Raw genomic sequence first — 55,945 nt, 5'->3', positions numbered from 1 at the left:
AGTAAAAACCCTGGACCGTGTGGAGATCTTACGTGAGTTGCGCTTAGGAATAATTGATGTACTGATCGGGGTAAACCTGCTGCGTGAAGGACTTGATCTACCGGAAGTAAGTTTGGTAGCTATTCTGGATGCCGATAAAGAAGGCTTCCTGCGTGACCAGCGCTCGTTGATTCAGACGATGGGACGTGCTGCCCGTAACGAAAAAGGTAAGGTTATTATGTACGCCGACCGTATGACGGGCTCTATGCAGCGCGCTATAGATGAAACCAACCGCCGTCGTGCCACGCAGATGGCCTATAACGAAGAGCATGGAATTACCCCACGAACTATACTTAAGACCAGTGACGAAATTCGTGAGCAAACTTCGGTTGCTGATAATATTAAGCGCGAAGTAAAAATGTATGCCGGTCCGGAGGAAGTGTCTATTGCTGCTGAGCCTGTGATACAGATGATGAACAAGGAGCAGCTTGAAAAGCTTATCAAGAAAACAGAGAAGCAGATGGAAGGTGCAGCCAAAGACCTCGACTTTTTACAAGCGGCCAAATACAGAGATGAACTTTCTGAACTTAGGAATCTGCTCAAAACAAAACGAGACTGAGCTAAGTTAGAAAGTTTGTAAGTTAGAAGGTTAGAAAGTTAAAAAGCACCTGTAGTTTAAGCTATAGGTGCTTTTTTGTTTTGCCTTAGGCTAGTCATCCCCCTACCCCCTTCAAAGGGGGACACCCAGCAATGCGTAATTCAAAAGTATAGTTTTACGTTAGCAGATAAAGTCCCCTTTTGAAGGGGGTAGGGGGATGATTTACGATTGTAGATATTCTTACTGTGGTAAAAGTACCTGGTCGATCACGTGGATAACGCCGTTTGATGTTGGAATAGAGGCTACAATGTTGGCACCGTTTACGGTTACTTTACCATCTTTTACGCCCATGGTTACACGACCGCCATTTACCTGGCCAAGGCTCTGGCCATCTTCAAAGCTTTCGGCTTGCAGTACGCCTACATACACGTGGTATTGCAGGATATTGCGCAGATCGCTGCGTTTTTCTTCAGTTAACAAGCCTTCTACGGTACCGTCAGGCAATTTTTCGAAAGCCGCATTGGTAGGCGCAAATACGGTAAATGGACCCGCATTGGTAAGCACGTCAACAAGACCAGCTGTTTTAACGGCTGTTACCAGGGTGGTATGGTCCGGGGAAGAAGCAGCTACCTGTACTACGTTTTTCTGAGATTCATCGTCCTGCACTGCTGATTGTCCTGCCAGTGCTTCTGTTTCTGTTTCTGTTACTTCGGTCTGTGCCTCAGTTGTTGGTTGTTCTGATGAATTGCAAGATGCCAGCATAGCACCCATTGCTATTACCATGGCGAGTGTTACCTTTTTCATACTATAAATTTTACGTGTTAAAGACGATACAATATTAAGAGAGTAAAACCTCTTTTAATATGACAGAAATTAACAATAAAAGTGACTTTTATTACATTTTTAGTGATTAAGCTGGTAGGGCCACTTTAGAATAAGTATATTTAACAAATACCAAAACCTAAAAGGCCTTATAACTACTGAAAGTAATGACTAAGAACTTACTAACAGCAATTTGCAGTGCATTAATGATACTGATAAGCGGGCAAGTTTTTGCACAAACCAGTGCTAAGGCCGGAGAAATAGCACCAGAGATTCACATAACTGACTGGATCGAAAATGTTCCGGATGACAAAGACCTGCGTGGGAAATATATTGTGCTGGAGTTTTGGGCAACGTGGTGTGGTCCATGCATTGCAGCTGTACCGCATATGAATGAATTGCAGAAAGAATTCAATTCATCAGACCTATACTATCTTTCTATATCGGACGAGCCGGTTGAGAAGATAAAGAGAACCTTGAAACGCGTTGATTTTAAATCTATAGTTGTAACAGACCAAACCGGACAAACTCATAAAAACTATGGCGATAAGGTAGAAGGCCTGCAGGCAATACCGTTAACCGTGCTGATAGACAATAAAGGCTTCGTAAAATGGGTGGGCCTGCCTACGCAGCTTACACGAAAGGTAATGGCTGACTTTTTAGAAGATAAGAACGATGCCACGCGTACATCAACAGTTGAAAGGAAAAAGCTTAATAGCACTGAAAGCCCGAAAAAGGAGTTCTCTGATATTATGACGCTTTTACAAGACAAGAACACGCCATATTATTTTAATCTGCAGGAAAGTGAAGTAGCGAAAAAGTCTAAAATGGCTGTAGGAATGAAAGCTATAGATATGAAGGGCTATACACTGGAGGAAATATTCGAGCAGGTGCTAAGTATAAACAAACAAAACCTGAAAGTGCCTGATGCTTTAAAAGACAAGCGCTTTAACCTGATGTATAAAAACAGTAATGACGATGCCTTAAATAAGATTGAGTTGGAACAAAAGTTATTAATAGAATTGGGCCTGACGAAGAAAATTGAGGTTATACAAGTAAAAGGCTATGAGGTTTCGGTTAAAGACAGTTCCTTATTAGAGAAAACGATGGCTGAAAAAGGATTTACAGCTAAATCAGATGCAGATAATAAAACGCTTTTTACATCATACACTATTAAAAACACGCTGGACGAAATCTCAAAAGATATTGCAGTGCCCTTCCGGTTTTCAGGTGATGATAAAACGCAGTACGATTTCATTATCAACAATACTTCCGCAGCAGAAATCGTCTCAAGCCTGAAATCTTATGGGCTGGAGGCAACTGCCAAGAGCTTTAGGACAGAGCAAGTTGAGCTGAAAAGTGCAAAGTAAATGCGGATTAATAACTTCATAGTATAACTACAGAGGGCTACAGCAACAGTAGCCCTTTTTCGCGGAGTTCAAACCAGGTTGGCGAGGCCAGGAATTCATCAAATGTAAGGTGTGCGTCGGCGGGGAAACTTTCCTCCAGCTGTTTTAAACTGTATTCTTCGTTACTTTCCAGCGATACCTTTTGTATAGAATCAAAAAGCCATTGGCCTATAGTTGCGGTAGTCTTTACCTGGAAGTCTTCGCCTTTTTCGTAAAAGGTGAGTTCGCAGCGCTCTATTGTTTGCCCTTTTTTGGCAACCATAGTAAAGTCTATTTCGGGTATATTTCCTAACCATAGCACGCGGGCATTCATGCGGGTGCTGTCCGGGCGGTGTGGCTGCTCTATAGCGCTGCTGATGAGGCCCGGATTTATAGTGGTACGCGGAGTTTTAAAATCAAACCAGAACGATAAGGGCTCTTCTAAGGCAACACCATGCATATAGTTGTAAAGCGCTTTGGCTAAACCGGCGCTGAACAAACTATGGTCAGTACCTTTCGGGTCGTTGTGCCACAGGTCGTTGTTTGCAAAATCTCCTTCCGGCGGGCCAACTTTTACTACGCCATACTTTTCAGGGTTCTTACCGATCGGGCTGTGCGCCGTCATGCTGAAGCGGTGCCAGTAACCAGACTGAATCACATTGTTTATGAACAGTTGGCGCACTACTTCAAGCGAGTCTATCGTTTCCTGGGTAGTTTCGGTCGGGAAGCCATACATCAGGTAAGCGTGAACCATAATGCCGGCCTGCGTGAAGCTGTCGGTTACACGGGCAACTTGTGCAATCGTTACGCCTTTCTCCATAAGGGCCAGCAATCTATCCGAAGCAACTTCCAAGCCACCTGAAACGGCAATACAACCCGAAGCAGCCAGTAAACGGCACAGATCAGGCGTAAAGGTCTTCTCAAAACGGATATTTCCCCACCAGCTTATCTTCACCCCACGGCGCAGCAGTTCTATGGCCATATCGCGGAGTGGGGCAGGAGGCGCAGCTTCGTCTACAAAATGGAAACCGGTCTGTCCGGTCTGGGCAATTATCTGTTCAATTCTGTCCACTAATAAAGCAGCCGGAGCCACATCGTAACGGCGGATATAGTCTAAGGTAATGTCGCAGAAGGAGCAGCGTTTCCAGTAGCAGCCGTGCGCCACGGTAAGTTTGTTCCAGCGGCCATCGCTCCAGAGGCGGTGCATCGGGTTCACCACATCTATCACCGACAAATAATCTTTTATCGGCAGGCCGCTATAGTCTGGCGTACCTACTTCGGTGTGGGGTACGTCGGGGTCGGTGCAGTTATTAATGTAAGTTACCTTGCCATCCTGAAGCATAAAGGTGCGTTGCAGGTTGGCTGCTTCGCGTTTGCCCTGCAGGTACTCTATCAGCTTCAGCCACGGGCCTTCACCATCATCTAAGGTTACAAAATCTATGTATTTAAACAGGCGCGGCTCGCGCAGGCTTCGGAGCTCAGTATTCGGGTAGCCGCCGCCCATAGCCGTTTTTATAGTTAGGTAGTGCTTTTTGATATATTGCGCTAACCTAAGACCACCATACAAATTACCCGGAAACGGAATAGATAAACCAACTATAGTTGGCTGCACTTTCTGTAAATGCTCGTCCAGTATCTCCAGTAAAAACTGGTCTACCAGGTTCGGCTCCTGTTGCAGCTCTTCTTCCAGTGGATCAAACGAGGTAGCAGACATGGCCAGTTTTTCGGCGTAGCGGCTGAAAGCAAAGTAAGGGCAAACGGTTTCCTTTATCAGGTCGCCAAGATCTTCTAAGTATAGTGTGGCCAGGTAACGCGCGCGGTCGGTAATGCCCATGCTTCCGAAAGCCCACTCCAGGTCCTCTACCTGATCGAAACGTGAGGCTTCGGGTAAGTAACGGCTGAAACTGATCTGCTGGGCTATAGTCAGGTCTTTGTTCTGCAGAAAACGGATAACCGGCTCAATGGTGTTCAGGTACTCGCGCTTCAGCTTCAGAATCCTAAAACTGTTATCCGACAACTCATAATCGCCCACTTCAATAGCGGCAAATATCTTCTTCAGGCCATCTTTGGAAAACATGCGCAACACCAACTCAATGCCCAGGTCAGCCTGCGCTACGTTGTAGCCTTGCCCACGCAAAAAGCCCGTAATGTAAGCCGTAGCCGGGTAAGGCGTGTTAAGCTGGGTAAGCGGAGGGGTAATAAGCAGTATGGTTGGCGAAGTTTCCAAAGTGTAAATGTTAAAGTATAAGTCTGCACCGCAAAAGTACAGATTTTATGGCACAGTGCTTCTGCAACAGCTACAGGTTGCGGCAGGTTCAGTAGAGAGTAAGTAGTAAGTCTAAAGTTATTTGCCGGCAGCTTTGTTTACCGTGTAGTTAATGGCAGGCACAATGGCCAGCACCGTCACCGTGGTCAGGAAAAAGATAACGAAGAAGGAATTAAGCCAGCGACCAAAGAAATCGGAAGGAATGCCAAAGGTATACAGTTCCAGGGCAGACGCAAGCAATATACTGATGATCAGGATCACCAGGAGTTTGGTTTTAAGTTGAGTGGAAATGAGCGCCTTCTTCATGTGGTAGTAAAACTATAGCTGCAAAGGTACAACCGGCAACTATAGTTCGGCAACTTATGAGTGGCCTTTTTGTGCTTCTTCGTCTTCGCGCTGCTGGCTGCCGGTGTTTTTGTTATTGGTTTTGGCCTGTGGCGGGGCAGTTTGCTTTTTTACTTTCTGGATATCCGAAGAGTCGTCTTTGCTGGTTTCTTTGGTCGGGTCAGCTGGTTTGTTCGTTTTCATAGCTATAGTTTGTTTTATGTATAGGTAATACGGTTTTAAGATACTAATGGTGCCGTTTTAACTATAAACGGGCTGTGGTCGTAGAAAAGGTATGTTGAACTGAACTCAGAAACTATGAATAACAATCCATTTAAAGCAATAGCGTTGGCTGTCCTGTTTGGCGGAGGCGTGTTTTTAACCTCCTGCGACACCGGCCAGGAACCCGGTGAAGTGAATACCGAAGACAGCGACCATGTAGATGAAGGCTCTTTGAACGAAGGGTATACCTCCGATGAATATCCGGCTGACCAGGATACTGCCAACCTGGAAGAAAAATACTACGATGATGCCGAAGGTGCTGTACATGCCGGTGATGGCAAACGGGATGGCGCTGACCGTGAAGATGTGGATCAGGAAGAGTAATTTTCGGGTTAAGATATTTTTAAGGGAAGTGTAGGATTGTCCTGTACTTCCCTTTTTTTTGATGACCATAAATGGGAGTATGAAACGACCCTGCTCTCGGGAGAGCCAGAGTTGGGTCTTCAATACTGTTTATAACGATTCATATAAAAAACAAAAAGGCTGCTCCCATTACAGAAGCAGCCTCTTGCCAACCAACTTTCACTTAATTAAAGACAAAGCCATTCGGAGCGATGCCGGCTCTAAACTCTTTCAATTTCTGGCCATCGGCATTATAAATAAACACCGTCCCGTCTCCTGAGAAACCATTTTCATCAGAGCCATAAATATTGCCGGTTTCCGGGTCTACTTCCATGCCATAAAAGCTGCGGTCTATTACGACAGTTGGCGAACCGACAGTACCGGAAACAGGATAAGCCATAGTTTTGCCCTGGTAGTTGTAGTATAGTTTATCGCCGGTACCGTTTATGGCCAGGTTTTTCGGGACGCTCTGGTTACTGGGGAAAGTGATGGTTTGCACACCTTTTAGCGGATCTGTGAAACTGGACAGGGAACCGGCAGTGGTTTTCTCATAATCTATCGCCGACCAGTCAGCAGTATACACCACTTTGCCCGCGCCCAGCACCCAGATGGTACCGTTTTTATCCTGAACAAACTCAGATGGCCCATCTGGTACCTGCATTGTATTAACAACCACATCGGTAGTGGTGTTTATGACCGAAATGGTATTACCGCCGCTATTGGCAACGTATAGTTTGCCATCAGAAATAAGCAATTGCTCGGGCATAGCACCCACCGGAATAGACTTTATAATCTCGTTGGTTTTAAGGTTGATGACAGACACACGACCGTTTGAACCATAGTTTACCCATTCTGTAACATACCCTTTATCGCCGTTTAAGGCTGCAAAGTAGCGCGGTTGTTGCAGGTTTTCTACTACGGCTACGGTTTTAAACGTGAAGGCATTTACTACTTCAATTTTGTTGCTGTTATTGGCTACAATGTAAGCCAGGGTATCGTGCAGCACCATATCCTGCACCACATCGCCTAAGGCACGACCGGCATTGGCAGCACTGAAAATATTGTTCTGTACCTGGTAGCCTGCACTGTCGCTGAGGAAAGAGATAGAACCGTTAGGTGTCCCGAAGTTTCCTTCATTCAGAATAAAAACGCCTTTCTGGTCGTATGGACCTCTTACTTTGTCGTTTTCTATAATTGGAGCAACTTCTGTGTCTTTTTCGCAGCTACTAAACCCGAAAGCAGATGTAAATAATAGGGCAGCCATTGCAAAGCTGCGAAGCTTCATGAACTTTTTCATTTTATAGTTTTAAACACGTATAGTTAAGGAATGAGAAATCGTAAGCTGAAGGTGTAGCCCCGCAATGGCATTGCGTGGTAGGCCATGGTCTGGTACACTTCGTTGGTAATATTATCGGACCGCACAACAACTATAAGCCTACCTTGCCCTAATTGCATTTGTTTGCTGAGCGCGACATTTACCAGCATAAAGCTGTCTAAATGGCTGGTTTCGGAGTTGGTGGTGTAGCGCAGGCCGGTAAAGTTCAGGTCGGTGTGCAGTTGCCAGTTTTTATAGTTGATACCGGTGGCCAGCACGCCTTTGTGCCTTGGTACATACATCAGTTGCTTTCCTTTGTCGCCTTGCCCTTCGTACACGGCTACCTGCTCCGACGTGGTATAAGTATAGCCCGCCGAGCCTGTCAGTTTTATAGTTCCTATAGTTGCGTTCAGTCCCTGACTTAGCTCCAGACCCATGGCTCTAACTTTATGCAGGTTTACAGGCCGCCACAGGCCGGTAGCATTTGGAGTCCATTGTATCCAGTTATCTACCAGCATGTGGTAGGCGGTGGCTTCGGTTTCCAGTAACAGCGTATTGCCAACTATAAACAGGTGGCGCAGGCCGGCTTCTTCGCTCCAGCCTTGTTCGGGTTTAAGGTCGGGGTTGCCTGCGCCGGCCCAGAAACGGTCGTTAAGCGTTGGTACCCGGTAGCTGCCCGACACATTTCCTTTTAAAAATAGCTGGTGTTGTTCGTGCTGGTAGAATTTCCAGTTTAAGCCGAAAGATGGCGTAGGAGCGGGGTTATAGTCTTCTACAATAGCCTGGCGCAGGTTTAGACTCAGGTCTATGGTTTCGGTAGGGTCATAGCGGAAAAGAGCGAATACAGCTGCCCTGTTCTCTTGTTTGGTGCCGGCATAGCCATCATTTTCGGCTACAAAGTGTTGCAGATTTACACCGCCGCGTAAGCTCCAGTCAGCGCCTTTAGTATAGGTTTGCTCGGCCTGTAGCTGGTAGGTTTCCACATTGGCAACAGAGTTGAGGGAGTTATTGGTATAGTTCAGGTAATCTCTAAAGTAGGCCAGCTTTACATCGGTTTTGCCCCAGTTGCTTTCGTGCTCCAGTTTTGTCATCAGGCGCAGGTTTTGGTCGCGTTGCTCCGCGCCTCTTGCCGAGCCCATGGCCGGCTGCAGTTCCCGATCAGCGAAGGTATACCAACTATGCAGGCCTATTTTAGTGTTCTCAGCCAGTTGGTAAGTCAGGTCCTGGATAAAGCCATATTGCTCTTGGGCAGCGTGCTCTTCGGTTCGCTCCGGTTTACCAAACCGCGATAAATCCTTGTAAGTAAAATTGTTTTCTGCGTTGCGCAGGTAAGCCCCAAGACCCAGCTGTAGTTTGCCTGAACTATAGTTGATGTTGCCATTACTGAAATAGCGGCCAAAACTACTTGCTTCCTGTTTCACATCAAGCCCGAAACCTTTTCCTGTATAGTTGGGGGAACTCAAAAGAACAGCCCCACCAATTGCCCCGCTGCCATAGGTTGCCGCTGCAGAGCCGCTTTGCACCGAAATGTCACCAAACCCGCTGAGCGGCAACGTAGAGAAATCAGACAGCCCCAGGGTAGGTAAGCCAATATTCAGCCCGTTCCAGAGCACTGCCGTTTGAGATGCATTAGTGCCTCTGAACGAAACGCTGGAAAGCCCGCTTACGCCATAGCTTTTAAAATAAACCGGGGTGCGGGCCTGTAGGGCATCGGCTAAAGAACTGCTGTTATAGGTTTGCCTGTAGGCGCTGTCTATTGTTGTAACGCGGCTACCTGCTGCATATACTTCGGCGGGTTTGCCAAATACTTCTACGCTGCGCAACTGGTAGGCTGCGGTGTCTTGCTGCGCCGAAGCGGGCAGGACAACTATAGCCAATGCTATAAATACAAAGATACGGTTTGCCACCTTAAAATGCTTTTATCCCGAAGCATGCATGTGGGTAGAAAGTGGCAGTAGGAGCCCGGAAAGGCAGAAACTGTGTAGCTTTTTACCCGAAAGCATACGACAAATATTGTCCGGACTGGCAGGTCTCCTGGCTCTCTTCAGATCAGCCTGCCTTCCCATACGGTTTGTGTACAGTGGCTTTGGTGTTAGGCTAACCCCTTTAATGAAGAATACAGTTGCGGGAACAGCACAGGTATTGCACCTGTTTCCCTTTTAAGGCCGAAACTACAGATTATAGTTACAGCCACCAATCGGGTGTAAAAGTAATGAATAATTTATAATGATGAATGAATAATGAGTGATAATGAAAAATCATGAATGATTAATAAAGCTCTGCTAAGGATAGGTGTTTACTTCAATTGAATTCGCTCGTACCATTAGTCATTATTCATTAAATCATAAATCATTAAAAAGTGAAGCTCCCGAAAGAATTTTATACCCGGCCCAATGTAGTGCAGATAGCGCAGGAGTTGCTGGGCAAGCATATTTACACTTCTGTAGATGGCATGCTGACGGGCGGGATGATTGTAGAAACGGAAGCCTACTCGGGAGAGAATGACCGCGCCTGCCATGCCCACCTGAACCGCCGCACTGCCCGTACCGAAATTATGTACCACGAAGGTGGCGTGGCTTATGTATACCTGGTGTACGGCATCTATAACCTGTTCAATATTATCACAAATGTAGAAGGCAAAGCAGATGCAGTTTTAGTAAGAGCTATACAACCTGAGATCGGAACGGAAGAAATGCTGCTGCGCCGGAACATGCCAACTATAAAACCCAACCTTACTGCCGGGCCAGGTGTTATGAGCATCGCCCTTGGCATAAACCGCAAACACTACGGCGAAGACCTTACCGGCAACACCATCTGGCTGGAAGACAAAGGCATCACGATTCTTGATGAGAATATCATGACTGTTCCACGTGTGGGGATTGACTATGCCGGCGATGATGCCCTGCTACCCTGGCGTTTTTACATTAAAGGCAGTAAGTGGGTAAGTAAAAAATAACCTAATCTGAAACCGGAAAAGGTTTACGTTGCATAACGGCAAGCCTGTGGTAAAGCGCCTCTTTTAAAGTAGGGTGTATACCAGACAGCAGGTATACAGTAGTACCCACCTCTCGTGCATAAGGGTTATCAATACTGCCTATCTTTTTTACCTGCTGTACATACTGCTTTTCTGATTCCTGTAAGGGGGCTTCTCCATTCCCTTTTACAAGTATAATGTGCTGGAGTCTGTTCAGGTCCGGGAACCAGTAGATATAATCTGCATTAAAAGACACAGCTGATGGCAGGGCTTTTCGGCTATAGTAGTTAATTGCTCCGGCCTGGCCATAGTTATCGCAAAGTATAAGTGTCTGGTCTTTCTCGGAGTCAGGTATAAGTTGGTAAGCTGCTTTTGTGATGCCGGTCAATTCTTTCCAGCCCTGCATGTCGGCAAAATCCTGTGGCAAGAGGTGATCTTTGCCGTCTTCCCACTTCAGCAGGTTCAGGTCTTTAAACTTTTCGGCTTTTGCCTGTATCTGGTCGGGGCTTAGCACCGGGAACGCCACCGACATGATCGGGAAGAAGATAGCTATACTTGCTAACACCCACAACGGCATGGTGTAGAGCCGCCAGCCTCTGTTAAAAAGCTGCTCCCAATATACGCTGCCGAAAGCCAACAAAACCGGGTACAAGCCAATGGCGTAGTAGCTTTTTGCTTTAAGCACCAGAAATAAAAGCAATACCACCACATAACAAATACCAACAAACCGGTAAGCCCGGAAAGGTTTATACACTACAAAAGCCACTAGTGCCGCAATAAGCAGGAACACAGACCCTATAAAAAAAATGAACTGATCTTTCAGAAAATCAGAAGGCTTTACATTGTTCAGTTGCGTGGACTTTAACTCCTGCATGTGCGCTACTACCGGAAAGTTATGCTGCACCTGCCAGATAATGTTAGGAGAGGCAATGAGTAAGGTAATGAGTACTGCCTTGTACAAGGCAGGTTGTGCAAAAACTTTGCGGTACGGCGAAACCAATAGAGCTATTGCCAGCCCTGCTACCAAAAACAGGATAGTATATTTGTTCAGAAAGCCAAAGCCGATAACCACGCCTAGCCAGTAAAGCCACTTGTTTTGTTGTGTATGTATAAACCGGATAAAAAGGTAAAAGGCCAGTGTCCAGCAAAGTACATCGAAGGAGTTAGGCTGAAACAGCATATTGATCCGCAACATGGCCGAAAGCAGTATAGCCGTTGCCACCAGAATTTTCGCATAAAGCCCACCTTTCAGTTCATCAACTGTAAACCAGGCTACAACTATAGTTAAAGCCCCGAACAGTGCCGGGAAAACCCGCACCCAGAAATAACTATTACCCAACAGTTGTATGCCCCACGCCACACCAGCCGTAAATGGCGGCACCGACACATACCCTGCCGCTAAGTGGTTAGCCTGGTCAAGGTGCAGGAATTCGTCGCGGTGCAGGTCGTAACTGCCATCAACCAACGCATATTGCAATACAAACTTTAACAGCACAAAGCCGGCTAATAGCGCGGCATTGGTTATAGTTTGCGATCTGTGCTTTTGCATGGCTATAGTTTGTGGTTTATAGTCAAAAGTAAATATAAACTATAAATCAAAACTATAGGCACAAAAAAAGCAGCCAATACTATAGCTGCCCTTCTTATTCAACTTATACTTACTTATTGGTTGCTTTCACGTTTTTCTGAATCCTGCTCGTTATCGGTGCGGGCCTGCGGTGTCGGGTTATTTGAGCCAAACTTTCCAACAGCATCATTTTCTAAACTGTTAGAGATATCTTTTCGGCCGCTTCGATCTGTCTCTGTTCTACTACCTTGCCCGGCATCCTGCACTGGATTATTCTGGTTACCTGTTCTGGAGGCAGACTCACCGAAAGCGTTCGGGTTGTGAGTGCCCTGGTTAGTTATCTGCTGCGATTTCTGTCCACCTTGTTTTCCTGCTTTAAAAGAGTTTTCAGGGTTACTGGACGAACGGTTTTGCTGATTCTGATCTTTATTATTATTCTGGTTGTTTTTCATAGCTTTAAATAGGGTTAGTGATGTAAAATTGCGCGTCATTAAACTACAAGTGGCTTCAGGAAGACCCGAAGCCACTTAAAAGTTTGTTATCTATAGTTTGTTACTTATTGCCTGATTTGTTAGTGCTCGAAGTTGATGAGCTACTACTGTTTTTGTGGCTCTGGCTACCTGCTTTCGCATGGCCCTGTGGGTCGCCGTGCCAGCCGCGTCCTTGTCCGGAGGTGCTTGTTTTTGAGCTGTTGCCACTGTTTAGGTTAGATGTTCTGCCTGATGAAGTTGAGCTTCCAGAATTTGAAGTACCACCTTGCGAAGAAATAGAACCACGCATAGAGGTTGAATTCTGTGAAGATGAATTCATGTTGCGCGAATTAGCATTCGAACCTGAGTTGTTTTGAGCCTTATTGCTCGGGTTATTGCGTTTCATAGCTTTCATAGTTTAAGTAAAACATAGGCACCATTTCGATGCGCATGTTCTGTTTTACGATGTAAAAGCCAGTCAGTTAATGTTTTACTACTATATAGCAGAAGCGTGAAGTAGTAAATAAACTGTATTTCTTGCGCAATTGGTATATAGCGCTATACACGTATAACAAAAGGTGTATGTAGCTGATATGTAAGCAATTCAGCAGCTGAAAGCTATAGTTAACCGGCAAATATCAACTGTATAAATCAAGGATAAGCAGAAATTATTCGGCCATTATTTAAAGCAAAATTATTTTCCAGGCAGCAACTATATTTTCTCGCAGTAGAGCACGATTGGCTTTTGGTGCATGTCTGTAGTAAAGAACAAATACATGCTGCCGCCCTCTTTTATTCCTGTCTTTTTGCGAATGCTTGCCACCGTATCAGGGAAGTTCCTGATAGTAATGTTAGCCTGTTTGTTTGGTAAGCGGGCAAGCAGTTCTTTTTTGTTATAGCGGCTCGTATCCAGGCAACGGAAAGTACGCCCGGGGAAATCAGGAATTAATGTAGCAGAGGTGTAGAGGTGGCTGTTAGGGTGCAGTTTGTTCACAGAATACTGTTGTGTTATAGTTTTATAAGCGCCGGCTTTCAGAATAGCTGCATTCGGCTCATACACATAAACCAGCGGGTCGGAGTAAGGCGGAACTATAGTTTGCTCCTGCTCCATAGTAAAACTAAAGTTGCTGAGGCTGCCGTCCGCTTTAATGTTTATAGCCTCTCGTTCTATAGTTGCCGGTGGGTTTTGCTGCAGCATGTATAGAACTTCCTTACATTCATTTTGCACCGCTACCACCCAAATCTTAGCTATTTTCCCTAACTGCGACACGGCCAGCTCTATATCCAGCATCGGCGAAGCTTTCAGCAACACGTTGTCAGCTTTTTGCAGCAGTACAGGTAATAACCCTAATACATCCGGTTCGCAATCCTGCAGCAAATGTAGTTTCTCTGATCGGTCACCGCGGCGGGCAGGATCCAGGTAAATCACATCGGCGTGCCCGGTAAATCCTTCCAGAAACTCGGCAGCCGTGGTAGCTATAGTTTGTATGTTATCTGCACCAAGCAAATTAAAGTTATAGTTGGCTATCTCCGATAGTTCCTGGTTTTGTTCCACGTGTACCACCTGCTCAAAACTTCTGGCAAAAAAGTAGCTGTCGGCACCAAAGCCACCGGTAAGGTCTATCAGCAGTTTGCCCGATACCAGAGCTGCCTTAAAGGCAGCCGTAGCTTCCGACGAGCTCTGCTCTACAGATATATTTGCCGGAAAAAGAAGATCGGTGTTTTTAGCCCAGCCTGGTAATTTTGACATCGCTTTCTGGCGTGCCTTTATCTGCTGCACAAGCTCAGAAACAGCCAGATCAGGATAGCGTTTTGCCTGAAGCATCAGTAATGATGTGTCTTGCTGCAGGTGCTCCTTAATAAACACTTTCTCGTCTTCCTTATAAATGCGCATACTGTACCAGGCTATTGGGGCGTTATAATCAGGCTACGTAACAAAAGTAATGCATTATTTAGTATGCTATTGAGTGCTGAAACAGATGGCTAAAAATTTAGCAGCGGTATAAACAATTGAAATGCAGCGATGTTATATAGCCATTAACAGTAAAATTAATTATAAACTTAAACTATAATGCTATGAAAAAATGGATGCGCTTTATGGTGCTGGCAGTAATGCCAGCCGCAATGTTGGTTAGCTGCGACGAAGATGGCGATGACGTTATCCCGCCAGTACAGGAAGATGAAGCAAGGGTAATGGTTGTGCATGCCTCACCTGATGCCCCGGGTGTAGATTTATTAGTAGATGGTGAAAAAGTGAATACCGACGCGCTTAACTACCCTAATAATACAGGTTACCTGACTATACCAGCCGGAACGAGAGGCATAACTGTAAATGCTGCCGGTACATCTGATGCCGTAATTGACCGTGATATTGATTTCGACAAAGACAAGAGTTATACAATTTTTGCAACTGGTTCGCTTGGCAGCAACGATATCCAGCCACTTGTGCTCACCGATGATCTGACAGCGCCTACAACTGGAAACGCTAAAGTTCGGTTTGTACACCTTTCACCGGATGCCCCTGCCGTTGATGTAGCTGTAGCCGGCGACGGCGGAGCAGTATTGTTCGACGGACAGGAGTTCAGAGAAGCTTCTGCTTTTATAAGTGTGCCAGCCGGTACTTATGATCTAGAAGTTCGCCTGGATGCAGATAACTCAGTTGTACTGCCGTTAGATGGTATTGAGCTGCAGAGTGGTATGATCTATACTGTATTTGCGAGAGGTTTTGTAACGCTGCCGGAAGGCAATACAAATGCTTTAGGTGCACAGATAATTATGCATGACATGGAATAAGGTTTGAAAAAGTAATAAGTAAAAAAAGCAGCGTTTGCCCTTTGGCAGGCGCTGCTTTTTTTCTGTTATCAGCTGTTGCATAACTATTTGTTGAAGTTGCGTAACAAAATCCGTAAATTTGTGTTTTCTAATGAAAAACATATAAGATGGTTGATACATTCCTGAAGTACAAAGTAAAAGATATTTCGCTGGCTGCCTGGGGCCGCAAAGAAATTAAACTGGCTGAAGCTGAGATGCCTGGCCTGATGGCTATCCGTGAGGAGTATGGCCCAAGCAAGCCGCTTGCCGGAGCCCGCATTGCCGGTTGCCTTCACATGACGATCCAGACAGCCGTTCTGATCGAAACACTTGTAGAACTGGGTGCTGAAGTTACCTGGTCATCTTGTAACATTTTCTCTACACAGGACCACGCTGCTGCTGCTATTGCTGCTGCCGGTATCTCGGTTTATGCCTGGAAAGGGATGACTGCTGAAGAATTTGACTGGTGCATTGAGCAGACTTTATTCTTCGGTGAAGACCGCAAGCCATTGAACATGATCCTGGATGATGGTGGTGACTTAACTAACATGGTACTGGATGTATATCCGCAGCTGGCACCGGGTATTAAAGGCCTTTCTGAAGAAACAACTACCGGTGTTCACCGCCTGTACGAGCGCATGAAGAACGGTACACTGACCATGCCTGCCATTAACGTGAACGACTCAGTTACAAAATCTAAGTTCGATAACAAGTATGGCTGTAAAGAGTCTCTGGTAGATGCGATTCGTCGTGCTACTGACGTGATGATGGCTGGTAAAGTGGCTGTTGTTGCTGGTTACGGAGATGTAGGTAAAGGTTCTGCTGCTTCGCTGAGAGGTGCAGGTGCCCGTGTTATAGTTACCGAGATCGACCCGATCTGTGCGCTTCAGGCTGCTATGGATGGCTTCGCTGTTAAAAAGATGGTGGATGCTATTAAAGAAGCTGATATTGTAGTTACTGCTACGGGTAACAAAGACATTATTACAGAAGAGCATTTCCGTTCACTGAAAGATAAAGCTATCGTTTGTAACATCGGTCACTTCGACAACGAGATCGATATGGCATGGTTAAACGGTGCTTACGGTCATACAAAAGATGAGATAAAGCCGCAGGTTGACCTTTACAACATCGAAGGCAAAGACGTTATCGTACTGGCTGAAGGCCGCCTTGTAAACCTTGGTTGCGCTACTGGTCACCCATCGTTTGTAATGTCTAATTCATTCTCTAACCAGACACTGGCACAACTGGAGCTTTGGACAAATGCTGATGCGTATGAGAACAAAGTTTATACTTTGCCAAAGCAGCTGGATGAGAAAGTTGCCCGCCTGCACTTGAGCAAGATTGGTGTAGAGTTGGATGAACTTCGTCCGGATCAGGCTTCTTATATTGGCGTGGAAGTAGAAGGCCCATACAAGCCGGAATACTACAGATACTAAGTAAAGGCTTGTTCTTTAAACTATAAAAGGCCGGTGCAGCAATGCACCGGCCTTTGTTTTTGTAGGTAACTATAGTTAGTAGGTGTGTATCATAAAATATTAAACCTCGACATAAGCGTTTTTTTATAGGATTTGCCAATTGGTATTTCTCCCTTGCTGAACACAACAGCATTTTCTTCCAGGGCATCTACTTTATCCAGGTTGGCAATATAGGAACGGTGCACGCGTACAAAATTATGCGCAGGCAGCTTGCTCTCCATATCCTTCAGCGTCGAGCTGACCAGGTACTTCTGATCGGTAGTAACTATAAACGAGTAATTGTCATAGGCTTCTACCCAAAGAATGTCGCTGTACATTACCTTAATAATGCGGTGCTTTACCTTTACAAAAATGTAGTCCTGCGATGCCTCCTGCTCTTTTACTACCGGTGGCTCTGCATAGTCGTGCTTGCCGTGTCCGTTGCCATTGGGTTTATGGCCATGTTTGTACAACGCAATCTCTATAGTTGAGCGCAGGCTTTTTTCGTCGAAAGGTTTCACAAGGAACCCGTCCGGCTCCGTTTTTTTTGCCCTGTCTATAGTTGACTTGTCGGCGTAAGCGGTCAGGTAAATAAAGGGAATATTAAACTCCTCTCTAATACGCGAGCCAATGTCCACACCGTCAGCGTTTCCTTTCAGGTTAATATCCAGCAGTACAAGGTCAGGGTGGGTTTCCCGGATCATATCAATCGTATCTTCACCAGTATCTATGGCACACGTTTCGTACCCCAGATCTTTCAGGCATGCAGCAATATCTTCTGCAATAATGACCTCGTCTTCTGATATGAGAATTTTAGGTTTTGTCATAGCATTAGGTACTTACGTGAATTTTTAAATTATGATGGCAAAACAAAAAACAATATTGTTTTTGTGCCATTATTATGTTCAGATATAATTTTACCATCAAGCTTTTTGCTTAACGAGGATACCAGCTGCAAACCAAAGGATTGTTGTTGATCAGGTTCTTTAGACGAGCCAATGCCATTATCCCAAACAGTAAGCTGATAACGGTTGCTTTCCGGGTGCTGAAGTTCGATGCCGAGCTTGCCAGAGCCGGAACCAGGGAATGCATATTTTAACGAGTTCGATACAAGTTCGTTTACAATAAGCCCAAGTGTTATGGCCGAATCCAGGTCAACGTTGGTAGGAGGGATGTCCAGAGTCAGGGCCACTTTGTCTTCTGAAACGCCATAGGCAGCATAAAGGCTTTCACAGATCTCCCTGAAATAATTTTCCAGGTCAATGTGTTCCAGGTTATCGTGGCGGTAAAGGCGCTCGTGCAGCAATGCCATAGACCGTACCCGGCTTCGGATAGCCTGCATCACATCCAAAGCTTCGGGGTCCTTTACATGACGTGCCTGCAGGTTCAGTAAACTGATAACGATCTGTAGGTTATTCTTTACGCGGTGGTGCACTTCCTGTAACAGTAGCTCTTTTTCGCGGTGCTTTCGTTCCAGCATACGGGTTCGGTGCTTCACACGCATATCCAGAAGGGTATTCATCTTTAGCAGGCTTTGCTCGCGCAACCTGATCACGCTGATAATAGCACCGGTAACTACAAGCAGGAGCACACCTATAAACCACTCACGACGCCACACAGGGGGCACTACCGAAAATGTATAGATCAGCGGCTTCGCTGTCCAGTAGCCATCGTTGTTCTGTGCTTTTAGCTTAAAGGTATAAGTACCCGGTTTCAGGTTGGCATACGTGGCATAAGACTGGTCTGAGGTTTCGGACCATTGCTGGTCGTGGCCGGTAAGCATGTATTTATATTTGACCTCTGTTGGAGCCGAAAGGCAAATGCCATGATAATCGAAAGTAATATGGTTTTTACTATAAGGTAACCGAAGATTGACCGGCAGACCTGATGCATCTGTTTTAAAGCCCTGTTTCTCCCAATCCGTTTGGCGCATAAAAAGCTTAATGTCGGTTAGCATCAGCTCAGGACTGGCTTTGTTTATTCTGTCGAGTTCCGGTATGTACTGCGTTAAACCTCTGGCAGTGCCAAACCATATTTTGCCGTCAGGGGTCTGTGTAATTCCGTTATTTGAGACTTCAAATCCTCTGAAACCATTGTGTCCGCTATAGGTTCGGTACCGGAGTTTCTGTGTCTGATTGAAGTAAGCGAGATCGACCTTGAGTACATTGCTGTTGGTGCCGACCCAAAGGTTATTATCCCGGTCAGTATATATGGTTTTAATGCCCTCGTTTGGTAACCCGTTAACAGAAGTAAACAGTTTGGCTTTACCAGTTTTAGCATGGTAAGCCAGCAAGCCATAGTTGTAGCCGCCAAAATACAGCCATCCGTTCCTGTCTTCGGCTATAGATACAACCTCGCCAAATGCTTTGTTTTTTAGTGGATGGACCGGTTGCAACTGGTTATTCTTTATCAGGTAAATGCCATCTTTTGTGCCTGCCCATAAATTGTTCTGTTTGTCGCGGTAAAGATGATGCGTTTCACCTGCCTGTTTTCCGTTGGCCGTGGTTATAGTTGCAAAAATGCCGTTCTGCAGGTAAGCGATTCCGTTGGCCGTTGCAAACCATAATTTGTTATCCTTATCAGCAACTATAAAATAGACCACATCAGATGGCAAGCCTTGTGCCGTGGTAAAATGCTTCGCTTTATCAGGAGTAAGGTTCCAGACTCCCCGGCTGGTACTCACCCATACATCTTCCGCTGATCTTACCCACATGCTATAAAGTGCAGTTCCGGGAGGCCATACTTTTGCCTCCAACATGTTAAGCTTTCCATTCTGCATGTAAGCGGCATCACCGTTATCGGTTCCAAACCATATACGGCCTTTTGTGTCCTGGGCCAAGGCCGTAACATGCGGGTCTTTTATAGTTCCGAGCTCAAAAAAGTGCAGAAACCATTGCGAACGCGACTGTTGTAATCCAAAGCCGTCGGTCCCGATCCAGATATTATTTTCTTTATCAGCTAAAAGGGAGGTGATGTGGAGCGTGCTCAGCCCGTTTGCTTTGGTCAAATGTTTTGTTTCCGCGTCAGCTATAGTTACCAGGCCGTCGTGCTGCAATCCGATCAGCATAGTACCGTTGGCATTCTTCACGAAATCAGATACGGCGGGGTTTCTGACGGTGGCCGGAAGGGGAGGTATGGTGATCGTATTATTGTTGAAAAGAGCAGGGCCTTCTGTGGTACCGACCCAAACCTTGTCGGTTCCTGTTTCGGTGTAGATAGCTGTAATAGCATCAGAAGGTAGTTTGTGCTCGGTACTCGAATAATGGGAAAGGCTGCCTTGATTTAATTTGTAAAGCCCGCTCGACCGGCTTCCTGCCCAAATCGTGCCTTTGGCATCGCTGTAAATTACCTGATATGGCTGCTTTTTAAATTTAGGTGATCTGTTGAAACGATTTCCTGTTAGCGTAAATATTCCGGAATCTGTTGCTACCCATAGTTGACCTAGTTTGTCTTCGGTTAAACTGGTTACATTGTTGCTTTCTAATCCCGATCTTGTATTGTAGGTGGTAAATTTTGCGCCATCAAATTGTGTCAGGCCGTTATCTGAGCTTCCGATCCATATATGGTTCCGACTATCCTGTAAGAGGCAGGTGGTATTATTGCTGGCAAGACCCTGCTGTCTGGTATACGTATGGAAGGTGTTACCATCAAAACGGCTAACTCCTCCGCGGGTAGCAACCCAGATCCGCATGCGGTGGTCCTGCAGAATATCGTTTACTTTTGACTGTGGAAGGCCATCTGCCAGGGTCCAGTTACGGAAATTGTGCTGCTGTGCGAACACAACATTTCCGTAAACAATCAAAAGCCAAAGCAGACATAAGATGCGCATATACTATATCCCGGGTACTAGCACAGCACTATGGTTGTTAGCTATGCTGTAAACAATTAAACTTTTACAAGTGTGTTTTGTACTACGGAAATATTTTTAAAAAGTAGACACGAAAGAGAAGGTTTCTGAGAATTAGTGAATGCCTATTATATCCTTGTAAATGGCTAATGTATGTAAGGCAGTTTCCTCTTTAGTAAATTTAAGTACTTTTTGAGCTGCATTAGCAACAACGCTTTTGCGTAGGTTAGGGTCCTGAATCAATTGCAATGCTTTTTCAGCAAACACTGCAGGTTGTTTTACCGGAGCCAGCATGCCTGTAACGCCATCTTCTATCATTTCAGGTATACCGCCCGTATCAGATGCCACTACGGGCACGCGGCAGGCAAAAGCGTCGAGCACGGTGGTGCCCAAGCCTTCTTTTATAGTTGTAAAAATGAACATGTCCAGTTCAGGCATTACCTGGTGCACATCTTTTATAAAGCCGGTAAAGATTATATCATCTGCAAGGCCCAGGTCCTCAGCATATTTTTTTACTTCCTGCTCCAGTTTGCCAGTGCCTATGGCCAGGTAAGCCGCCTTTACACCCTGTTCTTTCAGTAGCTTGGCCGTATCCAGAAAGGTAAAGTAATCTTTGTGCACATCTATAGCAGATATGTTCCCGATCAGTAGTTTGTCTTCCGGTATGCTATAGGTGCGGCGCAGGTAATCAGTTTTAGTATTAGGCAGGTCTTTAAAGCGATCGAGGTTGATGCCACTATACACGGTAACACACTTGTTGCTATCTTCAATACTTCGTGCAAGCACCTCACGCACCCGCTCCGATATACAGATGATCCGCTTAATGCCTTTATAGTTGTATTTATAGTTCGATAAGAAGCTGCTGCCGATCTCAAACTCAACACGCCTGCTAAGTACCAGGTTGCAGTTGGCGCCTAACATATGCGCCAACACACCTATAGTATGCGCGTGGCTGGCCTGCATATGTACCAACTGTATCTGGTGCCGGTTAATATAGTTTTTAAGCTGCAGCGCTGTAGGTATCGGGAAAATTTTGGTAAAAGGCAGTGCAATGTGCGGGAAATCGTTTTGCTTACAGTAGTCCTCGAAAGCAGAGCCTTTACGGCAGCACACATGGCAGGTAATACCCAGTCGGCGCAATTCTTCCAGCAGGTAAGCTACCTGTTGCTCGCCGCCTCTCCATGATCTTTCTGAAACTAACTGCAGTATTTGCATGCCTTACCTGTTTATATTGCTGATAATTAAATTCTGGTGTGCAGCTGCTCTGGCAAATGTACTGCAAACAACTATAAAATTTTAAGCTTGTTAGTACCGCAGACACAGAATATCTGACCACGCCCCTCAAAACTATAACAAAATTGTATAGGCATATTTCCCGATTGCTGCGTATATGGCAGTTAAACACCTGTTTGCCATTTACGAGGCCCCGTATAGTGCAACCCTGAAGTGGCAAGACAGGTATGTAATTAAAATTCCTATATTTGCGTATAATACGCCATTAAGGGATTTTTCTTAAAGTATAAACTATACTTAAATGAGCGAGCAAACAGGTAAACAATTGAGTAAAGAGGAAAAAGATGCCAGATTCGAGGCCGAATTACTGCCCGTACTGGATCCTCTGTACAACTTTGCCTACAGGCTCACCTTGGATGAGGACGATGCCAATGACCTGGTGCAGGAAACATATTTAAAGGCATACCGCTTCTTTGACTACTTTGAACAAGGAACTAATGCTAAAGCATGGCTGTTCCGAATCCTGAAGAACTCCTTCATTAATGAGTTCAGGAAAAAGAGCAAGCAGCCCGCTAAGGTAGACTATAGCGAAGTAGAGGGGTACTATAACACCGAAGACGTTGAAGGTGATAATGGCGTAGCCACCACAACCGACATGCGTTCAGAAAGTGTACAGGACCTGATCGGAGATGAAGTAGCAAGCGCCCTGAATACCCTGCCTGTAGACTTCAGAACTGTGATAATATTATGTGACCTGGAAGGGTTTACCTACGAGGAAATGGCCAAAATACTGGACATTCCGATAGGTACTGTACGATCCAGGTTGCACCGCGCCCGAAACTCCTTGAAAGAGAAACTAGAAAAGTACGCTAAAACTATGGGTTATAACAGTTAGAAAAATACTTTAAGAGTTGAGTAAAGATGGAATCGAAATTTACGGAAATGTATCAGAAAGAACCTGCCGAGGAAAAGGATAGAGCGTGTGAGCAGGTAGCAGACATGCTGGACTCAGTGGTGGACGGAGAAGCGTCTGCAGATGAGCAGAAATTCTTTAACAGCCATATTGAAGAGTGCGTGGGCTGCTTTGAAAGCCATCAGAAACAAAAACTCCTAAAAGGTCTTATCAGTGGTCACCTTAAGCGTGTTATAGTGCCGGCCAGCCTGGCACAGACCATTAAAGCCAAAATACAGGAAACTATTTAAACACCCCTGATGCAAGGAAAGATCATTATCTTCTCGGCTCCCTCCGGTGCCGGTAAAACTACTATTGTAAAGCACCTGCTTAGCGTAAACCCGAATCTTAACTTCTCTATTTCTGCCTGCACCCGCGACAAGCGTGGCCGCACCGAGGTAAACGGTAAAGATTATTACTTTATCACTCCTGAAGACTTTAAGGAAAAGATAGCAAACGATGAGTTTGTAGAGTGGGAGGAAGTATACGAAGGTGCCTTTTATGGTACACTTAAATCAGAAATAGAGCGCATCTGGGCTAGTGGTAAACACGCCATACTGGATGTAGACGTAAAAGGAGGATTAAGTATAAAGCATTTTTACAAAGAAAGAGCACTTGCCGTTTTCGTAAAGCCGCCTTCCATAGAAGAGCTGGCAAACAGGCTGCAGGCCCGCAACACCGATTCAGTATCCAGCATCAGCAGCCGCGTTTTTAAAGCCAAGTTCGAGATGGGCTTTGAAGATCAGTTTGATGAAGTGATCGTGAACGATAATCTAGAGACTGCCTGCGCCAAAGCTGAAAAACTGGTGAACGATTTTCTTAAGTCAGAACCTGCTATTGTATGAAGGTAGGGCTCTTGTTTGGTTCCTTTAACCCGATCCATACCGGCCACCTGATACTTGCTAACTATATGGCCACCAACACCGACCTGGATACGGTGTGGCTAGTTGTGTCGCCGCAGAACCCGTTTAAGCCGAGCAACACCCTGCTGCACGAGTTTGACAGGCTGCACATGGTATCGTTGGCAATAGCGGATAATCCGAACCTTGGCGTGTCTAACATCGAGTTTAGTATGCCAAAGCCAAGTTATACTATAGATACGCTTACCTATTTGCAGGAAAAGTATCCGAGTTATGAGTTTGTACTGATAATGGGGGAGGACAACCTGGCGTTGTTTCCTAAGTGGAAGAACTACGAGCGCATTTTGGAATATCACCAGGTATATGTTTACCCGCGTTCCGGATCTGTGCTGGAGGAGGTAGCAACCTTCCCGAACATGAAGTTTGTAAAAGCGCCTATACTGGATATTTCAGCTACGTTTATCAGGCAGTGCATCCGGGAAGAGAAAAGTATAAAGTACATGGTGCCCGATGATATCATAGACTATATCAAAGTGCACAAACTATATCAATAGCTTTTCTGGCAAAATTCTATAGTTTAAGTTGTGAGTTCAGAATACAAAACTATAGATTGTCTCTGAACTATAGTCACTCTGATATATGCCCTAGCTCGCGTCCCGCGAGTGTAAGCTACAGATGGCACACGCCACGTTCAACTACAAGTATAAAGGATAGCAAACTATAAATTATAGTGGCCGGAGTCCGTGAATGGTCCACACTCGCGGGTCGCGAGCGAGGGCTAAATGTTAAACTATAGCTTGCGTCATTACAAGCCCAAACAAAAAAGAAGCCCTGCGAAGTTAATCGCAGGGCTTCTTTTTTATACTTCACGAGAAAAAGTCTTTTGTTTCTCAGTCTTTAGTCTAAAGATTAGATCGTCATGATCTCGCCTTCTTTTTTCGTAAGCAGCTCGTCGATCTTAACAATGTAAGAATCTGTCATTTTCTGAACTTTGGCTTCTGCATCACGCACGGCGTCTTCCGAAGTGCCTTCTTTCTGCAGTTTTCTCAGCGAGTCGTTCACATCCTTACGAATATTACGAACAGCTATCTTACCAGACTCAGTTTCGTTTTTTACCTGCTTTACCAGCTCACGGCGGCGCTCTTCTGTTAATGCCGGAATATTCAGGCGTACAGAGTCTGCATCCTGTACCGGGTTCAGGCCAAGGTCGCTGTTTTTAATGGCTTTGTTAATTTCGCCCAGCATGTTCTTTTCCCAAGGCTTGATCATAATAGTGCGTGCATCTGTTGCAGCTATGTTAGCAACCTGCGTAATTGGAGTTAGCGTACCGTAGTAATCTACTCTCAGGTGCTCTATCATGGCAGGAGATGCTTTGCCGGCTCTGATCTTTGTCAGCTCTGCGTTTGTGTGCTGCACTGCTTTTTGCATCGACTCCTCTGCTTCGCTGAGGTAAAACTGAATTTCTTCCGTCATATCAATTGTAGCTTAAGATTCTTGTTAAACTATAGTTACTTGTTGTGGTTGCAAAAATACTAAATTTTATCACTTCGTGATAATGACCTGATTACGCCTCAGCCGTCATCGATACCAGTGTGCCAACTTTGTCACCTTGTACGATGCGCTTTAAGTTGCCCGGGGTATTCATGTCAAAAACAATGATCGAAAGGTCATTTTCCTTGCAAAGCGTAAAGGCAGTCATGTCCATTACGTTCAGGCCTTTTTCAAACACATCCTTGAACGAGATGTCAGAATAGAAAATAGCGTCAGGGTCTTTCTCCGGGTCTGCAGAATAAATGCCATCTACGCGGGTACCTTTTAAAACCACATCGGCTTCTATCTCAATAGCGCGTAAACTGGCTGCTGAGTCGGTTGTGAAGTAAGGGTTACCGGTACCGGCACCAAAAATAACCACACGGCCTTTCTCTAAGTGGCGCACGGCACGGCGGCGAATGTATGGTTCGCACACCTGCTGTATGTTGATACCGGAAAGCAGACGCGTATAAACACCAAGCTTCTCGAGAGCACTTTGCAAAGCCATGCTGTTAATAACTGTAGCCAGCATACCCATGTAGTCGCCCTGCACGCGGTCTAAGCCAACCTGCTCGGCCTGCACGCCTCTAAAGATGTTGCCACCCCCGATAACTACTGCCACTTCTACACCAAGCGCGGATACTTCCTTTATCTCCTGAGCGTACTGCATCAATCTGTTCGAGTCGATGCCGTACTGCTGCTCACCCATTAGCGCTTCACCGCTTAGCTTTAACAAAATTCTTTTATACTTCACGATCTATAGTTTGTATAGTTATTGGATACGTTCTACAATACTTCGGGCGGCAGACGTGCTGCCCGGTTGGCAACACAAAATTTTTAAAATAAGATCAGAACCTGGTTTTTTTCCACGTTTTGCTTCACGGCTACCTTTATCTCTTTCACCACACCATCTCCCGGCGACTTCAGGATATTCTCCATCTTCATCGCTTCCAGTATCATGATCGGATCACCTTTTTTTACTTCCTGGCCCGGCTGTACTTTAATCTCAAGTATCAGGCCTGGCATCGGAGCCTTTACGTCATTCACTTTCTGGGCATTGGCATTGCTCATGCCCAGCTTATCCAGCAAAAGATCGAACTGGTCTTTTACGGAAACCGTATGGGTAACGCCGTTGATCTTAAACGTGAACGCTTTTGCCTGGTAATCGGCCTGTACAAGCTCCGCAGTGTAAGATTTATAGTTATGAATGATGTGGTAGGTCTTTGGACCTATTGGCGTGATATCCCAGTTGAAAGGAGTTTCGTTGAGAAGAATAGCATCTTTTTGTATGTCAACCTGCCATGTTTTGTCGTTAGCGGTTTTTACCTGCAGCATCTCTTATTTCTGGTTTTGGAGCCTAAAGATAGTTGAATTCTCAGAGTAATTTTAGAAATTGAAGTCAAAATTAAAACAACCTACCATGAATCAACGGTTTCTGAGCATAGTTGGCCTGGCAACAGCAATGGCTTTTGCAGGCGGCTGCGCCACAAACAAAGAAGCAACTAAAGCCTCAAAAGATACTACTAAAACATCTAAAGCTGCCGTAGCACAAGACGGCGTTCCGGTCTGGGCGCCAAAATATCATGAGTTTAACCCGTCCCGAACCAAGAAACACGACCTGTTGCACACAACACTCCGCGTTAGCTTCGACTGGAAAAAACAACACCTGCACGGGCTGGCCGAATTAACCCTGAAACCATACTTCTACCCGCAAAATACACTGGTGCTCGATGCCAAAGGTTTCGATATACATAATGTAAACCTGATGAAGGGCCTTGACGGCACGGCTCTGAAGTATACTTATGACGGGCAGAAACTAACTATAGATTTAGGCAAGACCTACACCCGCGACCAAAACTATACGATAGAAATTGATTACACAGCCAAGCCAAACGAACTGGCAAGCGGCGGCTCTGATGCTATTACCGAGGACAAAGGCCTGTACTTTATTAACCCGCTCGGCGAAGACCCTGACAAGCCGCGCCAGATCTGGACACAAGGCGAGACTGAAGCAAGCTCTGCCTGGTTCCCAACTATAGATGCGCCGAACGAGCGCATGACCCAGGATATCTACATAACTATAGATAAGAACTTTACCACGCTCTCGAACGGTACTTTTATGTATTCGCGCCAGAATGCGGATGGTACTAAAACAGAGTATTGGAAACAGGAATTGCCGCACGCGCCATACCTGGCCATGATGGCAATTGGCGAATTTGCTATAGTTAAAGACAAATGGCGTAATCTGGATGTAAGCTACTATGTAGAGCCTGAGTTTAAGAACACCGCAAAAAAGATATTCGGGAACACACCTGAAATGATGGAGTTCTTCAGCAAGAAGCTTGGTGTTGATTACCCATGGGCTAAATATGCGCAGGTTGTAGTACGCGACTTCGTGTCGGGGGCTATGGAGAATACGTCGGCATCTACCTTTATGGAAGATCTGCAACTGAACGAGCGCGAGCTGCTGGATAAGAACTGGGACAACATCATCGCGCATGAGCTCTTTCATCAGTGGTTCGGCGATTATGTAACAACCGAGTCGTGGGCTAACCTGCCGCTTAACGAAGCCTTTGCCAACTATAGCGAGTACTTGTGGGCAGAACATAAATTTGGTGCCGATGAGGCTGCTTATGCGCAGATGGATGAGTTAAACCAATACCTGGAAGAAGCGGAGACCAAAAGAGAGCCACTTATCCGTTACCGCTATGGTGATAAAGAGGATATGTTTGATAGCCATTCGTACGCCAAAGGTGGCCGCGTGCTGCACATGCTCCGCAAATATGTCGGCGACGAAGCTTTTTATGCATCCCTAAACCGCTACCTGACCCAGAATAAATACTCTGATGTAGAAGTAGCTGAACTGCGTATGGCATTTGAAGAAGTGACAGGGGAAGACCTGATGTGGTTCTTTGATCAATGGTTCTTGAGGCCGGGCCACCCGGAGCTTAAAGTAAGTCATACCTTTAAAAATGGTCAGTTAAGCCTGCAAGTGCAGCAACTACAGGATACTACTTATTCGCCTGTTTACCGCCTTCCGCTTAAAGTAGCTGTCTGGACGAATGGTAAAAGGACAGACTACCCGATCGAGATCACTAAAGCAGATCAGTCTTTTACACTGCCTGTAACTACACAACCACAGTTAGTCCTTTTCGATGGGGATCAGCAACTGCTTGGGACTGTAGCGCATGAGAAATCACAGGAGGAACTGCGTTATCAGTTTTACAACAGCAAACAGGTAATGGCCGAATACGAAGCCCTGACCGAGCTTTCAAAAAATGCTGCCTCAGAGGTAAAGCTGTTGCAGGATGCCCTTAACAATGATTTCTGGTTTATCAGAACGATGGCTTTGAATGGATTGGTTGATGTGAAGCCAGCTGCACACCCCGCTATAGTTAGTAAAGTAAAGCAAATGGCGAGAGAAGATAAGAAAGGATCCGTAAGAGCTGACGCCACCTTGTTGCTTGCAGGTTGGGGAGGTGAGAACTATAAGGCTATCTACGAAGAAGCGCTGAAAGATAGCTCGTACCTGGTAGTTGCAGCGGGCATTATAGCTTATGCCGGCACAGGCGCCGAAGACACTAAGCAAAAACTAAGTAAGTTTGAAAAGGAGGAAAACGAAGAAGTGTCTATTGCTTTAGCATCTTTCTATGCACTGCAGGGTGGGCCAGAGAAATATAACTGGTTTGTAGAAAAGATAAAGAACAGTAAGAGCAGTGGCAAGTACTACATGTTGCAAAGTTTTGCAGCTTATCTGGCAAGTAATGGCAGTACCAATACCCCGCAAACTATAGACATGCTGGCTGACATTGCACTGAACAACAACCTGTATTATGTACGAATGGCCGCCTTCCAGGCACTGATGGTTATGTCTGACAAGCCAGAGGTAAAAGAAAGGTTAGAAAAAATTAAAGCACAGGAAAAAGATAAACGCCTGATAGAGATGTACAACCAAGCGCTGTAAGCACGCTGAGGTAAATTTTTTGAAGAATTTTTGAACGATTATTTGACAGTAATAAAAAAGCGCTTAATTTTGCATCTCCTTAGAACGAACAGCGCATCTGGCGCAAAGGTTTTAAAGAGGAAAGCTAATTTAATTTAGCGTTTGGGGAGATTCCAGAGCGGCCAAATGGGACGGACTGTAACTCCGTTGTTGTAATGACTTCGCAGGTTCGAATCCTGCTCTCCCCACTAGATTTGAATGATTGAGTAAATGAATAGTAGTAATTTGTTTGCTCGTTCACTTGCTCAATCATTTAAAGTTTAAAAGCGGGAGTAGCTCAGTTGGTAGAGCGATAGCCTTCCAAGCTATAGGCCGCGAGTTCGACCCTCGTCTCCCGCTCAGTAGAACAGATTTTAAATCTTATGGGTATTTGCAGGAAGGAATTTCATGTATATGGATTTCCTTTTTAGTATAAACAAAGATTTAGAAAAGTTTAAAAGCCGACGTAGCTCAGGGGTAGAGTACTTCCTTGGTAAGGAAGGGGTCGTGGGTTCAATTCCCATCGTTGGCTCTAAGTCTGTTCGTGTTAATGAGCACAACTTAAACTTAAACGTTTTAACCTTAATTTTATATCATACAATGGCTAAAGAAACATTTGACCGCTCCAAACCGCACGTAAACATCGGTACAATCGGTCACGTTGACCACGGCAAGACAACTTTGACTGCTGCCATTACTACAGTATTGGCTAAAAAAGGTCTGGCTGCACTACGCGACTTCTCTTCAATCGATAACGCTCCTGAAGAAAAAGAAAGAGGTATTACAATCAATACTTCACACGTAGAATACGCTACTGAGAACCGTCACTATGCACACGTTGACTGCCCAGGTCACGCTGACTACGTGAAGAACATGGTTACTGGTGCTGCTCAGATGGACGGCGCTATCCTTGTGGTTGCTGCAACTGATGGTCCAATGCCACAGACGCGTGAGCACATCCTTCTTGCTCGTCAGGTAGGTGTTCCTCAGCTTGTAGTATTCATGAACAAAGTTGACATGGTAGACGATCCAGAGCTTCTTGAGCTTGTTGAGATGGAAATCCGTGAGCTTCTTTCTTTCTATGACTTCGATGGCGATAACATTCCGGTAATCCAGGGTTCTGCTCTAGGTGGTCTGAATGGCGATGAGAAGTGGGTGAAAACTATCGAGGAGTTAATGGATGCAGTTGATAGCTGGATTCCAATCCCTGCTCGTCTTGTTGACCTTCCATTCCTGATGCCAGTTGAGGACGTGTTCTCAATCACAGGTCGTGGTACTGTTGCAACAGGTCGTATCGAGCGTGGTGTAATCAACTCTGGTGAGCAGGTTGAGATCCTAGGTATGGGTGCTGAGAACTTGAAGTCAGTAGTTACTGGTGTTGAGATGTTCCGTAAGATCCTTGACAGAGGTGAAGCTGGTGACAACGTGGGTCTACTTCTTCGTGGTATTGAGAAAACTGATATCCGTCGTGGTATGGTTATCTGTAAGCCAGGTTCAGTTAAGCCTCACATGGAGTTCAAGGCTGAGGTTTACGTTCTTTCTAAAGAAGAAGGTGGACGTCACACTCCATTCTTTAACAAGTACCGTCCACAGTTCTACTTCAGAACGACAGACGTTACAGGTGAGATCATCCTTCCAGAAGGTGTAGAAATGGTTATGCCAGGTGATAACATCACAATCACTGTGAAGCTGATCAACAAAGTAGCAATGGAAAAAGGTCTTCGTTTCGCTATCCGTGAGGGTGGTAGAACAGTAGGTGCCGGTCAGGTAACTGAGATCTTAGACTAATTATACAAAAGCAGCCCGTTCCTGATAAATAAGTTGGGAACGGGTTTGTTTTTCAAAAACAATTGAATAAATTTGCACTCCATTTGAATTAATGGTGTGCATTTTTTTACGGGTGTAGCTCAATTGGTAGAGTAGTGGTCTCCAAAACCATTGGCTGGGAGTTCGAGTCTCTCCACCCGTGCAAATTTAATTACTCAGGCATTTAAGACGATGAGCAACGTTAAAGACTATATAAACGGAACGGTAGAGGAAATGAGAGATAAAGTCTCATGGCCTTCCTTTAAAGAGTTACAGAACAGTTCTGTACTTGTATTGATAGGCTCTTTAGTGTTTGCTCTTGTAGTAGGTGCAATGGACTTTGTTTTTGACTCGAGCCTGACGTGGTTCTATAACCAATTTTAATAAGAAGCTATGGCTGATTTAAAATGGTATGTAGTACGCGCCGTTAGTGGGCAGGAGAAAAAGGCAAAAGCATATCTCGAAAACGAGATCATGCGCCATAACCTGGGTGAATATGTTCCACAAGTACTTATACCGGCTGAAAAGGTATATGAGATGCGTGGTGGTAAAAAAAGAATCAGAGAAAGAAATTTTTTTCCTGGTTATGTGCTTGTAAATGCTGACCTGAGCCACGGCGAAGCTGAACACTTGATCATCAGTACACCAGGTGTAATTGGCTTTTTAGGTTCAGGTACAGGAGATGCAAGCAAGAAACCGGTTCCGCTTCGCCAGGCTGAAATAAACAGAATACTGGGAACAGTAGATGAAGCAGAAGAGCAAGCTGAAGTATTGGATACACCATTTATAGTTGGAGAAACTATAAAAGTAATGGATGGTCCTTTCAGCGGATTCTCAGGAACGGTTGAAGAAGTGTTTGAAGAGCGTAAGAAGCTTAACGTAATGGTGAAGATCTTTGGTAGAAACACACCGGTTGAGCTGAATTACATGCAAGTAGAAAAAGAATCGTAGTAAATAAATAATGGCAAAGGAAATAAAAGGTTATCTGAAACTTCAGATAAAGGGAGGTGCCGCGAATCCATCGCCACCGGTTGGACCTGCACTTGGTTCTAAAGGTCTTAACATCATGGAGTTCTGTAAGCAGTTCAATGCTAGAACCCAGGAAAAGCCAGGACAAGTGTTACCAGTATTGATTACAATCTACGCAGATAAGTCTTTTGACTTCGTTGTTAAAACGCCACCTGCTCCGGTATTGTTAATGGATGCTGCTAAAATTAAGGGAGGTTCAAAAGAGCCAAACCGTAACAAAGTAGGTTCAGTTACTTGGGATCAGGTAAAAGAGATTGCAGAACTGAAAATGCCTGATTTAAATGCTTTTAAACTGGAGTCGGCTATGAAAATGGTAGCTGGTACAGCAAGAAGCATGGGTATAACAGTTTCTGGCAAAGCTCCATGGAACGAATAATAACAGTTAGAGGATAATGGCGAAGATATCAAAAAATAGGAAAGCGGCTTTAGCTAAGGCCGACCTAACAAAAGAGTATTCTTTGACAGATGCAGCCTCAGTTGTAAAAGATATCACTTTTACAAAGTTTGATGCTTCTGTTGATATAGATGTACGCTTAGGAGTAGACCCTCGTAAAGCAGACCAGATGGTTCGTGGTATAGTTACCCTTCCGCATGGTACTGGTAAAGAGGTTAGAGTGCTGGCATTAGTTACTCCTGACAAAGAGCAGGAAGCTAAAGATGCAGGTGCTGATTTCGTTGGTCTTGATGATTATATTCAGAAGATCGAAAAAGGCTGGACAGATATTGATGTGATCATAACTATGCCGGCAGTAATGGCTAAGGTTGGTCGTCTAGGTAGAATATTAGGTCCTCGTAACCTGATGCCAAACCCTAAGTCTGGTACAGTTACTCAGGATGTAGCGAAAGCTGTGAAAGAAGTTAAAGCTGGTAAGATCGACTTTAAAGTTGACAAAACTGGTATCATTCACACAAGTGTGGGTAAAGTTTCTTTCTCACCAGAGCAGATCGCCGCAAACGCTGCAGAAGTAATTGCTACACTCAACCGTCTGAAGCCATCTTCAGCGAAGGGAACCTACATTAAGAGCATAACATTGTCTAGCACAATGAGCCCGGCCGTAATTGTTGATAAGAACGCAACTATCTAAGAAAATGACCAGGGAAGAAAAAGAGATAATTGTACAAGACCTGAGCGAAAAGTTAGCTAACACTAACTATTTCTATATCACTGATGCTTCTACTATGACAGTTGCAAGCATTAACCAATTCAGGAGAATGGCTTTCGATAGAGGCCTGGAATACAAAGTTTATAAGAATACATTAATCAAGAAAGCATTAGATACTTTAGAAGCTGATACAACTGCACTAGCAGAAGTATTAAAAGGTTCTTCAGGCATCTTGTTTTCAACTGAATCAGGCAACGCTCCTGCTAAGCTGATCAAAGACTTTAGGAAAAAAGGTCACACGCTTCCACTTTTAAAGGGTGCCTTTATTGATAGCGGTATTTATGTTGGTGAGAACCAGCTTGATACACTGTCAACAATCAAGTCTAAGTTTGAGCTTATCGCTGACGTAATTGCATTGCTTCAGTCTCCTGCTAAGAATGTTATCTCTGGCCTACAGGGTGGTGGTAACAAACTTGCCGGAATTCTTAAAACTCTATCTGAAAAAGAATAATTTTTTAAAAACGTAATCAATAAGTAACTTTTAATTTCAATAAAAATGGCAGATTTAAAAGCATTCGCTGAGCAGTTAGTAAACTTAACTGTGAAAGAAGTTAACGAACTAGCTACAATCCTGAAGGACGAATACGGCATCGAGCCAGCTGCTGCTGCTCCAGTAATGATGGCTGGTGGTGGTGCTGCTGAAGGTGGAGCTGCTGCAGAAGAAAAAACTTCTTTTGACGTAATCCTTAAGTCAGCAGGTGCATCTAAACTAGCAGTTGTTAAACTTGTTAAAGAACTTACAGGTCTTGGCCTGAAAGAAGCTAAAGAAGTTGTAGACAGCGCTCCTAAGGCTCTGAAAGAAGGTGTAGCTAAAGATGAAGCTGAATCTCTGAAGAAATCATTAGAAGAAGCTGGTGCTGAAGTAGAGATCAAGTAATCTCACTTTATCAACATATCGAGAACAGGTAGACCTGGCGTTTTAGTCAGGTCTTTTCCTGTTTGTATACGGATTCATAATTGAATCCTTTTTTGCCCACAGCTGTTTTTGGCATCGGGAGCTGAAAACTTATTGTTAACGTTAAATTTCCAAGGCTTTGGCTAAAAATAAAACAATAGAGAGAATCAATTTCGCTTCGATCAAGAAGGTAATTGATTATCCTGATTTTCTTGATGTTCAATTGCAGTCTTTCCAGGACTTTTTCCAATTGGAGACTGCTGCTGAAAATAGAGCTCAGGAAGGATTGTTCAAAGTTTTCGCGGAAAACTTTCCAATTTCTGATTCTCGTGAAAACTTCGTTCTGGAGTTCATCGATTATCACGTAGATCCACCAAAATATTCTGTTGATGAAAGCATCGACAGAGGATTAACATATTCTGTTCCACTCAAAGCTAAACTTCGCCTGATCTGTAATGATGAGGATAACGAAGACTTCGAGACGATCGAACAGGAAGTTTTCCTTGGTAATATTCCTTACATGACTGAGAAAGGCTCCTTTGTTATCAATGGGGCTGAACGTGTTATAGTTTCTCAGTTGCACAGATCACCGGGTGTATTCTTTGCACAAAGCAAGCACACAAACGGAACGAAACTATATTCTGCCAGAATTATTCCTTTTAAAGGTTCCTGGGTTGAATTTGCTACAGACGTTAATAACGTTATGTATGCTTACATCGACCGTAAGAAAAAATTCCCGGTAACTACATTGTTACGTGCTATCGGTTACGGTACTGATAAGGATATTCTTGATCTGTTCGGTCTTTCTGAAGAAATACCGGCTAACAAGACGAACCTTAAAAATGCAGTAGGCAGAAAGTTAGCGGCACGCGTGCTTAAAACTTGGACGGAAGACTTCGTAGATGAAGATACCGGAGAAGTTGTTTCTATTGATCGTAACGAAGTATTACTGGAGCGTGATTCAGAAATCACAGCTGAAGATATTGATGTTATAGTTGAGTCTGGAAACAAATCTATAGTTCTGCACCGTGAGAACGTAAATATTGCTGACTATGCAATTATTTACAATACACTACAAAAAGATAACTCAAACTCTGAGCAGGAAGCGGTAGAGCAGATCTATCGTCAGCTTAGAAATACAGAGGCACCAGACGTAGAGACTGCTCGTGACATTATCCAGAAGCTATTCTTCTCTGATAAGCGTTATGACTTAGGTGAAGTTGGTCGTTACAGAATCAACAAGAAGCTTGGTATTGATACAAATTGGGATGCAAAGGTATTAACGAACGACGACATTGTTCTGATCGTGAAGTACCTGATCGGTTTGATCAACTCTAGAGCTGTAGTGGATGATATTGACCACTTAAGTAACCGACGTGTAAGAACAGTAGGTGAACAGTTATATGCGCAATTTGGTGTAGGTCTGGCTCGTATGGCCAGAACGATCAAAGAGCGTATGAACGTTCGCGATAACGAAGACTTCAAACCTGTTGATCTGATCAACGCCAGAACACTGTCTTCTGTTATTAACTCGTTCTTCGGTACTAACCAGCTTTCTCAGTTCATGGACCAGACCAACCCGCTGGCAGAAGTGACGCACAAGCGTCGTGTATCTGCACTGGGGCCAGGTGGTCTATCAAGAGAGCGTGCAGGCTTCGAGGTACGTGACGTTCACTATACACACTATGGTCGTCTATGTACTATTGAAACTCCGGAAGGACCGAACATTGGTCTTATCTCTTCACTTTGCGTGCATGCTCGTGTAAACCACATGGGCTTCATCGAAACTCCTTATCGTAAGGTTGTTGATGGTATAGTTAACGTAGCCGGTGAAGTAGAATACTTAACTGCAGAAGAAGAGGATACCCACCACATTGCACAGGCTAATGCTGTGATCGATGAAAAAGGTAACTTCATCAATGATAGAGTAAAAGGTAGATTTGAAGGTGACTTCCCTGTAGAAGAACCATCAACTTATACTTACATGGACATTGCGCCAAACCAGATCGTATCTGTGGCGGCATCGATGATTCCATTCCTTGAGCATGATGATGCTAACCGTGCCCTGATGGGTTCGAACATGCAGCGCCAGGCAGTTCCACTTCTGAAGCCACAAGCTCCTATAGTTGGTACAGGTCTGGAAGGCAGAGCAGCAATTGACTCAAGAGCACTGGTTATAGCAGAAGGCGACGGTGTGATCGATTTCGTAGATTCAACTAAGATTGTAGTAAAATATGATCTTACAAATGAAGAGAAACTGGTTTCATTCGATGCTGAATATGTAACCTATAAACTGATCAAATTCCGCAGAACGAACCAGGATACATGTATTAACCTGACCCCTTTAGTTAGAACAGGTCAGCGTGTAACCAAAGGACAGCCACTATGCGAAGGTTATGCAACTAACGATGGTGAACTTGCCCTTGGCCGTAACTTACAAGTTGCGTTCATGCCTTGGCAAGGTTATAACTTCGAGGATGCGATCGTAATCTCTGAAAGAGTAGTACGTGATGACGTATTTACATCTATTCACATTGAAGAGTTTGAGCTTGAAGTTCGTGAAACGAAGCGTGGCGAAGAAGAATTAACTTCTGAGATACCTAACGTAAGCGAAGAAGCAGTTCGTAACCTTGATGAGAACGGTATCATCAGAATTGGTGCTGAAGTTAAAGAAGGTGATATCCTGATCGGTAAGATCACTCCTAAAGGTGAAACTGATCCGACTCCGGAAGAGAAACTTCTTCGTGCGATCTTCGGTGATAAAGCCGGTGATGTGAAGGATGCTTCGCTTAAGGCGCCGCCGTCACTAAATGGTGTTGTTATTGAGACTAAGTTGTTCTCTCGTCCTAAAAAGGATAAAAACCTTAGAGCTAAATCTAAGAAAGAGGTTGAAGAACTAAAAGTTAAATATTCAAAAGACCTGATCGCTATTAAGAATGTAATGGTTGATAAATTGGTTGACTTGCTAGAAGGTAAGACAACACAAGGTATCAAGCATAAATTCGGTGATGAGATCTTGACGAAAGGTTCTAAGTTCAGCAGAAAGAACATTGTAGAAGCTTTATTCCCTGAGAAGAATCCTTACAAGGATGAAAGCAACTATGCCGTTCCGGAAGAAGTGAACATGTTCAAGGATTTGATCCTTGAAAACTGGACAAATGATGAGCAGACCAACAACATGTTATTGGAGTTGGTGAAGAACTATACTAAACGTCGTAATATTATCTCTGCACACTTTAAGCGTGAAAGATTTACGTTGGAAGTAGGAGATGAATTACCGGCAGGTATCGTGCAGTTAGCCAAAGTATACATCGCTAAGAAACGTAAGCTGAAAGTTGGTGATAAGATGGCTGGTCGTCACGGTAACAAAGGTATAGTTGCCCGTATAGTTCGCGACGAAGACATGCCATTCCTGGAAGATGGAACTCCTATGGACATCGTGCTTAACCCGCTTGGTGTACCTTCAAGGATGAACATCGGTCAGATCTATGAAACTGTACTTGGTTGGGCTGGTTTAAGATTAGGTCGTAAATATGCGACTCCGATCTTCGACGGTGCTACGGAAGAGCAGGTTTCTGCTGAGCTGACAGAAGCAGGGCTGCCACGTTTTGGTAGAACATATCTGTTCGATGGTTTATCTGGTGACAGATTCGACCAGCCGGTAACAGTCGGTGTAATCTACATGCTGAAACTGGGTCACTTGGTTGATGATAAGATGCACGCTCGTTCTATCGGACCATACTCATTGATCACGCAGCAGCCATTGGGTGGTAAAGCCCAGTTTGGTGGTCAGCGTTTCGGTGAGATGGAGGTGTGGGCACTGGAAGCATTCGGTGCTTCTAATGTGTTGCAGGAAATACTTACAGTTAAATCGGATGACGTTATTGGCCGAGCAAAAGCTTATGAAGCGATTGTAAAAGGCGATGTGTTGCCAAAACCAAATATCCCGGAATCATTCAACGTATTGATCCACGAGTTAAGAGGTCTGGCATTAGAGATAACGTTGGAGTAATAAAGTAAAAGCTAAGCGCTCTGGAAATACCGGAGCGCTTAGCGCACTTTATAGTACAGATAGCTGTAAAGCAAATAAGTTGTATCGATATTATTAGAATAATATGGCATTTGCAAAAACCAAAAAGTTAACTCAGGACTTCTCCAAAGTAACGATAAGCTTAGCTTCTCCAGAGTCGATTCTGGAGCGTTCTAACGGAGAGGTAGTAAAGCCTGAGACCATAAATTATAGAACCTATAAGCCTGAGATGGGTGGTTTATTCTGCGAAAGAATATTCGGACCTGTTAAAGACTGGGAATGCCACTGCGGAAAGTATAAGAGAATCAGATACAAAGGTATCATCTGCGACCGTTGCGGTGTAGAGGTTACTGAGAAGAAAGTGCGTCGTGAGCGTATGGGCCATATTGAGCTTGTAGTTCCTGTAGCGCATATCTGGTACTTCAAATCTCTTCCAAACAAAATCGGTTATCTGTTAGGCTTACCTACAAAGAAGCTTGACCAGATTATCTATTATGAAAGATATGTAGTTATCCAGCCAGGTATTTTGGCAGAAGACGGTGTTAACGTACTCGACTTCCTGACTGAAGATGAATACCTGGATATGGTTGACAAGCTTCCACGTGAGAACCAGATGTTGGATAATAATGATCCAAACAAGTTCATCGCGAAAATGGGTGCTGAAGCATTGCAGATGCTGTTGGAGCGTACGAACCTTGATGACCTTTCATACGAGCTCCGTCATGCTGCCGCACACGAAACTTCGCAGCAGCGTAAAGCTGAGGCGTTGAAGCGTCTTCGTGTAGTAGAAGCATTCCGTGATGCTGCAACAAGAATTGAAAACAGACCTGAGTGGATGATTATCCGCATGGTGCCTGTTATTCCGCCAGAGCTTCGTCCGTTAGTTCCGTTGGATGGTGGCCGTTTCGCTACTTCTGACTTGAACGACCTTTACAGACGTGTTATTATCCGTAACAACCGTCTGAAGCGTCTTATCGAGATTAAAGCTCCGGAAGTTATTCTTCGTAACGAGAAGCGTATGCTACAGGAAGCGGTTGACTCCCTGTTCGACAACTCACGTAAAGTGAACGCTGTTCGTGCTGAAGGTAACCGTGCGCTAAAATCACTTTCAGATATGCTGAAAGGTAAGCAGGGACGTTTCCGTCAGAACTTACTTGGTAAGCGTGTTGACTACTCTGGCCGTTCGGTAATTGTAGTTGGTCCTGAACTGAAGCTGCATGAGTGCGGTCTGCCTAAGAACATGGCAGCTGAGCTTTTCAAGCCGTTCATTATCCGCAAGCTGATCGAAAGAGGTATAGTTAAGACTGTAAAGTCAGCTAAGAAAATTGTAGATCGTAAAGACCCTGTAGTTTGGGATATCCTGGAGAATGTGCTGAAAGGCCACCCGGTACTCCTTAACCGTGCTCCTACACTACACAGACTTGGTATCCAGGCATTCCAGCCAAAACTGATCGAAGGTAAAGCAATCCAGTTACACCCACTTGTGTGTACGGCATTCAACGCCGACTTTGACGGTGACCAGATGGCGGTGCACGTTCCACTAGGACCTGCGGCTATCCTGGAAGCCTCAATGCTGATGCTTGCTTCGCACAATATCCTAAACCCTGCTAACGGTGCTCCAATTGCAGTACCTTCTCAGGACATGGTTCTTGGTTTATACTATGTAACCAAAGGAAAGCGTACCACTGAGAATGAAACTATCAAAGGGGAGGGCATGAGCTTCTATTCTCCTGAAGAAGTTATTATAGCTATAAACGAAGGGCGTCTTTCTAAGCATGCACACATTAAGGTGCGTGTAAATATTAAAGATGAAAGCGGCCAGATCGTAAATAAATTAACTGATACAGTAGCTGGTCGTGTATTATTCAACCAGTTCGTACCTACAGAAGTTGGATACATTGATGAATTACTGACGAAGAAGAAACTTCAGCAGGTAATTTCCCGCGTATTCAAAGAAACAGGTATGGCTCGTACAGCTCACTTCCTGGATGATATCAAAACACTTGGATTCCAGTCTGCTTACAAAGGCGGTCTGTCAATGGGTCTTGGTGATATCAATATTCCAGCAGAAAAAGAGATACTTGTTGAGCAGGCTAAGAAAGATGTAGATGCTGTATGGCAGAACTACTCTATGGGTCTGATCACCGACAACGAGCGTTACAACCAGGTTATCGATATCTGGACACGTATCAACAACCAGATCACTGAAACGTTGATGCGGCGTCTAGAGAACGAAGATCAGGGCTTCAACTCGATCTTCATGATGATGCACTCTGGTGCTCGTGGTTCACGAGAGCAGATCCGTCAGCTAGGTGGTATGAGAGGTCTGATGGCTAAGCCTCAGAAGTCACTTCAAGGCTCAGTTGGTGAAATTATCGAAAACCCGATCCTTTCTAACTTTAAGGAAGGTCTGGATGTAATCGAGTACTTTATCTCAACGCACGGTGCGCGTAAAGGTCTTGCCGATACTGCACTTAAAACTGCGGATGCTGGTTACCTGACTCGTCGTCTGGTAGACGTATCACAGGACGTGATTGTGAACGAAGAGGACTGCGGTACATTACGTGGTCTGGAAGTAAGCGCACTTAAGGATAACGAAGATATCGTTGAATCTTTATCAGAGCGTATCCTTGGTCGTGTAACTGTACACGATGTTTACGATCCGATCACAAACGCCCTTATAGTTGAGTCTGGTTCTGAGATCACAGAAGAAGTTGCACGTGACATTGAAAACACTGCGATTGAGTTTGTAGAGATCCGTTCAGTACTTACTTGTGAGTCTAAGCGTGGTATTTGCGCTAAATGCTACGGCCGTAACCTGGCAACAGGATTTATGGTGCAGAAAGGTGAAGCAGTTGGTGTTATCGCAGCTCAGTCAATTGGTGAGCCAGGTACACAGCTTACACTTCGTACATTCCACGTGGGTGGTACGGCATCTAACATCGCGGTAGAAGCAACTATAAAAGCTAAGTTTGGTGGTAAGATCGAGTATGAAGATGTTCGTACGATCGACACGATCAATAACGAAGGCGAGCCTGTAAAGGTAGTAATGGGACGTTCAGGTGAAGTGAAGATTGTTGACCCGGCAACAGGTAAACTGTTTATCTCTAACCACGTGCCTTACGGTTCATTCCTGACTGTTAATGACGGACAGACTGTAGAGAAAGGCGACAATATTTGTAGCTGGGATCCATATAACGCGGTTATCCTTTCAGAATTCGATGGTAACATTGCTTACGACTCAATTATTGAAGGCGTAACATATCGTGAAGAATCGGATGAGCAGACAGGATATCGTGAGAAGGTAATTATCGATACAAGAGATAAGACGCAGAACCCTGCAATACTTGTAAACCCTAAGAATGGCGAGCCGAAAGGTTATAACATTCCGGTAGGTGCACACATAGTGGTTGAAGATGGTGAGAAGATCAAAGCAGGTCAAATACTTGTTAAGATCCCACGTGCTATTGGTAAAACACGAGATATTACAGGTGGTCTGCCACGAGTTACAGAATTATTCGAAGCTCGTAACCCGTCTAACCCGGCGGTTGTATCTGAGATCGATGGTGTAGTTACTTATGGTAGCGTGAAGCGTGGTAACCGTGAAATCTTTATCGAGTCGAAAGACGGAGTGAAGAAGAAGTACATGGTGCCTCTTTCTAAGCACATCCTTGTTCAGGACAATGACTTCGTGAGAGCTGGTATGCCATTATCAGATGGTGCTATTACACCAACTGATATTCTAAATATTCAGGGCCCGGGCGCCGTACAAGAGTACCTGGTAAATGAGATTCAGGAAGTATATCGCTTACAGGGTGTGAAGATCAACGACAAGCACATTGAAGTTGTGGTTCGCCAGATGATGCAGAAAGTTGTTATCATCGATCCAGGTGACACAAGCTTCCTGGAACACCAGGTGGTTGACAAGATCCTGTTTATGGAAGAAAACGACCGCATCATTGATATGAAGGTTGTGGAAGAATCAGGTGACTCAGCTACGATGAAACCAGGTCAGATAGTAACAGCGCGTCGTTTACGTGATGAGAACTCAAGCCTGAAGCGTCGTGACTTAAGATTAGTGACAGTAAGAGATGCATCTCCAGCTGTTTCTCGTCCAACGTTACAGGGTATTACGCAGGCTTCGTTAGGTACGCAAAGCTTTATATCAGCAGCTTCGTTCCAGGAAACTACCAAAGTACTGAGTGAAGCAGCTATAAAAGGTAAAGCTGATGAGTTATTAGGTCTGAAAGAGAACGTAATTGTTGGACACCTGATCCCGGCGGGTACTGGATTGAAAGAATACCAGAAACTGATCGTTGGTAGCCAGGAAGAATATGATTCACTGACAGAATCTAAGAGAGCTACAGCTAAATCAAAGCAGCAAGCATTACAGAATAAATAACCAAAACTATGGCAGAAGAACAGCAGATCCAGAATCAGATTAACATTGAGTTATCGGAAGAAGTAGCAGAAGGGCAATATGCAAATCTTGCCATGATAGCACATTCCAGTAGCGAATTTGTTATTGATTTTATTCGTCTGATGCCAGGGTTGCCAAAAGCAAAAGTAAAATCAAGAGTTGTTATCACACCAGAGCATGCTAAAAGATTATTAGCAGCTCTGGCTGATAACATCAAGAAATACGAAAGTAGCTTTGGCGAAATAAAGCAGGCAAATGAAGCGCCCTCTTTCCCGATGAACTTCGGAGGCACGGTTGGCGAAGCATAAGGTGCTAATAATTAAATAATTAAAATTTTGAAATTGCAAATCGATTTTTATACCTTTGCAGTCCAAAAATTAAAGTGGAAAAATCTATAATTAACAGCTAGTAAATGCCTACTATACAGCAATTAGTAAGAAAAGGCAGAGAGAAACTGACTTCAAAGTCAAAGTCTCCAGCCTTGGATTCATGCCCACAGCGTCGTGGAGTATGTACAAGAGTATATACAACGACGCCTAAGAAACCAAACTCTGCAATGCGTAAAGTTGCAAGGGTAAGATTAACAAATGGTAAAGAGGTTAACGCCTACATACCAGGTGAAGGTCACAACTTACAGGAACACTCGATTGTTCTTATCAGAGGTGGTAGAGTAAAGGACCTTCCGGGTGTTCGTTATCACATCGTACGTGGTGCATTGGATACTGCAGGTGTGAGTGGCCGTCTTCAGTCTCGTTCTAAATACGGTGCTAAGAGACCTAAGCCAGGACAAGCTCCAGCGGCTGCCGGAAAAGGTAAAAAGAAATAATAAATAGCATTTAATACAATGAGAAAAGCAAAGCCGAAGAGTAGAATTCTCCTTCCAGATCCAAAATACAAAGAGACATTAGTTACACGTTTTGTAAACTACCTGATGGTAGATGGCAAGAAAAGTGTTGCTTATGGAATTTTCTATGATGCTGTAGATCTAGTAGAGCAAAGAACAAAAGAGAACGGTCTTGAAACTTGGAAGAAGGCATTGAATAACATCATGCCAGCTGTAGAGGTTAAAAGCCGTCGTGTTGGAGGAGCTACTTTCCAAGTGCCGACTGAGGTTCGTCCGGACCGCAGAGTATCTCTGGGAATCAAATGGATGATTTCCTACTCACGTAAGAGAGGTGAGAAGACAATGAAGGATAAATTAGCAGGTGAAATTATCGCAGCTGCTAAGGGTGAAGGTGCAGCCGTTAAGAAAAAAGACGACACGCACAGAATGGCAGAAGCCAACAAAGCATTCTCACACTTTAGATTCTAGTAATGGCAAGAGACTTAAAATATACCAGAAATATTGGTATTGCTGCGCACATTGATGCCGGTAAGACCACTACAACTGAGCGTATTCTTTATTATACAGGTAAATCTCACAAGTTAGGTGAAGTACACGAAGGTGGTGCAACAACTGACTGGATGGAGCAGGAGCAGGAGCGTGGTATCACGATTACTTCTGCAGCTGTAACAGTGAGCTGGCCATACAGAAACAACGACTACCATATCAACATTATAGATACGCCAGGTCACGTAGACTTTACAGTAGAGGTGAACCGTTCACTTCGCGTACTGGATGGTCTTGTATTCCTTTTTAGTGCGGTTGATGGTGTAGAACCACAATCAGAAACTAACTGGAGACTTGCAGACAACTATAAAGTTGCCCGTCTTGGTTTCGTTAACAAAATGGACCGTTCTGGTGCTGACTTCCTTGCAGTTTGTAAGCAAGTTAAAGAAATGCTGGGCAGCAATGCGGTAGCATTACAGTTACCGATCGGTGCTGAAGATAACTTCAAGGGTGTTGTTGATCTGGTTAACTTCCGTGGTATAGTTTGGAATGAATCAGATAAAGGTATGACCTTTACTGAAGTTCCAATTCCGGATGATATGCTGGAAGAAGCTGAAGAATACAGAGAGAAACTTTTGGAAGCAGTAGCTGATTATGACGAAAGATTAATGGAGAAATACTTCGATGATCCAGCGTCAATCACAGAAGATGAAATTCTTGCTGCTCTTCGTGCTGCAACAATAGATATGGCTATTGTTCCAATGCTTTGTGGTTCTTCTTTCAAGAACAAAGGTGTTCAGACAATGCTTGACTATGTAATGGCTTTGTTACCATCTCCGATGGACAAAGAAAGCATTACTGGTACAGATCCTGATACAGGAAATGAAATAGCTCGTAAGCCAAGTGCAACAGATCCATTCGCAGGTCTTGCATTTAAGATCGCAACTGACCCTTATGTAGGACGTCTTTGCTTTGTACGTGCATATTCAGGTGTATTGGAATCAGGATCATACGTGTTTAATACTCGCTCAAACAACAAAGAGCGTATCTCACGTATTTTCCAGATGCATGCTAACAAGCAAAACCAGATCGAAAGATTAGAAGCTGGTGATATCGCTGCAGTAGTAGGCTTTAAGGATATCAAAACAGGTGATACACTTTGCGATCAGGGACATAAGATCGTTCTTGAATCAATGGAATTCCCTGAGCCAGTAATTGGATATGCAATTGAGCCAAAAACTCAGGCTGACTCTGATAAAATGGGTATGGCAATTGCCAAGCTTGTTGAAGAGGATCCAACACTACAGGTTAACACTGACGAGGAAACTGGTCAAACTATTCTTCGCGGTATGGGTGAGCTTCACTTGGAGATCATCATCGACCGTATGAAGCGTGAGTTTAAGGTTGAATTGAACCAGGGTGCCCCACAGGTAGCTTACAAAGAAACAATCACTAAAACTGTTGAGCACAGAGAAGTGTTCAAGAAACAGTCAGGCGGTCGTGGTAAGTTTGCTGATATCGTGTTCACAATGGGACCACGTGAAGATGGCAAGCAGGGACTTGAGTTTGAGAACGCAATTGTAGGTGGTGTGATTCCAAGAGAATTTATACCAGCTGTTCAGAAAGGTTTCGAAGAAGCAATGAAGAACGGTATCCTTGCAGGCTTCCCGATTGACTCAATGAAAGTGCGTCTGTTCCACGGTTCATTCCACGATGTTGACTCTGACTCATTATCATTTGAATTAGCAGCTCGTCAAGGTTTCAAAGAAGCAGGTAAGCAGTGTGCTCCTAAACTTCTTGAGCCGATCATGGCGGTTGATGTTGTTACTCCAGATGAGTACACAGGTCCTGTAACTGGTGACTTGAACAGAAGAAGAGGTATCATGAAAGGTATGGATACAAAAGGTACATCAACTGTTGTAAAAGCAGATGTTCCGTTATCAGAACTTTTCGGTTATGTTACTGACCTTCGTACGATTACATCAGGTAGAGCTACTGCTTCTTTAACTTTCTCACATTATGAGCAAGTACCTCAGAACTTAGCAGATGGCATTATTGCCAAAATTAAAGGAACATCAGCTAAATAGTTGTTACAAAAATGAATCAGAAAATAAGAATTAAATTAAAGTCTTACGATCACAATTTAGTTGATAAGTCATCTGAGAAGATCGTTAAAGCAGTAAAAGCAACAGGTGCTATAGTTAGTGGTCCAATTCCACTTCCTACAGAAAAGGATAAGTTCACTGTACTTCGTTCACCACACGTAAACAAGAAGTCGCGTGAGCAGTTCCAGCTGTGCACATACAAAAGACTAGTTGATATTTATTCAACAAGCTCTAAAACTGTAGATGCATTAATGAAACTTGAATTACCAAGTGGTGTTGATGTAGAGATCAAAGTTTGATAAGCACATTTTGTAAATAAAAAGAGAACCATAGCAATGTGGTTCTCTTTTTTTATGGGCTGATTAAGAATATTTTACAGAAGAGTTGTAAAGAGATATTAATTTTTCTTAACTTTGCACTCCCTTAGCTATAGCTGGGGGGTAATATTATTATATCCATCTAAAAAAACAAGTTGAATGCCTGGAATTATCGGTAAAAAAATCGGAATGACAAGCCTCTTCACACCAGATGGTAAAAACATACCAGTTACGCTTATTCAAGCTGGACCGTGTGTTGTTACTCAGGTGAAGACGGTAGAAAACGATGGCTATGCTGCAGTACAGCTTGGCTTCGGTGACAAGAAGTTAAAGAGAGTAACTAAAGCGGAAGCAGGTCACTACAAGAAAACTAATACGGCTCCTAAGAAAAAGGTTGCAGAATTTGATGCCGAAGGGTTGTCACTGAATGCAGGAGATGTGGTTGATGCCAACCTATTCATTGAAGGGGAATTTGTTGACGTTGTAGGAACATCAAAAGGTAAAGGTTTCCAGGGCGTTGTAAAGCGTCACGGATTTGCCGGTGTTGGTGGTCAAACACACGGTCAGCATAACAGGGCTAGACACCCAGGTTCTATTGGTGCATGTTCTTGGCCATCAAGAGTATTCAAAGGAATGCGAATGGCAGGTAGAACAGGTGGTAACAGAGTTACAATCCAGAACCTGACAATCATGCGCGTAATCGCTGATAAAAATCTTTTAGTAGTTAGTGGCTCTGTTCCAGGTGCCAAAAACTCTTACGTTTTAATCGAGAAATAAAATGGAGCTTTCTGTATTGAATATAAAAGGTGAAGATACAGGTAGAAAGATCGCTCTTTCTGATGCTGTGTTTGGCGCTGAGCCGAATCAGCATGCAATGTATCTTGACGTGAAACAGTACTTGGCTAATCAAAGACAAGGAACACATAAATCTAAAGAGAGAAATGAAGTTGCCGGATCTACTAAAAAGATCAAGAAGCAAAAAGGTACCGGTGGTGCCAGAGCTGGTAGCATAAAGTCTCCTTTATTTGTTGGTGGTGGTAGAGTATTCGGTCCTAAGCCAAGAAACTATAGCTTTAAGCTGAACAAAAAGCTTAAAACTGTTGCAAGAGTATCTGCCCTGTCTCTTCTGGCAAAAGATAATAAAGTTGCTCTATTGGAGTCATTCTCATTAGAGTCTCCTAAGACGAAAGACTTTATTGCTATCCTGAACAATATCAAATCTACTGGTAAGACTTTATTTGTAATACCAACAGCAAATGATAATATAGTTCTGTCAGGTAGAAACATACCTAAAGTTAAAGTGGCAACTGCTGCGGATCTTAATACTTACGACCTGCTTAATGCTGAGCGCGTGGTGTTAGTTGAAGAATCAGTGAACATTATCGAAAACCTTTTAAGCAATAAGTAATGAACGTACTTAAAAGACCGCTTGTGACGGAAAAATACACTGCCATGAACGAAGTAGGAAAGTATGCTTTTGAGGTTGAGAAGAAAGCCAATAAAGTAGAAATCAAAAAGGCAGTAGAAAAGCTTTATGGTGTAACTGTGACTAGTGTTGCAACCATGAGATCAATAGGAAAAGTAAAGACGAAATACACTAAATCTGGTGCAGTTTCAGGTCGTACTTCTGTGATCAAAAAAGCAATAGTAACCTTGAAAGAAGGTGAAATGATAGATTTTTATAGCGGAATATAATTAATCAGCAATGGCTTTAAAAAAACTAAGACCAACAACACCAGGTCAAAGATTTAGAGTAGCGCCGGCATTCGATGAAATTACGGCATCAGCTCCTGAAAAATCTTTGTTGGCACCATTAAAAAAATCTGGTGGACGCAATGATCAAGGTAAAATGACTATGCGCTATATGGGCGGTGGTCATAAGCGTAAGTACAGAATGGTTGATTTCAAAAGAACGAAGCATGGCGTGCCTGCAACGGTGAAATCAATTGAGTACGATCCAAACCGCACGGCCCGTATAGCATTAGTATACTATGCTGACGGTGAGAAGAGCTATATTATAGCTCCAACTGGTATCGAAGTAGGTTCAGTGATAATTTCTGGTCCAGGTAATGCTCCTGAAATTGGTAACTGCCTTCCTTTATCTGATATTCCTCTAGGTACAATCATCCACAATATAGAGTTACAGCCTGGCCAGGGTGCAATCCTAGCTAGAAGTGCAGGATCATATGCACAGCTTGTAGCACGTGAAGGTAGATATGCCACTATCAAATTGCCTTCTGGCGAATTGAGAATGGTACTTGTTAACTGCTATGCAACAGTTGGAACGGTTTCTAACTCTGACCATATGAATGTTAAGATCGGTAAAGCTGGTCGTAACAGATGGTTAGGTAAGCGTCCAAGAGTACGTGGTGTTGCGATGAACCCAGTCGATCACCCTATGGGTGGTGGCGAAGGTAAGTCTTCAGGTGGTCACCCTCGCTCACGTAAAGGCTTATACGCTAAAGGTCTTAAGACCAGAAACAAGAACAAGTTTTCTGAGAAGTTAATAGTTAATAGAGGAAAGAAATAATAAATGGCTAGATCATTAAAAAAAGGGCCTTATATTGACTATAGGCTCGAGAAGAAAGTAGTTGCGATGAATGAAGCCGGCAAAAAGACGGTTATCAAAACATGGTCGCGCAGATCAATGATTTCTCCTGATTTCGTTGGACACACCTTTGCAGTACATAATGGTAATAAATTTATACCTGTGTATGTAACTGAGAACATGGTAGGTCACAAGCTTGGTGAATTTGCACCAACCAGAAACTTCAGAGGTCACATAGCTAAAAAAGATAAAGGCAAGCGATAATCATGGAAGCAGTAGCTAAATTAAACAATGTGCCTACGTCTCCACGAAAGATGAGATTAGTGGCCGATATAATACGCGGTAAAAGCGTAGCAAAAGCCTTAGGTATCCTTAAGTTCGAGCCAAATTCGGGTGCAGCAAGGTTAGAGAAGCTTCTTTTATCTGCTTTATCAAACTGGCAACAGAAGAATGAAGATGCTCAGATAGAAGATGCAAACCTGTATGTGAAATCAATCTTTGTAGATGAAGGAAAGATGTTAAAGCGTCTTCGCCCAGCTCCGCAAGGTCGCGGTTACCGCATCAGAAAGAGATCTAATCATGTTACTCTTGTAATCGATAGCATGACTGAAGAGCAACTTGAGCAAAAATCAAAGAAATCTAATAAAGCCAATAAGTAAGAATATGGGACAGAAAGTAAATCCGATCGGTTTTCGCCTAGGAGTTATCAAAGGTTGGGATTCTAACTGGTACGGCGGCAAAGATTTCGCTGAGAAACTTGTTGAAGACGAGAAGATCAGAAAATATATTTTAGCTCGTATCCCTAAAGGTGGTATCTCTAAAATAATAATCGAAAGAACACTTAAGCGTATCACTATTACCATTAACACTGCCCGTCCGGGTGTTGTAATTGGTAAAGGTGGTCAGGAAGTAGATAAGATTAAAGAAGAACTTAAGAAGCTTACAAACAAAGATGTTCAGATCAACATTTTTGAAATTAAGCGTCCTGAGTTAGATGCTAAACTGGTTGGCGAATCTATTGCTCAGCAGTTACAAGCTCGTATCTCTTTCCGTCGCGCCATGAAGCAGGCAATTGCTTCTGCTTTACGTGTAGGTGCAGAAGGTATCAAAGTGCAGGTATCAGGTCGTTTAGGCGGAGCTGAGATGGCACGTACAGAGCACTACAAAGAAGGTAGAACTCCACTACATACACTTCGTGCTGATATTGATTATGCTTTATCTGAAGCTCAGACTGTTTACGGTAAGCTAGGAATTAAAGTGTGGATCTTCAAAGGTGAAGTTTATGGTAAGAAAGATCTTACTCCAAATGCCGGATTAGAAAGCAAAGGACCAGGATCTTCTCAGGGAGGTGACAGACGCAATGCAGGAGGCAACCGCAAGAAAACAGACGGTGGTGCGCCAAAACGCAGAGACAACAAGCGTCGTCAGTAATTGATTGTTAACATTATAGAGTTTTAGAAAATGTTACAGCCGAAAAGGACTAAATATAGAAAAATGCAGAAAGGTCGTGTGACTGGACTTGCTCATAGAGGAAGCACCATTTCATTCGGATCATTCGCAATAAAATCTCTTGAAGCATCTTGGATCACAAGCCGCCAAATAGAAGCAGCTCGTATCGCGATGACAAGAGCAATGAAACGTGAAGGCCAGGTTTGGATCAGAATTTTCCCAGACAAGCCTATTACCAAGAAGCCTGCAGAGGTTCGTATGGGTAAAGGTAAAGGTTCGCCTGAGTATTGGGTAGCCGTTGTTAAACCAGGTACTATCATGTTTGAATCTGATGGAGTATCTCTTGAAGTTGCAAAAGAATCATTAAGATTAGCAGCACAGAAGTTACCTGTTAAAACAAAGTTTGTAGTACGTAGAGATTACGTTGAGAAGTAGTAATATGAAAAATTCAGAAATAAAAGCTTTGTCTTTAGAGGAACTACAAGAGAAGCTTAACACTGAGAAGACCAACATGCAGAACCTTCGTTTTGCTCATGCCATATCTCCATTGGAAAACCCAATGAAAATCCGTGAGTCCAAAGCAACGATTGCACGTCTGAATACAGAGTTGCGTCGTCGTGAAATTGAAGCTAACTCTTAATACTTAAATAAAATGGAAGAGAGAAATCTTAGAAAAGAAAGAAGTGGTAAGGTTGTTAGTAACAAAATGGACAAATCTATCACTGTGCTTGTTGAAAGCAAAATGAAACACCCGATGTACGGGAAGTTTGTAAGCAAGTCCAATAAGTTCATGGCTCACGACGAAAATAATGAGTGCAATATCGGTGATACGGTACGTATTCAGGAAACTCGTCCGCTTAGCAAGAACAAGAACTGGCGTTTAGTTGAAATCATAGAAAGAGCTAAGTAAGATGATACAGCAAGAATCAAGATTAACTGTAGCTGACAACAGTGGTGCAAAAGAAGTACTTTGCATCCGTGTCCTGGGTGGAACAGGAAAGAAATACGCATCAATCGGTGATCGTATAGTTGTAACTGTAAAGTCTGCCTTATCTTCTGGTAACATCAAGAAGGGAACGGTTTCTAAAGCTGTGATTGTTAGAACGAAAAAAGAAATCAGAAGAAAAGATGGTTCTTATATTCGTTTCGATGACAATGCTGCTGTTCTGCTTAACGCGAACAATGAACCACGCGGTACGCGTATTTTTGGTCCAGTAGCTCGTGAACTTCGTGAAAAACAATTCATGAAAATCGTTTCACTTGCGCCTGAAGTTCTATAAATCCTAATTCTCAGTAAAGATGAATAAGAAAAAACTTCATGTTAAGACTGGCGATACGGTTAAAGTAATTGCTGGTGACGAACGCGGTAAGACAGGCCGTATCACATCTGTTTTAACAGATAAAAATAAAGTAGTAGTAGAAGGATTAAACCTGGTAACGAAGCATACCAAACCAAGCGCAAAAAATCCTCAAGGCGGTATCGCTAAAGTAGAAGCTCCGATTCATGTGAGCAATGTAACTATAGTTGATCCAAAGACTGGTGAAAAAACCAAGACTGCCAATAGGAAGAACAGCGCCGGTAAAACTGAACGTTACTCTAAAAAGACAGGAGAAGTAATCTAATATGGCAACTTCAAGATTAAAAGAAAAATATCAGTCGGAGGTAATTCCTGCCCTGAAAGAAAAGTTCCAGTACAAGAACGTAATGCAGGTGCCTAAGATCACTAAGATCTCTATCAACAGAGGTATTGGTGCAGCTGTAGCTGATAAGAAGCTTGTGGATATCGGAGTAGATGAGCTGACGACTATCACTGGTCAGAAAGCAGTAGCAACTATAGCTAAGAAATCTGTATCGAACTTCAAACTTCGTGAAGGTATGCCAATCGGAGCTCGTGTTACACTAAGGGGACAGAAAATGTATGAATTCCTTGACAGACTTCTTACTATCGCGCTTCCACGTGTACGTGACTTCAGAGGAGTAAATGATAAAGGATTTGATGGCAGAGGTAACTATACTTTAGGTATCAAAGAACAAATCATTTTCCCAGAGATAAGCATTGACAAGATAAAATCCATAAGTGGTATGGACATAACTTTTGTAACAACAGCTAACACTGATGAAGAAAGTTATGAACTGTTGAAAGCTTTTGGTATGCCTTTTACAAACATTAAAAAGTAACAGCAATGGCAAAAGAAGCAGTAAAAGCAAGAGAGCTTAAAAGACAGAAAATGGTAGCAAAGTATGCTGCTAAAAGAGCTGAGCTTAAAGCAAAAGGAGATTATGAAGGCTTAGATAAATTACCTAAGAATGCGTCTCCTATCAGATTGCACAACAGATGCAAACTATCTGGCAGACCACGTGGATACATGAGAAAGTTCGGAATATCGCGTGTATTGTTTAGAGAACTTGCTCTAATGGGTAAAATTCCTGGTGTAACAAAGTCGAGCTGGTAATTTTTCAATTATCTATAGAATAGATAAAGAAAAATAATTATCTTTGCGGCTCGCTTATAAAAAAGCGATCATTATTTAAGTCATTCATAATGAACTCAGATCCAATAGCAGATTATTTAACTAGAGTGCGTAACGCTATAAAAGCGAACCACCGCATAGTTGAAATACCATCTAGCAAAATCAAAAAGGAAATAACAAAAGTACTGTACGACAAAGGGTATATTCAAAGTTACAAGTTTGAAGACTCAGCTGTACAGGGTACCATCAAAATAGCTTTGAAGTATAATCCTTCAACTAAACAATCTGCGATTGTTAAGTTAGAGAGAATTAGCAAGCCAGGGCTTCGTAAATATGCTGGGGGTGATGAGCTGCCACGCGTATTGAATGGTTTAGGTGTAGCCATCGTTTCAACTTCTAAAGGCGTGATGACTGACAAGGAAGCACGCACGCAGAATATTGGCGGTGAAGTATTATGTTTTGTTTACTAAGTAAGGAGGAGAGACAATGTCACGTATAGGAAAATTGCCAATCACCCTGCCAAGCAATACAGAAGTATCAATTGATGACAAGAATGTAGTAACTATAAAGGGACCTAAAGGTACTTTGACTACACCTGTTGATTCTGATATAATTGTAAAAACAGAAGATAATCTGATCATCGTTGAAAGACCAACAGAACAAAAGCGTCATAAAGCAATGCATGGTCTTTACAGATCATTGATCAATAACATGATCATTGGTGTAAGTGAAGGTTATAAAGAGCAGCTTGAGCTTGTAGGTGTTGGTTATAAAGCATCTGTTCAAGGTCAGGTACTTGAGCTTTCATTAGGTTATTCACACAACATATTCGTTGCACTTCCTGCAGAAGTTTCAGTTAATGCTGTTACTGAAAAAGGTAAAGCTCCGGTTGTTACTTTAGAAAGTAACGATAAACAGCTTTTAGGCCAGGTGGCTGCAAAAATCAGATCACTTCGTAAGGTTGAGCCTTACAAAGGAAAAGGTATCCGATTTGTTGGTGAAGTTGTAAGAAGAAAAGCTGGTAAGACAGCATCTAAATAATCATCATCATGTCTGCTAATAAAGTACAAAGAAGATCAAGAATTAAGAAAAGCATCAGAAGAAAGGTTGCTGGAACGTCTGAAAGACCAAGGCTATCTGTATTCAGAAGTAATCGTGTAATTTATGCACAGATTATTGATGATGTTGCAGGTGTAACACTTGCAGCTGCTTCCTCAGCTAAATTAGATGATGCTACGAAGGCTAATGTTGAAACCGCTACTAAAGTTGGTAAAGAAATAGCTTCGAAAGCCCTGGAAAAAGGTATTACGCAAGTAGTATTCGATAGATCTGGCTACCTGTATCATGGTAAAGTTAAATCATTGGCTGAAGGAGCTAGAGAAGCTGGCCTTAAATTCTAAAATATTATGTTGAAGAACAATATACGTAGTGTAAAGGCTAGCGAAATCGAACTAAAGGAGAAAGTAGTAGCTATAAACAGAGTTGCCAAAGTAGTTAAAGGTGGTAGAAGATTTAGCTTCGCTGCTATAGTTGTTGTTGGTGACGGAAATGGCGTGGTAGGTTACGGATTAGGTAAAGCTAATGAAGTAACTGACGCTATTGCTAAAGGTATTGATGATGCTAAGAAGAACTTAGTTAAAGTTCCTCTTTATCATCACACTGTGCCACACCCAATGGAAGGCAAATACTCAGGAGGTTATGTACTGGTTAAGCCAGCTGCTGCCGGTACTGGTGTTATTGCTGGTGGTGCAATGCGTGCTGTGCTTGAAAGTGCCGGTATTAAAGACGTACTTTGCAAGTCAAAAGGATCTTCTAACCCGCACAACGTGGTAAAAGCTACTTTTGATGCTTTAGCAAAAATGCGTGACCCATTAGCTGTTGCTCAGCAAAGAGGTGTTAATTTACAGAAAGTATTTAATGGTTAATGTCATGGCGAAAGTAACTATCACACAAGTTAAAAGCATTATTGACAGACCTAAGAACCAGAAGCTTACTATCCAGGCTTTGGGATTAGGGAAAATCAATAAATCAGTAACTGTAGAGTATACACCACAGATTGCTGGTATGGTTAATAAAGTTCAGAATTTGATCGTAGTAAAAGAACAATAAAATGTATTTACATTCATTACAACCTGCTGAAGGAGCTGTAAAGTCTAGAAAAAGACTTGGCCGTGGTACCGGATCTGGTAGAGGTGGTACTTCTACTAGAGGTCACAAAGGTGCGAAGTCTCGTTCAGGCTACTCGCAGAAATCAGGATTTGAAGGTGGTCAGATGCCACTTCAAAGACGTGTTCCTAAGTATGGCTTCAAGAACATTAACAGAGTTGAATACAAAGGTATAAACTTGGATGTTCTTCAGTCATTAGCTGAGAGCACAGGAGAAACTGTTCTTAACTTTGATTTCTTCAAAGCTCATGGACTTGTTTCTAAGAACGATAAAGTAAAAGTATTAGGTAGAGGTGAGTTAAATAAAGCAGTTGAAGTTCATGCTCATGCTTTTTCTCAATCAGCTACATCAATAATTGAAAAAGCAGGCGGTAAAACAGTAGCTATCTAATAGGTATGAAGAAGTTTTTAACAACAATAAAGAACATATTTGCTATTGATGATCTACGAGTTAGAATACTCAATACAATCGGTTTTATAGCAATATTCAGACTTGGTTCTTATGTTGTTCTTCCTGGTATAGATCCTAATCAATTAAAGGCTAACACTTCGGGTTTATTCGGTTTGTTGGATACTTTCTTAGGTGGTGCATTTAGCAATGCATCCATCTTTGCATTAGGTATCATGCCATATATATCGGCTTCGATTGTACTTCAGCTATTAACAATTGCTGTTCCCTATTTTCAGAAAATGCAGAAGGAGGGTGAGTCCGGTAGAAAGAAAATCAACCAGATCACCCGAGTTCTTACCATTGTAATTACTTTAGCTCAGGCTGTAGGCTTTGTTGCAACTATAAACAGTGAAGCAATAGCAATTAATACAACCTTATTTACCATTACATCGATGATCGTGCTTACAGCAGGTACTATCTTCTGTATGTGGTTAGGTGAAAAGATCACAGATAAAGGTATAGGTAATGGTATATCCATGCTTATCATGATCGGTATCGTTTCAAGATTCCCTGGCGCTATTGCTGCAGAATTCTTGTCGAAACAACTGAATGGAGCTTTGTTGTTCTTATTTGAATTGGCAGTTCTTTTCTTCGTTGTGATGTCAGTAGTAATGTTAACTCAGGCTATCAGAAGAATTCCGGTACAGTATGCTAAGCAGGTAGGCGGAAGCTCATTATACAGTGGTCAGCGTCAGTTTATACCATTAAAAGTAAATGCAGCTGGTGTAATGCCAATCATCTTTGCTCAGTCACTAATGTTCCTGCCAT

62 protein-coding genes, 4 tRNA genes and 1 riboswitch (1 of these 67 only partly in view) are annotated in these 55,945 nt (G+C 43.5%); of the genes, 50 read left to right on the top strand and 16 right to left on the bottom strand.

Features of this window, described 5'->3' with window-relative positions; all coding sequences use genetic code 11:
- On the top strand, positions 1-598 hold a 598-nt coding region (locus tag ABS362_RS13860), incomplete at its 5' end, for a helicase-related protein (RefSeq protein WP_350413092.1).
- A 219-nt stretch (positions 599-817) separates the two neighbouring features.
- Here the strand turns inward: ABS362_RS13860 and ABS362_RS13855 are convergent.
- Positions 818-1,381 carry a fasciclin domain-containing protein gene (locus ABS362_RS13855; RefSeq protein WP_350413091.1) on the bottom strand — a complete coding sequence of 188 codons (564 nt, stop codon included), beginning with the start codon at positions 1,379-1,381 and terminating at the stop codon, positions 818-820.
- Between the two features lie 185 nt (positions 1,382-1,566).
- Here ABS362_RS13855 and ABS362_RS13850 point away from each other — a divergent pair, with 185 nt between their 5' ends.
- Positions 1,567-2,769, top strand: a complete 1,203-nt coding sequence (locus ABS362_RS13850; RefSeq protein ID WP_350413090.1) for a TlpA family protein disulfide reductase — start codon at positions 1,567-1,569, stop codon at positions 2,767-2,769.
- Positions 2,770-2,806: 37 nt separating this feature from the next.
- On the opposite strand, the gene ABS362_RS13845 is transcribed toward ABS362_RS13850, so the two are convergent.
- The 3 genes from ABS362_RS13845 to ABS362_RS13835 all read right to left on the bottom strand — a co-directional run bounded on the left by ABS362_RS13845 (position 2,807) and on the right by ABS362_RS13835 (position 5,581).
- Positions 2,807-5,014, bottom strand: coding sequence for a B12-binding domain-containing radical SAM protein (locus ABS362_RS13845; RefSeq protein ID WP_350413089.1), 2,208 nt, complete (start codon positions 5,012-5,014; stop codon positions 2,807-2,809).
- A 117-nt stretch (positions 5,015-5,131) separates the two neighbouring features.
- Positions 5,132-5,359: a DUF2798 domain-containing protein gene (locus tag ABS362_RS13840; protein WP_350413088.1), complete on the bottom strand. Its 228-nt coding sequence runs from the start codon at positions 5,357-5,359 to the stop codon at positions 5,132-5,134.
- A gap of 54 nt (positions 5,360-5,413) precedes the next feature.
- Positions 5,414-5,581, bottom strand: coding sequence for a hypothetical protein (locus ABS362_RS13835; RefSeq protein WP_350413087.1), 168 nt, complete (start codon positions 5,579-5,581; stop codon positions 5,414-5,416).
- 114 nt (positions 5,582-5,695) lie between these two features.
- On the opposite strand from ABS362_RS13835, the gene ABS362_RS13830 reads away from it, so the two are divergent.
- Positions 5,696-5,983, top strand: a complete 288-nt coding sequence (locus ABS362_RS13830) for a hypothetical protein (protein WP_350413086.1) — start codon at positions 5,696-5,698, stop codon at positions 5,981-5,983.
- Between the two features lie 202 nt (positions 5,984-6,185).
- On the opposite strand, the gene ABS362_RS13825 is transcribed toward ABS362_RS13830, so the two are convergent.
- Together ABS362_RS13825 and ABS362_RS13820 are read right to left on the bottom strand one after the other, a co-directional pair.
- Complete coding sequence (locus ABS362_RS13825; RefSeq protein ID WP_350413085.1) at positions 6,186-7,298, bottom strand: DUF5074 domain-containing protein; 1,113 nt, start codon at positions 7,296-7,298, stop codon at positions 6,186-6,188.
- Between the two features lie 23 nt (positions 7,299-7,321).
- On the bottom strand, positions 7,322-9,223 hold the full coding sequence (locus tag ABS362_RS13820; RefSeq protein ID WP_350413084.1) for a TonB-dependent receptor plug domain-containing protein: 1,902 nt from the start codon (positions 9,221-9,223) through the stop codon (positions 7,322-7,324).
- A 100-nt stretch (positions 9,224-9,323) separates the two neighbouring features.
- Positions 9,324-9,529: riboswitch (cobalamin riboswitch) on the bottom strand.
- 146 nt (positions 9,530-9,675) lie between these two features.
- Between ABS362_RS13820 and ABS362_RS13815 the strand changes: the two genes are divergently transcribed.
- On the top strand, positions 9,676-10,272 hold the full coding sequence (locus ABS362_RS13815; RefSeq protein ID WP_350413083.1) for a DNA-3-methyladenine glycosylase: 597 nt from the start codon (positions 9,676-9,678) through the stop codon (positions 10,270-10,272).
- Position 10,273: 1 nt separating this feature from the next.
- On the opposite strand, the gene ABS362_RS13810 is transcribed toward ABS362_RS13815, so the two are convergent.
- The 4 genes from ABS362_RS13810 to ABS362_RS13795 form a co-directional block, all read right to left on the bottom strand.
- Positions 10,274-11,839: a glycosyltransferase family 39 protein gene (locus ABS362_RS13810; RefSeq protein WP_350413082.1), complete on the bottom strand. Its 1,566-nt coding sequence runs from the start codon at positions 11,837-11,839 to the stop codon at positions 10,274-10,276.
- A gap of 113 nt (positions 11,840-11,952) precedes the next feature.
- Positions 11,953-12,309 carry a hypothetical protein gene (locus ABS362_RS13805; RefSeq protein ID WP_350413081.1) on the bottom strand — a complete coding sequence of 119 codons (357 nt, stop codon included), beginning with the start codon at positions 12,307-12,309 and terminating at the stop codon, positions 11,953-11,955.
- Between the two features lie 100 nt (positions 12,310-12,409).
- Positions 12,410-12,742: a hypothetical protein gene (locus ABS362_RS13800; RefSeq protein ID WP_350413080.1), complete on the bottom strand. Its 333-nt coding sequence runs from the start codon at positions 12,740-12,742 to the stop codon at positions 12,410-12,412.
- Between the two features lie 297 nt (positions 12,743-13,039).
- Entirely contained in the window at positions 13,040-14,221 is a 1,182-nt protein-coding gene (locus tag ABS362_RS13795) for a THUMP-like domain-containing protein (RefSeq protein WP_350413079.1), read from the bottom strand.
- Between the two features lie 182 nt (positions 14,222-14,403).
- Here ABS362_RS13795 and ABS362_RS13790 point away from each other — a divergent pair, with 182 nt between their 5' ends.
- Both ABS362_RS13790 and ahcY read left to right on the top strand, forming a co-directional pair.
- Complete coding sequence (locus tag ABS362_RS13790; RefSeq protein WP_350413078.1) at positions 14,404-15,120, top strand: DUF4397 domain-containing protein; 717 nt, start codon at positions 14,404-14,406, stop codon at positions 15,118-15,120.
- Between the two features lie 146 nt (positions 15,121-15,266).
- Positions 15,267-16,574, top strand: a complete 1,308-nt coding sequence (ahcY, locus tag ABS362_RS13785) for an adenosylhomocysteinase (RefSeq protein WP_350413077.1) — start codon at positions 15,267-15,269, stop codon at positions 16,572-16,574.
- Between the two features lie 89 nt (positions 16,575-16,663).
- Here the strand turns inward: ahcY and ABS362_RS13780 are convergent, their stop codons facing one another.
- The 3 genes from ABS362_RS13780 to ABS362_RS13770 all read right to left on the bottom strand — a co-directional run bounded on the left by ABS362_RS13780 (position 16,664) and on the right by ABS362_RS13770 (position 21,654).
- Positions 16,664-17,419, bottom strand: coding sequence for a LytR/AlgR family response regulator transcription factor (locus ABS362_RS13780; protein ID WP_350413076.1), 756 nt, complete (start codon positions 17,417-17,419; stop codon positions 16,664-16,666).
- Between the two features lie 29 nt (positions 17,420-17,448).
- Positions 17,449-20,421: a ligand-binding sensor domain-containing protein gene (locus tag ABS362_RS13775; protein WP_350413075.1), complete on the bottom strand. Its 2,973-nt coding sequence runs from the start codon at positions 20,419-20,421 to the stop codon at positions 17,449-17,451.
- Positions 20,422-20,553: 132 nt separating this feature from the next.
- Positions 20,554-21,654, bottom strand: coding sequence for a glycosyltransferase family 4 protein (locus ABS362_RS13770; protein WP_350413074.1), 1,101 nt, complete (start codon positions 21,652-21,654; stop codon positions 20,554-20,556).
- Positions 21,655-21,973: 319 nt separating this feature from the next.
- On the opposite strand from ABS362_RS13770, the gene ABS362_RS13765 reads away from it, so the two are divergent.
- The 4 genes from ABS362_RS13765 to nadD are packed head-to-tail and all read left to right on the top strand — an operon-like array spanning position 21,974 to position 24,038.
- Positions 21,974-22,567 (top strand): sigma-70 family RNA polymerase sigma factor, encoded by a 594-nt coding sequence (locus ABS362_RS13765; protein WP_162346186.1) that lies wholly within the window; start codon positions 21,974-21,976, stop codon positions 22,565-22,567.
- 26 nt (positions 22,568-22,593) lie between these two features.
- The gene (locus ABS362_RS13760) at positions 22,594-22,875 is read left to right on the top strand and encodes an anti-sigma factor family protein (protein WP_350413073.1); all 282 of its coding nucleotides are present in this window, start codon (positions 22,594-22,596) and stop codon (positions 22,873-22,875) included.
- Between the two features lie 9 nt (positions 22,876-22,884).
- Positions 22,885-23,469 (top strand): guanylate kinase, encoded by a 585-nt coding sequence (gene gmk / locus ABS362_RS13755; protein ID WP_350413072.1) that lies wholly within the window; start codon positions 22,885-22,887, stop codon positions 23,467-23,469.
- Positions 23,466-24,038 carry a nicotinate (nicotinamide) nucleotide adenylyltransferase gene (gene nadD, locus ABS362_RS13750; RefSeq protein ID WP_350413071.1) on the top strand — a complete coding sequence of 191 codons (573 nt, stop codon included), beginning with the start codon at positions 23,466-23,468 and terminating at the stop codon, positions 24,036-24,038. The genes gmk and nadD overlap by 4 nt, the downstream gene beginning before the upstream one ends.
- A gap of 355 nt (positions 24,039-24,393) precedes the next feature.
- On the opposite strand, the gene frr is transcribed toward nadD, so the two are convergent.
- The 3 genes from frr to ABS362_RS13735 form a co-directional block, all read right to left on the bottom strand.
- On the bottom strand, positions 24,394-24,957 hold the full coding sequence (frr, locus tag ABS362_RS13745; RefSeq protein ID WP_350413070.1) for a ribosome recycling factor: 564 nt from the start codon (positions 24,955-24,957) through the stop codon (positions 24,394-24,396).
- Positions 24,958-25,048: 91 nt separating this feature from the next.
- Positions 25,049-25,768 (bottom strand): UMP kinase, encoded by a 720-nt coding sequence (gene pyrH, locus ABS362_RS13740; RefSeq protein ID WP_350413069.1) that lies wholly within the window; start codon positions 25,766-25,768, stop codon positions 25,049-25,051.
- 83 nt (positions 25,769-25,851) lie between these two features.
- Entirely contained in the window at positions 25,852-26,349 is a 498-nt protein-coding gene (locus tag ABS362_RS13735) for a biotin/lipoyl-containing protein (protein ID WP_350413068.1), read from the bottom strand.
- 85 nt (positions 26,350-26,434) lie between these two features.
- Here ABS362_RS13735 and ABS362_RS13730 point away from each other — a divergent pair, with 85 nt between their 5' ends.
- The 40 genes from ABS362_RS13730 to secY all read left to right on the top strand — a co-directional run.
- A complete protein-coding gene (locus tag ABS362_RS13730) occupies positions 26,435-28,978 on the top strand; it encodes a M1 family aminopeptidase (protein WP_350413067.1) in 2,544 nt (847 codons plus the stop codon).
- Positions 28,979-29,121: 143 nt separating this feature from the next.
- Positions 29,122-29,205 (top strand) — tRNA-Tyr (locus ABS362_RS13725).
- A gap of 78 nt (positions 29,206-29,283) precedes the next feature.
- Positions 29,284-29,356, top strand: a tRNA-Gly gene (locus ABS362_RS13720).
- A 100-nt stretch (positions 29,357-29,456) separates the two neighbouring features.
- A tRNA-Thr gene (locus ABS362_RS13715) sits at positions 29,457-29,528 on the top strand.
- Positions 29,529-29,596: 68 nt separating this feature from the next.
- A complete protein-coding gene (tuf, locus tag ABS362_RS13710) occupies positions 29,597-30,784 on the top strand; it encodes an elongation factor Tu (RefSeq protein ID WP_187031522.1) in 1,188 nt (395 codons plus the stop codon).
- A 108-nt stretch (positions 30,785-30,892) separates the two neighbouring features.
- Positions 30,893-30,965: transfer RNA gene (locus ABS362_RS13705), tRNA-Trp, on the top strand.
- Between the two features lie 29 nt (positions 30,966-30,994).
- Entirely contained in the window at positions 30,995-31,186 is a 192-nt protein-coding gene (secE, locus tag ABS362_RS13700; RefSeq protein ID WP_162427726.1) for a preprotein translocase subunit SecE, read from the top strand.
- A gap of 9 nt (positions 31,187-31,195) precedes the next feature.
- Positions 31,196-31,753, top strand: a complete 558-nt coding sequence (gene nusG, locus ABS362_RS13695; protein ID WP_350413066.1) for a transcription termination/antitermination protein NusG — start codon at positions 31,196-31,198, stop codon at positions 31,751-31,753.
- Positions 31,754-31,763: 10 nt separating this feature from the next.
- A complete protein-coding gene (rplK, locus tag ABS362_RS13690) occupies positions 31,764-32,207 on the top strand; it encodes a 50S ribosomal protein L11 (RefSeq protein ID WP_350413065.1) in 444 nt (147 codons plus the stop codon).
- Between the two features lie 16 nt (positions 32,208-32,223).
- Entirely contained in the window at positions 32,224-32,916 is a 693-nt protein-coding gene (gene rplA / locus ABS362_RS13685; RefSeq protein WP_162427723.1) for a 50S ribosomal protein L1, read from the top strand.
- A gap of 4 nt (positions 32,917-32,920) precedes the next feature.
- Positions 32,921-33,445 (top strand): 50S ribosomal protein L10, encoded by a 525-nt coding sequence (gene rplJ / locus ABS362_RS13680; RefSeq protein ID WP_162427722.1) that lies wholly within the window; start codon positions 32,921-32,923, stop codon positions 33,443-33,445.
- Positions 33,446-33,490: 45 nt separating this feature from the next.
- Complete coding sequence (gene rplL / locus ABS362_RS13675) at positions 33,491-33,871, top strand: 50S ribosomal protein L7/L12 (RefSeq protein ID WP_350413064.1); 381 nt, start codon at positions 33,491-33,493, stop codon at positions 33,869-33,871.
- Positions 33,872-34,028: 157 nt separating this feature from the next.
- Positions 34,029-37,901 (top strand): DNA-directed RNA polymerase subunit beta, encoded by a 3,873-nt coding sequence (rpoB, locus tag ABS362_RS13670; RefSeq protein ID WP_350413063.1) that lies wholly within the window; start codon positions 34,029-34,031, stop codon positions 37,899-37,901.
- A gap of 103 nt (positions 37,902-38,004) precedes the next feature.
- Positions 38,005-42,321 carry a DNA-directed RNA polymerase subunit beta' gene (gene rpoC, locus ABS362_RS13665; protein ID WP_350413062.1) on the top strand — a complete coding sequence of 1,439 codons (4,317 nt, stop codon included), beginning with the start codon at positions 38,005-38,007 and terminating at the stop codon, positions 42,319-42,321.
- Positions 42,322-42,329: 8 nt separating this feature from the next.
- On the top strand, positions 42,330-42,647 hold the full coding sequence (locus tag ABS362_RS13660) for a DUF3467 domain-containing protein (protein ID WP_350413061.1): 318 nt from the start codon (positions 42,330-42,332) through the stop codon (positions 42,645-42,647).
- Positions 42,648-42,751: 104 nt separating this feature from the next.
- Positions 42,752-43,165 (top strand): 30S ribosomal protein S12, encoded by a 414-nt coding sequence (gene rpsL, locus ABS362_RS13655; protein ID WP_187031501.1) that lies wholly within the window; start codon positions 42,752-42,754, stop codon positions 43,163-43,165.
- 18 nt (positions 43,166-43,183) lie between these two features.
- A complete protein-coding gene (gene rpsG / locus ABS362_RS13650; protein ID WP_350413060.1) occupies positions 43,184-43,651 on the top strand; it encodes a 30S ribosomal protein S7 in 468 nt (155 codons plus the stop codon).
- Between the two features lie 2 nt (positions 43,652-43,653).
- On the top strand, positions 43,654-45,756 hold the full coding sequence (gene fusA, locus ABS362_RS13645) for an elongation factor G (RefSeq protein ID WP_350413059.1): 2,103 nt from the start codon (positions 43,654-43,656) through the stop codon (positions 45,754-45,756).
- 11 nt (positions 45,757-45,767) lie between these two features.
- Entirely contained in the window at positions 45,768-46,073 is a 306-nt protein-coding gene (gene rpsJ / locus ABS362_RS13640) for a 30S ribosomal protein S10 (protein WP_007654312.1), read from the top strand.
- A 177-nt stretch (positions 46,074-46,250) separates the two neighbouring features.
- Positions 46,251-46,868 (top strand): 50S ribosomal protein L3, encoded by a 618-nt coding sequence (gene rplC, locus ABS362_RS13635; RefSeq protein ID WP_350413058.1) that lies wholly within the window; start codon positions 46,251-46,253, stop codon positions 46,866-46,868.
- A 1-nt stretch (position 46,869) separates the two neighbouring features.
- Positions 46,870-47,499 (top strand): 50S ribosomal protein L4, encoded by a 630-nt coding sequence (gene rplD, locus ABS362_RS13630; protein WP_350413057.1) that lies wholly within the window; start codon positions 46,870-46,872, stop codon positions 47,497-47,499.
- The gene (rplW, locus tag ABS362_RS13625) at positions 47,499-47,786 is read left to right on the top strand and encodes a 50S ribosomal protein L23 (protein ID WP_350413056.1); all 288 of its coding nucleotides are present in this window, start codon (positions 47,499-47,501) and stop codon (positions 47,784-47,786) included. Before rplD ends, rplW begins: the two co-directional genes overlap by 1 nt.
- A 10-nt stretch (positions 47,787-47,796) precedes the next feature.
- The gene (rplB, locus tag ABS362_RS13620; protein ID WP_350413055.1) at positions 47,797-48,621 is read left to right on the top strand and encodes a 50S ribosomal protein L2; all 825 of its coding nucleotides are present in this window, start codon (positions 47,797-47,799) and stop codon (positions 48,619-48,621) included.
- A 3-nt stretch (positions 48,622-48,624) separates the two neighbouring features.
- Positions 48,625-48,903 carry a 30S ribosomal protein S19 gene (gene rpsS / locus ABS362_RS13615; protein WP_340326858.1) on the top strand — a complete coding sequence of 93 codons (279 nt, stop codon included), beginning with the start codon at positions 48,625-48,627 and terminating at the stop codon, positions 48,901-48,903.
- A gap of 2 nt (positions 48,904-48,905) precedes the next feature.
- Positions 48,906-49,298, top strand: coding sequence for a 50S ribosomal protein L22 (gene rplV / locus ABS362_RS13610; RefSeq protein ID WP_350413054.1), 393 nt, complete (start codon positions 48,906-48,908; stop codon positions 49,296-49,298).
- Between the two features lie 4 nt (positions 49,299-49,302).
- Positions 49,303-50,070, top strand: coding sequence for a 30S ribosomal protein S3 (gene rpsC, locus ABS362_RS13605; RefSeq protein WP_350413053.1), 768 nt, complete (start codon positions 49,303-49,305; stop codon positions 50,068-50,070).
- Positions 50,071-50,100: 30 nt separating this feature from the next.
- Positions 50,101-50,523, top strand: coding sequence for a 50S ribosomal protein L16 (rplP, locus tag ABS362_RS13600; protein WP_350413052.1), 423 nt, complete (start codon positions 50,101-50,103; stop codon positions 50,521-50,523).
- Between the two features lie 4 nt (positions 50,524-50,527).
- On the top strand, positions 50,528-50,728 hold the full coding sequence (gene rpmC / locus ABS362_RS13595) for a 50S ribosomal protein L29 (protein WP_162346216.1): 201 nt from the start codon (positions 50,528-50,530) through the stop codon (positions 50,726-50,728).
- Positions 50,729-50,740: 12 nt separating this feature from the next.
- Entirely contained in the window at positions 50,741-50,998 is a 258-nt protein-coding gene (gene rpsQ / locus ABS362_RS13590) for a 30S ribosomal protein S17 (protein WP_350413051.1), read from the top strand.
- A 1-nt stretch (position 50,999) separates the two neighbouring features.
- Positions 51,000-51,368: a 50S ribosomal protein L14 gene (gene rplN / locus ABS362_RS13585; RefSeq protein WP_162427707.1), complete on the top strand. Its 369-nt coding sequence runs from the start codon at positions 51,000-51,002 to the stop codon at positions 51,366-51,368.
- 19 nt (positions 51,369-51,387) lie between these two features.
- Positions 51,388-51,711, top strand: a complete 324-nt coding sequence (gene rplX, locus ABS362_RS13580; protein WP_350413050.1) for a 50S ribosomal protein L24 — start codon at positions 51,388-51,390, stop codon at positions 51,709-51,711.
- A gap of 1 nt (position 51,712) precedes the next feature.
- Positions 51,713-52,267: a 50S ribosomal protein L5 gene (gene rplE / locus ABS362_RS13575; protein WP_350413049.1), complete on the top strand. Its 555-nt coding sequence runs from the start codon at positions 51,713-51,715 to the stop codon at positions 52,265-52,267.
- Positions 52,268-52,272: 5 nt separating this feature from the next.
- Positions 52,273-52,542 (top strand): 30S ribosomal protein S14, encoded by a 270-nt coding sequence (gene rpsN / locus ABS362_RS13570; protein WP_340326864.1) that lies wholly within the window; start codon positions 52,273-52,275, stop codon positions 52,540-52,542.
- Positions 52,543-52,631: 89 nt separating this feature from the next.
- Positions 52,632-53,030, top strand: a complete 399-nt coding sequence (rpsH, locus tag ABS362_RS13565; RefSeq protein WP_350413048.1) for a 30S ribosomal protein S8 — start codon at positions 52,632-52,634, stop codon at positions 53,028-53,030.
- Between the two features lie 16 nt (positions 53,031-53,046).
- Positions 53,047-53,601 (top strand): 50S ribosomal protein L6, encoded by a 555-nt coding sequence (gene rplF, locus ABS362_RS13560; RefSeq protein WP_350413047.1) that lies wholly within the window; start codon positions 53,047-53,049, stop codon positions 53,599-53,601.
- Between the two features lie 8 nt (positions 53,602-53,609).
- Complete coding sequence (gene rplR, locus ABS362_RS13555) at positions 53,610-53,960, top strand: 50S ribosomal protein L18 (protein WP_350413045.1); 351 nt, start codon at positions 53,610-53,612, stop codon at positions 53,958-53,960.
- 6 nt (positions 53,961-53,966) lie between these two features.
- Entirely contained in the window at positions 53,967-54,485 is a 519-nt protein-coding gene (gene rpsE, locus ABS362_RS13550; RefSeq protein ID WP_350413044.1) for a 30S ribosomal protein S5, read from the top strand.
- Positions 54,486-54,489: 4 nt separating this feature from the next.
- The gene (gene rpmD / locus ABS362_RS13545; RefSeq protein WP_238395661.1) at positions 54,490-54,669 is read left to right on the top strand and encodes a 50S ribosomal protein L30; all 180 of its coding nucleotides are present in this window, start codon (positions 54,490-54,492) and stop codon (positions 54,667-54,669) included.
- Position 54,670: 1 nt separating this feature from the next.
- Positions 54,671-55,117 carry a 50S ribosomal protein L15 gene (rplO, locus tag ABS362_RS13540; RefSeq protein ID WP_350413043.1) on the top strand — a complete coding sequence of 149 codons (447 nt, stop codon included), beginning with the start codon at positions 54,671-54,673 and terminating at the stop codon, positions 55,115-55,117.
- 5 nt (positions 55,118-55,122) lie between these two features.
- Positions 55,123-55,945 carry the 5' portion of a preprotein translocase subunit SecY gene (gene secY, locus ABS362_RS13535; RefSeq protein WP_350413042.1) on the top strand. 494 nt of this gene lie beyond the right edge of the window, so only the first 823 of its 1,317 coding nucleotides appear in the window; its start codon is at positions 55,123-55,125; the stop codon falls past the right edge of the window.

The sequence above is a fragment of the Pontibacter populi genome (assembly GCF_040278685.1).
GTDB lineage: Bacteria > Bacteroidota > Bacteroidia > Cytophagales > Hymenobacteraceae > Pontibacter > Pontibacter populi.
This window is presented reverse-complemented; position numbering and strand designations above follow the sequence as displayed.

Bases quoted from the DNA above. Each gene is read 5' to 3' on its own strand.
- ABS362_RS13855 (WP_350413091.1), bottom strand. From the start codon at position 1,381: ATGAAAAAGGTAACACTCGCCATGGTAATAGCAATGGGTGCTATGCTG.
- ABS362_RS13850 (WP_350413090.1), top strand. From the start codon at position 1,567: ATGACTAAGAACTTACTAACAGCAATTTGCAGTGCATTAATGATACTG.
- ABS362_RS13840 (WP_350413088.1), bottom strand. From the start codon at position 5,359: ATGAAGAAGGCGCTCATTTCCACTCAACTTAAAACCAAACTCCTGGTG.
- ABS362_RS13835 (WP_350413087.1), bottom strand. From the start codon at position 5,581: ATGAAAACGAACAAACCAGCTGACCCGACCAAAGAAACCAGCAAAGAC.
- ABS362_RS13830 (WP_350413086.1), top strand. From the start codon at position 5,696: ATGAATAACAATCCATTTAAAGCAATAGCGTTGGCTGTCCTGTTTGGC.
- ABS362_RS13825 (WP_350413085.1), bottom strand. From the start codon at position 7,298: ATGAAAAAGTTCATGAAGCTTCGCAGCTTTGCAATGGCTGCCCTATTA.
- ABS362_RS13810 (WP_350413082.1), bottom strand. From the start codon at position 11,839: ATGCAAAAGCACAGATCGCAAACTATAACCAATGCCGCGCTATTAGCC.
- ABS362_RS13805 (WP_350413081.1), bottom strand. From the start codon at position 12,309: ATGAAAAACAACCAGAATAATAATAAAGATCAGAATCAGCAAAACCGT.
- ABS362_RS13800 (WP_350413080.1), bottom strand. From the start codon at position 12,742: ATGAAAGCTATGAAACGCAATAACCCGAGCAATAAGGCTCAAAACAAC.
- ABS362_RS13795 (WP_350413079.1), bottom strand. From the start codon at position 14,221: ATGCGCATTTATAAGGAAGACGAGAAAGTGTTTATTAAGGAGCACCTG.
- ABS362_RS13790 (WP_350413078.1), top strand. From the start codon at position 14,404: ATGAAAAAATGGATGCGCTTTATGGTGCTGGCAGTAATGCCAGCCGCA.
- ahcY (WP_350413077.1), top strand. From the start codon at position 15,267: ATGGTTGATACATTCCTGAAGTACAAAGTAAAAGATATTTCGCTGGCT.
- ABS362_RS13780 (WP_350413076.1), bottom strand. From the start codon at position 17,419: ATGACAAAACCTAAAATTCTCATATCAGAAGACGAGGTCATTATTGCA.
- ABS362_RS13775 (WP_350413075.1), bottom strand. From the start codon at position 20,421: ATGCGCATCTTATGTCTGCTTTGGCTTTTGATTGTTTACGGAAATGTT.
- ABS362_RS13770 (WP_350413074.1), bottom strand. From the start codon at position 21,654: ATGCAAATACTGCAGTTAGTTTCAGAAAGATCATGGAGAGGCGGCGAG.
- ABS362_RS13765 (WP_162346186.1), top strand. From the start codon at position 21,974: ATGAGCGAGCAAACAGGTAAACAATTGAGTAAAGAGGAAAAAGATGCC.
- ABS362_RS13760 (WP_350413073.1), top strand. From the start codon at position 22,594: ATGGAATCGAAATTTACGGAAATGTATCAGAAAGAACCTGCCGAGGAA.
- gmk (WP_350413072.1), top strand. From the start codon at position 22,885: ATGCAAGGAAAGATCATTATCTTCTCGGCTCCCTCCGGTGCCGGTAAA.
- nadD (WP_350413071.1), top strand. From the start codon at position 23,466: ATGAAGGTAGGGCTCTTGTTTGGTTCCTTTAACCCGATCCATACCGGC.
- frr (WP_350413070.1), bottom strand. From the start codon at position 24,957: ATGACGGAAGAAATTCAGTTTTACCTCAGCGAAGCAGAGGAGTCGATG.
- ABS362_RS13735 (WP_350413068.1), bottom strand. From the start codon at position 26,349: ATGCTGCAGGTAAAAACCGCTAACGACAAAACATGGCAGGTTGACATA.
- ABS362_RS13730 (WP_350413067.1), top strand. From the start codon at position 26,435: ATGAATCAACGGTTTCTGAGCATAGTTGGCCTGGCAACAGCAATGGCT.
- tuf (WP_187031522.1), top strand. From the start codon at position 29,597: ATGGCTAAAGAAACATTTGACCGCTCCAAACCGCACGTAAACATCGGT.
- secE (WP_162427726.1), top strand. From the start codon at position 30,995: ATGAGCAACGTTAAAGACTATATAAACGGAACGGTAGAGGAAATGAGA.
- nusG (WP_350413066.1), top strand. From the start codon at position 31,196: ATGGCTGATTTAAAATGGTATGTAGTACGCGCCGTTAGTGGGCAGGAG.
- rplK (WP_350413065.1), top strand. From the start codon at position 31,764: ATGGCAAAGGAAATAAAAGGTTATCTGAAACTTCAGATAAAGGGAGGT.
- rplA (WP_162427723.1), top strand. From the start codon at position 32,224: ATGGCGAAGATATCAAAAAATAGGAAAGCGGCTTTAGCTAAGGCCGAC.
- rplJ (WP_162427722.1), top strand. From the start codon at position 32,921: ATGACCAGGGAAGAAAAAGAGATAATTGTACAAGACCTGAGCGAAAAG.
- rplL (WP_350413064.1), top strand. From the start codon at position 33,491: ATGGCAGATTTAAAAGCATTCGCTGAGCAGTTAGTAAACTTAACTGTG.
- rpoC (WP_350413062.1), top strand. From the start codon at position 38,005: ATGGCATTTGCAAAAACCAAAAAGTTAACTCAGGACTTCTCCAAAGTA.
- ABS362_RS13660 (WP_350413061.1), top strand. From the start codon at position 42,330: ATGGCAGAAGAACAGCAGATCCAGAATCAGATTAACATTGAGTTATCG.
- rpsL (WP_187031501.1), top strand. From the start codon at position 42,752: ATGCCTACTATACAGCAATTAGTAAGAAAAGGCAGAGAGAAACTGACT.
- rpsG (WP_350413060.1), top strand. From the start codon at position 43,184: ATGAGAAAAGCAAAGCCGAAGAGTAGAATTCTCCTTCCAGATCCAAAA.
- fusA (WP_350413059.1), top strand. From the start codon at position 43,654: ATGGCAAGAGACTTAAAATATACCAGAAATATTGGTATTGCTGCGCAC.
- rpsJ (WP_007654312.1), top strand. From the start codon at position 45,768: ATGAATCAGAAAATAAGAATTAAATTAAAGTCTTACGATCACAATTTA.
- rplC (WP_350413058.1), top strand. From the start codon at position 46,251: ATGCCTGGAATTATCGGTAAAAAAATCGGAATGACAAGCCTCTTCACA.
- rplD (WP_350413057.1), top strand. From the start codon at position 46,870: ATGGAGCTTTCTGTATTGAATATAAAAGGTGAAGATACAGGTAGAAAG.
- rplW (WP_350413056.1), top strand. From the start codon at position 47,499: ATGAACGTACTTAAAAGACCGCTTGTGACGGAAAAATACACTGCCATG.
- rplB (WP_350413055.1), top strand. From the start codon at position 47,797: ATGGCTTTAAAAAAACTAAGACCAACAACACCAGGTCAAAGATTTAGA.
- rpsS (WP_340326858.1), top strand. From the start codon at position 48,625: ATGGCTAGATCATTAAAAAAAGGGCCTTATATTGACTATAGGCTCGAG.
- rplV (WP_350413054.1), top strand. From the start codon at position 48,906: ATGGAAGCAGTAGCTAAATTAAACAATGTGCCTACGTCTCCACGAAAG.
- rpsC (WP_350413053.1), top strand. From the start codon at position 49,303: ATGGGACAGAAAGTAAATCCGATCGGTTTTCGCCTAGGAGTTATCAAA.
- rplP (WP_350413052.1), top strand. From the start codon at position 50,101: ATGTTACAGCCGAAAAGGACTAAATATAGAAAAATGCAGAAAGGTCGT.
- rpmC (WP_162346216.1), top strand. From the start codon at position 50,528: ATGAAAAATTCAGAAATAAAAGCTTTGTCTTTAGAGGAACTACAAGAG.
- rpsQ (WP_350413051.1), top strand. From the start codon at position 50,741: ATGGAAGAGAGAAATCTTAGAAAAGAAAGAAGTGGTAAGGTTGTTAGT.
- rplN (WP_162427707.1), top strand. From the start codon at position 51,000: ATGATACAGCAAGAATCAAGATTAACTGTAGCTGACAACAGTGGTGCA.
- rplX (WP_350413050.1), top strand. From the start codon at position 51,388: ATGAATAAGAAAAAACTTCATGTTAAGACTGGCGATACGGTTAAAGTA.
- rplE (WP_350413049.1), top strand. From the start codon at position 51,713: ATGGCAACTTCAAGATTAAAAGAAAAATATCAGTCGGAGGTAATTCCT.
- rpsN (WP_340326864.1), top strand. From the start codon at position 52,273: ATGGCAAAAGAAGCAGTAAAAGCAAGAGAGCTTAAAAGACAGAAAATG.
- rpsH (WP_350413048.1), top strand. From the start codon at position 52,632: ATGAACTCAGATCCAATAGCAGATTATTTAACTAGAGTGCGTAACGCT.
- rplF (WP_350413047.1), top strand. From the start codon at position 53,047: ATGTCACGTATAGGAAAATTGCCAATCACCCTGCCAAGCAATACAGAA.
- rplR (WP_350413045.1), top strand. From the start codon at position 53,610: ATGTCTGCTAATAAAGTACAAAGAAGATCAAGAATTAAGAAAAGCATC.
- rpsE (WP_350413044.1), top strand. From the start codon at position 53,967: ATGTTGAAGAACAATATACGTAGTGTAAAGGCTAGCGAAATCGAACTA.
- rpmD (WP_238395661.1), top strand. From the start codon at position 54,490: ATGGCGAAAGTAACTATCACACAAGTTAAAAGCATTATTGACAGACCT.
- rplO (WP_350413043.1), top strand. From the start codon at position 54,671: ATGTATTTACATTCATTACAACCTGCTGAAGGAGCTGTAAAGTCTAGA.